43 protein-coding genes and 1 pseudogene (1 of these 44 only partly in view) are annotated in these 57,671 nt (G+C 64.2%); 13 read left to right on the top strand and 31 right to left on the bottom strand.

Annotated elements, in window-relative coordinates; all coding sequences use genetic code 11:
* The 5 genes from ABDW49_RS22145 to ABDW49_RS22125 all read right to left on the bottom strand — a co-directional run.
* A protein-coding gene (locus tag ABDW49_RS22145) for an SMP-30/gluconolactonase/LRE family protein (protein ID WP_343615310.1) crosses the window boundary here: on the bottom strand, window positions 1-1,130 show its 5' portion. 46 nt of this gene lie to the left of the window's left edge; 1,130 of the gene's 1,176 nt are visible here — the first part of the coding sequence; it begins with the start codon at window positions 1,128-1,130; its stop codon lies off the left edge, out of view.
* Window positions 1,127-2,473 carry an MFS transporter gene (locus ABDW49_RS22140; RefSeq protein WP_343615308.1) on the bottom strand — a complete coding sequence of 449 codons (1,347 nt, stop codon included), beginning with the start codon at window positions 2,471-2,473 and terminating at the stop codon, window positions 1,127-1,129. The genes ABDW49_RS22145 and ABDW49_RS22140 overlap by 4 nt, the downstream gene beginning before the upstream one ends.
* A 217-nt stretch (window positions 2,474-2,690) precedes the next feature.
* Window positions 2,691-4,466: an SLC13 family permease gene (locus tag ABDW49_RS22135; protein WP_343615305.1), complete on the bottom strand. Its 1,776-nt coding sequence runs from the start codon at window positions 4,464-4,466 to the stop codon at window positions 2,691-2,693.
* On the bottom strand, window positions 4,463-4,900 hold the full coding sequence (locus ABDW49_RS22130) for a DUF202 domain-containing protein (protein WP_343615303.1): 438 nt from the start codon (window positions 4,898-4,900) through the stop codon (window positions 4,463-4,465). Before ABDW49_RS22130 ends, ABDW49_RS22135 begins: the two co-directional genes overlap by 4 nt.
* Window positions 4,901-4,965: 65 nt before the next feature.
* Window positions 4,966-5,553 carry a TetR/AcrR family transcriptional regulator gene (locus tag ABDW49_RS22125; RefSeq protein WP_343615301.1) on the bottom strand — a complete coding sequence of 196 codons (588 nt, stop codon included), beginning with the start codon at window positions 5,551-5,553 and terminating at the stop codon, window positions 4,966-4,968.
* A 309-nt stretch (window positions 5,554-5,862) separates the two neighbouring features.
* On the opposite strand from ABDW49_RS22125, the gene ABDW49_RS22120 reads away from it, so the two are divergent.
* The gene (locus ABDW49_RS22120) at window positions 5,863-6,549 is read left to right on the top strand and encodes a type 1 glutamine amidotransferase domain-containing protein (protein ID WP_343615300.1); all 687 of its coding nucleotides are present in this window, start codon (window positions 5,863-5,865) and stop codon (window positions 6,547-6,549) included.
* 96 nt (window positions 6,550-6,645) lie between these two features.
* On the opposite strand, the gene ABDW49_RS22115 is transcribed toward ABDW49_RS22120, so the two are convergent.
* From ABDW49_RS22115 to ABDW49_RS22075, 9 genes are all read right to left on the bottom strand, one after another.
* Window positions 6,646-7,887: an SGNH/GDSL hydrolase family protein gene (locus tag ABDW49_RS22115; protein WP_343615298.1), complete on the bottom strand. Its 1,242-nt coding sequence runs from the start codon at window positions 7,885-7,887 to the stop codon at window positions 6,646-6,648.
* 84 nt (window positions 7,888-7,971) lie between these two features.
* On the bottom strand, window positions 7,972-11,058 hold the full coding sequence (locus ABDW49_RS22110; RefSeq protein WP_343615296.1) for a TonB-dependent receptor: 3,087 nt from the start codon (window positions 11,056-11,058) through the stop codon (window positions 7,972-7,974).
* 440 nt (window positions 11,059-11,498) lie between these two features.
* On the bottom strand, window positions 11,499-13,127 hold the full coding sequence (locus tag ABDW49_RS22105; RefSeq protein ID WP_343615294.1) for a DUF5597 domain-containing protein: 1,629 nt from the start codon (window positions 13,125-13,127) through the stop codon (window positions 11,499-11,501).
* Window positions 13,127-14,599: a mannitol dehydrogenase family protein gene (locus tag ABDW49_RS22100; protein ID WP_343615293.1), complete on the bottom strand. Its 1,473-nt coding sequence runs from the start codon at window positions 14,597-14,599 to the stop codon at window positions 13,127-13,129. The genes ABDW49_RS22105 and ABDW49_RS22100 overlap by 1 nt, the downstream gene beginning before the upstream one ends.
* Entirely contained in the window at window positions 14,596-16,008 is a 1,413-nt protein-coding gene (gene uxaC, locus ABDW49_RS22095) for a glucuronate isomerase (RefSeq protein WP_343615292.1), read from the bottom strand. The genes ABDW49_RS22100 and uxaC overlap by 4 nt, the downstream gene beginning before the upstream one ends.
* Complete coding sequence (locus ABDW49_RS22090) at window positions 16,005-17,288, bottom strand: MFS transporter (RefSeq protein WP_343615291.1); 1,284 nt, start codon at window positions 17,286-17,288, stop codon at window positions 16,005-16,007. The genes uxaC and ABDW49_RS22090 overlap by 4 nt, the downstream gene beginning before the upstream one ends.
* Window positions 17,285-18,496, bottom strand: coding sequence for a D-mannonate dehydratase ManD (manD, locus tag ABDW49_RS22085; RefSeq protein WP_343615290.1), 1,212 nt, complete (start codon window positions 18,494-18,496; stop codon window positions 17,285-17,287). Before manD ends, ABDW49_RS22090 begins: the two co-directional genes overlap by 4 nt.
* Window positions 18,497-18,510: 14 nt before the next feature.
* On the bottom strand, window positions 18,511-20,874 hold the full coding sequence (locus tag ABDW49_RS22080) for a glycoside hydrolase family 3 N-terminal domain-containing protein (RefSeq protein WP_343615289.1): 2,364 nt from the start codon (window positions 20,872-20,874) through the stop codon (window positions 18,511-18,513).
* The gene (locus ABDW49_RS22075; RefSeq protein WP_343615287.1) at window positions 20,871-23,276 is read right to left on the bottom strand and encodes a glycoside hydrolase family 3 N-terminal domain-containing protein; all 2,406 of its coding nucleotides are present in this window, start codon (window positions 23,274-23,276) and stop codon (window positions 20,871-20,873) included. The genes ABDW49_RS22080 and ABDW49_RS22075 overlap by 4 nt, the downstream gene beginning before the upstream one ends.
* A 136-nt stretch (window positions 23,277-23,412) precedes the next feature.
* Between ABDW49_RS22075 and ABDW49_RS22070 the strand changes: the two genes are divergently transcribed.
* Together ABDW49_RS22070 and ABDW49_RS22065 are read left to right on the top strand one after the other, a co-directional pair.
* Window positions 23,413-25,569 carry an alpha-glucuronidase family glycosyl hydrolase gene (locus tag ABDW49_RS22070; protein WP_343615285.1) on the top strand — a complete coding sequence of 719 codons (2,157 nt, stop codon included), beginning with the start codon at window positions 23,413-23,415 and terminating at the stop codon, window positions 25,567-25,569.
* A 134-nt stretch (window positions 25,570-25,703) separates the two neighbouring features.
* Window positions 25,704-26,755: pseudogene (locus ABDW49_RS22065) on the top strand (LacI family DNA-binding transcriptional regulator).
* Here ABDW49_RS22065 and ABDW49_RS22060 read toward each other — a convergent pair.
* From ABDW49_RS22060 to ABDW49_RS22045, 4 genes are all read right to left on the bottom strand, one after another.
* Entirely contained in the window at window positions 26,752-27,195 is a 444-nt protein-coding gene (locus ABDW49_RS22060; protein WP_343615283.1) for a thioesterase family protein, read from the bottom strand. The pseudogene ABDW49_RS22065 and the gene ABDW49_RS22060 sit on opposite strands and share 4 nt — an antisense overlap.
* Before the next feature lie 97 nt (window positions 27,196-27,292).
* Window positions 27,293-28,441: an aldose epimerase family protein gene (locus tag ABDW49_RS22055; protein WP_343615281.1), complete on the bottom strand. Its 1,149-nt coding sequence runs from the start codon at window positions 28,439-28,441 to the stop codon at window positions 27,293-27,295.
* Window positions 28,442-28,508: 67 nt separating this feature from the next.
* Entirely contained in the window at window positions 28,509-31,442 is a 2,934-nt protein-coding gene (locus ABDW49_RS22050; protein ID WP_343615279.1) for a TonB-dependent receptor, read from the bottom strand.
* A 191-nt stretch (window positions 31,443-31,633) separates the two neighbouring features.
* Window positions 31,634-32,635: a hypothetical protein gene (locus ABDW49_RS22045; RefSeq protein ID WP_343615278.1), complete on the bottom strand. Its 1,002-nt coding sequence runs from the start codon at window positions 32,633-32,635 to the stop codon at window positions 31,634-31,636.
* A 236-nt stretch (window positions 32,636-32,871) separates the two neighbouring features.
* Here ABDW49_RS22045 and ABDW49_RS22040 point away from each other — a divergent pair, with 236 nt between their 5' ends.
* Window positions 32,872-33,264 (top strand): hypothetical protein, encoded by a 393-nt coding sequence (locus tag ABDW49_RS22040; protein WP_343615277.1) that lies wholly within the window; start codon window positions 32,872-32,874, stop codon window positions 33,262-33,264.
* 28 nt (window positions 33,265-33,292) lie between these two features.
* Here ABDW49_RS22040 and ABDW49_RS22035 read toward each other — a convergent pair whose 3' ends face one another.
* Window positions 33,293-34,582 carry an MFS transporter gene (locus ABDW49_RS22035; protein WP_343615276.1) on the bottom strand — a complete coding sequence of 430 codons (1,290 nt, stop codon included), beginning with the start codon at window positions 34,580-34,582 and terminating at the stop codon, window positions 33,293-33,295.
* 128 nt (window positions 34,583-34,710) lie between these two features.
* Here ABDW49_RS22035 and ABDW49_RS22030 point away from each other — a divergent pair, with 128 nt between their 5' ends.
* The 3 genes from ABDW49_RS22030 to ABDW49_RS22020 are packed head-to-tail and all read left to right on the top strand — an operon-like array spanning window position 34,711 to window position 37,138.
* Window positions 34,711-35,622: a cupin domain-containing protein gene (locus ABDW49_RS22030; RefSeq protein ID WP_343615275.1), complete on the top strand. Its 912-nt coding sequence runs from the start codon at window positions 34,711-34,713 to the stop codon at window positions 35,620-35,622.
* A 56-nt stretch (window positions 35,623-35,678) separates the two neighbouring features.
* Window positions 35,679-36,098 carry a hypothetical protein gene (locus ABDW49_RS22025; RefSeq protein ID WP_343615273.1) on the top strand — a complete coding sequence of 140 codons (420 nt, stop codon included), beginning with the start codon at window positions 35,679-35,681 and terminating at the stop codon, window positions 36,096-36,098.
* Window positions 36,099-36,109: 11 nt separating this feature from the next.
* On the top strand, window positions 36,110-37,138 hold the full coding sequence (locus ABDW49_RS22020; protein WP_343615271.1) for an SMP-30/gluconolactonase/LRE family protein: 1,029 nt from the start codon (window positions 36,110-36,112) through the stop codon (window positions 37,136-37,138).
* 48 nt (window positions 37,139-37,186) lie between these two features.
* On the opposite strand, the gene ABDW49_RS22015 is transcribed toward ABDW49_RS22020, so the two are convergent.
* Window positions 37,187-37,498 carry a hypothetical protein gene (locus ABDW49_RS22015; RefSeq protein WP_343615269.1) on the bottom strand — a complete coding sequence of 104 codons (312 nt, stop codon included), beginning with the start codon at window positions 37,496-37,498 and terminating at the stop codon, window positions 37,187-37,189.
* 16 nt (window positions 37,499-37,514) lie between these two features.
* Entirely contained in the window at window positions 37,515-39,395 is a 1,881-nt protein-coding gene (locus ABDW49_RS22010) for a PQQ-binding-like beta-propeller repeat protein (RefSeq protein WP_343615267.1), read from the bottom strand.
* 237 nt (window positions 39,396-39,632) lie between these two features.
* Here ABDW49_RS22010 and ABDW49_RS22005 point away from each other — a divergent pair, with 237 nt between their 5' ends.
* Entirely contained in the window at window positions 39,633-40,826 is a 1,194-nt protein-coding gene (locus ABDW49_RS22005; RefSeq protein ID WP_343615265.1) for a CoA transferase, read from the top strand.
* The gene (locus ABDW49_RS22000) at window positions 40,823-41,608 is read left to right on the top strand and encodes an enoyl-CoA hydratase (RefSeq protein WP_343615263.1); all 786 of its coding nucleotides are present in this window, start codon (window positions 40,823-40,825) and stop codon (window positions 41,606-41,608) included. The genes ABDW49_RS22005 and ABDW49_RS22000 overlap by 4 nt, the downstream gene beginning before the upstream one ends.
* Before the next feature lie 39 nt (window positions 41,609-41,647).
* On the opposite strand, the gene ABDW49_RS21995 is transcribed toward ABDW49_RS22000, so the two are convergent.
* The 8 genes from ABDW49_RS21995 to ABDW49_RS21960 all read right to left on the bottom strand — a co-directional run bounded on the left by ABDW49_RS21995 (window position 41,648) and on the right by ABDW49_RS21960 (window position 51,021).
* The gene (locus tag ABDW49_RS21995) at window positions 41,648-42,082 is read right to left on the bottom strand and encodes a c-type cytochrome (RefSeq protein WP_343615261.1); all 435 of its coding nucleotides are present in this window, start codon (window positions 42,080-42,082) and stop codon (window positions 41,648-41,650) included.
* A 23-nt stretch (window positions 42,083-42,105) separates the two neighbouring features.
* On the bottom strand, window positions 42,106-44,187 hold the full coding sequence (locus ABDW49_RS21990; protein ID WP_343615259.1) for a PQQ-binding-like beta-propeller repeat protein: 2,082 nt from the start codon (window positions 44,185-44,187) through the stop codon (window positions 42,106-42,108).
* 42 nt (window positions 44,188-44,229) lie between these two features.
* Window positions 44,230-45,714: an NAD-dependent succinate-semialdehyde dehydrogenase gene (locus ABDW49_RS21985; protein WP_343615257.1), complete on the bottom strand. Its 1,485-nt coding sequence runs from the start codon at window positions 45,712-45,714 to the stop codon at window positions 44,230-44,232.
* A gap of 23 nt (window positions 45,715-45,737) precedes the next feature.
* A complete protein-coding gene (locus ABDW49_RS21980) occupies window positions 45,738-46,973 on the bottom strand; it encodes an iron-containing alcohol dehydrogenase (RefSeq protein WP_343615255.1) in 1,236 nt (411 codons plus the stop codon).
* Complete coding sequence (locus ABDW49_RS21975) at window positions 46,970-47,365, bottom strand: c-type cytochrome (RefSeq protein WP_343615253.1); 396 nt, start codon at window positions 47,363-47,365, stop codon at window positions 46,970-46,972. The genes ABDW49_RS21980 and ABDW49_RS21975 overlap by 4 nt, the downstream gene beginning before the upstream one ends.
* A gap of 82 nt (window positions 47,366-47,447) precedes the next feature.
* A complete protein-coding gene (locus ABDW49_RS21970) occupies window positions 47,448-48,761 on the bottom strand; it encodes an MFS transporter (RefSeq protein ID WP_343615251.1) in 1,314 nt (437 codons plus the stop codon).
* A complete protein-coding gene (locus tag ABDW49_RS21965; protein WP_343615250.1) occupies window positions 48,758-50,101 on the bottom strand; it encodes an amidohydrolase family protein in 1,344 nt (447 codons plus the stop codon). Before ABDW49_RS21965 ends, ABDW49_RS21970 begins: the two co-directional genes overlap by 4 nt.
* A 179-nt stretch (window positions 50,102-50,280) precedes the next feature.
* On the bottom strand, window positions 50,281-51,021 hold the full coding sequence (locus tag ABDW49_RS21960; RefSeq protein ID WP_343615248.1) for a GntR family transcriptional regulator: 741 nt from the start codon (window positions 51,019-51,021) through the stop codon (window positions 50,281-50,283).
* A gap of 312 nt (window positions 51,022-51,333) precedes the next feature.
* Here ABDW49_RS21960 and ABDW49_RS21955 point away from each other — a divergent pair, with 312 nt between their 5' ends.
* The 4 genes from ABDW49_RS21955 to ABDW49_RS21940 are packed head-to-tail and all read left to right on the top strand — an operon-like array spanning window position 51,334 to window position 55,690.
* On the top strand, window positions 51,334-52,743 hold the full coding sequence (locus ABDW49_RS21955; protein WP_343615246.1) for a hypothetical protein: 1,410 nt from the start codon (window positions 51,334-51,336) through the stop codon (window positions 52,741-52,743).
* Window positions 52,733-53,641, top strand: coding sequence for a hypothetical protein (locus tag ABDW49_RS21950; protein WP_343615245.1), 909 nt, complete (start codon window positions 52,733-52,735; stop codon window positions 53,639-53,641). Before ABDW49_RS21955 ends, ABDW49_RS21950 begins: the two co-directional genes overlap by 11 nt.
* Window positions 53,642-53,644: 3 nt before the next feature.
* Window positions 53,645-54,487: a Nif3-like dinuclear metal center hexameric protein gene (locus ABDW49_RS21945; RefSeq protein WP_343615243.1), complete on the top strand. Its 843-nt coding sequence runs from the start codon at window positions 53,645-53,647 to the stop codon at window positions 54,485-54,487.
* A gap of 33 nt (window positions 54,488-54,520) precedes the next feature.
* The gene (locus tag ABDW49_RS21940; RefSeq protein ID WP_343615241.1) at window positions 54,521-55,690 is read left to right on the top strand and encodes a Gfo/Idh/MocA family oxidoreductase; all 1,170 of its coding nucleotides are present in this window, start codon (window positions 54,521-54,523) and stop codon (window positions 55,688-55,690) included.
* Window positions 55,691-55,713: 23 nt separating this feature from the next.
* Here ABDW49_RS21940 and ABDW49_RS21935 read toward each other — a convergent pair whose 3' ends face one another.
* Both ABDW49_RS21935 and ABDW49_RS21930 read right to left on the bottom strand, forming a co-directional pair.
* Complete coding sequence (locus ABDW49_RS21935; protein WP_343615239.1) at window positions 55,714-56,568, bottom strand: hypothetical protein; 855 nt, start codon at window positions 56,566-56,568, stop codon at window positions 55,714-55,716.
* 4 nt (window positions 56,569-56,572) lie between these two features.
* On the bottom strand, window positions 56,573-57,511 hold the full coding sequence (locus tag ABDW49_RS21930) for a VOC family protein (RefSeq protein WP_343615237.1): 939 nt from the start codon (window positions 57,509-57,511) through the stop codon (window positions 56,573-56,575).
* Between the last annotated feature and the right edge of the window lie 160 nt (window positions 57,512-57,671).

The following is a 57,671-nucleotide window of genomic DNA, read 5'->3' as shown; positions in this document are numbered from 1 at the left end:
GACTGCCCGCAGCACATCATCAGCATGTTGCGCTTGGGGCCCGCAAAGGTGAGGTTCGCGCAGAGCTGCGGCAGGCGGATACGCCCGATCAGCTTGCCCGCCGGTGACAGCACCTGCACGCCGCCATAGCCCAGAGGCCCGTTCACCCCACACCACAGATTGCCGTTCACATCGGCGCGAAAGCCGTCCGGGCTGCATTTCACGCCATCGACCATCATATCGCTGAACAGCCGCTGCCGCGTAACGGTCCTGCCGTTCACATCGAAGGCATAGATCACCGATTTGCCGCCCGCATGGCTGTCCCCCGGTGCCTTGCCGGTGCTCGCCACATAGAGCGTCCTGAAATCGGGCGAGAAAGCGATGCCATTGGGATCGGGCAGATCCCTCTCGTCGATCACCTTGCTGATCGAGCCATCCGCATCCACGCGGTAACAATGTCCCGGCCCGCGCGCGCGGCCCCCGACCATGCCCGCCAGCTCCGAACCGATCCTTGCGTTGAGGCGTCCCGCCGCATTGGTCGGCCCGCCCGCAAAGTCCGGGTGTCCCTCCGACAGCGTGTCGCCATAGGCCGGATCGGTGAACCAGACGCTGCCATCGGCATGGACGGCGATGTCATTGGGCGAATTGAGAGGTGTGCCCTCGAAACTGTCGGCCAGCACGGTGACGGTGCCGTCATGCTCATGCCGCACGATGCGGCGGAACAGGTCTTCGCAGACGATCTGCCGCCCCTGAGCGTCGAAGGCATTACCGTTCGAATTGAACGAGGGCGAGCGGTAGGTGGTGACCTCGCCTGTCTCCCAGATGTAGCGATACTGCTTGTCGGCCTGCACATCGCTGAAGACCAGATATTGTCCTTGAGCAGACCATGCGGGGCCCTCCAGCCACAGGCCCTTGTCCCAGATGCGGCGGATCTGCGTGATGCCCAGCATCATCTCGCCGAAAGAGGGATCGAGCACGATGATGTCCGGATCGGGATAGATCACCGGATCGGCCCCCGGCCCCCAGGCGCGCGGCGGATCGGTGATGACGCTGCGCGGCTGCGGCCTTGCGATGCCCTGCGCCAGAACCGAGGAGGGCAGACATGCGGTGGCACCCAGCAGGCCCAGCGTGGTGCGTCGATTGACAATCATGAGGATGCTCCTTGCGGCAGGCTGTTCGTCAGGGTTGAGGGCGGGCTCCCTCGGCGGCCAAAGACCAGCAGCACCAGACCTCCGGCCGCGACCAGACACAGACCCAGCGTCGCCAGACCGATCTCGTCCGATCCGAAACGGTCCCGCGCAAAGCCCAGAATGGAGGGCCCGGCAAAGCCGCCGATGTTGCCCAGCGAATTGATTGCCGCCACGGCAGCGGCCACCGCCCGCCCGGACAGGCGCTCGCCCGGCAGGCTCCAGAACAGGGCGGAGGCCGTCATGGCGCCGACCATGGCGATGGTCATCGTCAGCAGCGTCACCAGCAGATGGCCCGCGCCCCAAAGGGCGGCAGCGACCAGCGCCAGCCCGCCGATGATCGACATGCCGACCATCATCGCCTGCTTGCATCCCGCGCGCTCGGCATAGGCCGAGGCCGTCACCATACCCAAAGCGCAGCCAACATAGGGCACCGCCGAGTAAAGCCCGATGGCAAGGCTGCCCTGAACGCCGCTGGCATGGACCAGCGTGGGCAGCCAGAAGTTGATGCCATAGACGCCGATCACCATCAGGAACCAGATGGCCATCATCGCCCACAGCACCGGCAGCCGCGCGACCTGCCCCAGAGGCAGATCGGTCTGGGCGGACTTGCGTTGCTCGACGGCTTGCACCACGGTTTCGAGTTCCTGCGCGCTCAGCCATGCGGCCTGACGTGGGCCATCCACCAGCGTCCGGGCCACGACAAGCCCAAGGATCAGCGCCGGAGCGGCCTCGATCACGATCATCCAGCGCCAGCCGGCAAGCCCCAGCACGCCGTCCAGCGCCCCCAGCAGCCAGCCGGAGAGCGGCAGACCGATGACAAAGGAAATCGGCTGGGCGGCCATCAGGATGGAGAAGACACGCCCCTGCCGTTCGGGCGGCAGCCAGTAGTTGAAATAGAGGATCAGTCCGGGGAAAAATCCGGCCTCCGCCGCGCCCAGCAGGAAGCGCAGGGCCAGGAACACCCATTGCTCCTGATGCGGGCCGAAGAGATGGGCGATGGGGGCAATGGCGGCCAGCAGCGCGGCCACCACGCCCCAACTCACCATGATCCGGGCAATCCAGAAGCGCGCGCCAACCCTGTGGAGGACCAGGTTGCTCGGCACCTCGCACAGGAAATAGCCGATGAAGAAAATCCCGGCGCCAAGGCCGAAAACCGTGTCGGAGAGCTTCAGCTCGTCCAGCATCTGCAATTTGGCGAGGCTGATGTTGACCCGGTCGATATAGGCCACGATGTAGCAGACCAGCAGCAGCGGCATAATCCGCAGCAGGATCTTGCGATAAAGCGCATCGCTGCTGGTGGGCATCTTCATTCTCTCCGCATGGCCATGGATCGCCCCCTATCCATGATGAAATTAGCTATTATTTGTAGAGGTATAGAAGATGGTTTTCCGGGGTCAACCCTCTGCCGCCATGCCGGGCATATGCAGCGTGAAGGCCCGAGGATCGAGAAAAATATGGTAGAGGGCCAGCCTTCTCTCCACCACGCCCGATGCGCCGGGCGCCCTATTTTTGTCCGACTATTCAGCCCAGCGGCCAGATCAGACCGATCATCGGCACCCCGATCAGGATGACCAGCAAGGACAGCGGCAGCCCCAGCCGCCAATAGTCCCCGAAACGATAGCCGCCCGGCCCCATCACCAGCGTGTTGCACTGGTGGCCGATGGGCGTCAGGAAATCGCAGCCTGCCCCGGTCGCCACCGCCATCAGGAACGGATCGGGATGCAGATGCAGCCCTCGCGCGACCCCCACCGCAATGGGGGCCAGCACCAGCACCGTGGGCGCATTGTGCAGAAAGGGCGAGCAGGCCATCGCCGCCGCCATGATCACCCCCAGCGCCAGCAAGGGCGGCACACCATCCAGCCATCCGGCCAGCGTGTTGGCGATCAGCGCGCTGCCGCCGCTGTGCTGCACCGCTTCGCTCAGCGGGGTGAGCGCGCCGATCAACACCAGCACCTCGGGCTCCAGCGCGCCATAGGCCTCGCGCATGGAGAGGCCGCCCACCACCACCATCAACACCGCCGCGCCGAAAAACGCCCCGGCAATCGGCACCAGCTTCAGCGCCACCAGCACCATGGCCACACCCAGAATGGCAATCGGCAGGAACATGCGGCGGCGGTCGCCCAGTTTCACCATACGCTCGACCAGCGGCAGCAGACCCAGATCGCCCAGCGCCTCGGGCAAGGTTTTCTCGCCCGCGCGCAGCACCAGCACATCGCCCGCCCGCAGCCGCACATCGCGCAGGCGCTGGGTGATGCGCTCATCGCTGCGGCCGATGCCCATCAGTTGCACGCCATGCATATCCTGCAGCCGCGCATTCTCGGCGCTGCGCCCGATCAGCAGTGAGCCGGGCTGGATGACCGCCTCGATGGTGCGCAATTCCTCCTTGGCCTCGTCCTTTTCCAGCTCACGGGGGTCGCGCGTCTGTTCGAGCGGCGTACGTGCAAAGAGGCGATCGAGCGCCTTGTCGCTGCCCTCCAGCACCAGGCTGGCGCCGGGGCGCAGCGTGGCATCGGGCAAAGGCTTGCACGTCTTGCCATCCGCCTCGACAATCGCGCGCAAAGAGACGCCCGCCTCGCCCAGCTTGAGATCGGCGATGGTGGTAACGTCCTCGGGAAGGTCCTCGGGCACGCGGGCCTCGGTGACATAGGGCGCCTGCTCGGCGGCATCGTCGAGCCCGGCTCTGGCCTGCCGGTCGCGCGGCAGCAGCCGCCAGCCAAAGCTGACGAACACAAACCCCAGCGCCGTCAGGATCAGGCCCACCGGCGCGAAATCGAACATCTGATAGGGACTGCCCAGCGTCTCTTCACGCACCTGGCTGACGATGATGTTGGTCGATGTGCCCACCAGCGTCACCAGCCCGCCCAGCAGCGACATGAAGGACATCGGCATCAGCAGCGATGATACCGAGGAGCCCTCATTGCGCCCGATGCGCAGCGCAATCGGCATCATGATCGCCAGAGCGCCGACATTCTTGGTCATCATCGAGAGCAGCGCCGTCGTGCCCGCCAGCACCGGCACCTGCAGCACCGCGCCCCGCAGCCGGGCCATGGAGCCGCCCACCGCCCATTCGATCACCCCCGAGCGGGCAATCGCCGCGCTGACCACCAGAGCGCAGGCGATGATCACCACCACATCGCTGGTAAAGCCGCTGAAGGCCTGCTTCACCGGCACATCGCCCGTGGCAAGGCCAATCGCCAAAGCCACCAGCGCCACCACGTCGTAACGGAAACGCCCCCAGGCAAAGACCGCCACCGCCCCGCCGATCAACGCGAAGGAGAGAAGCTGCGGCGCGGTCAACGGGTCCAGATCCCCACCAGCGCGGCCAGGCTGACCAGCACCAGAAAGCCATTGCCCCCCAGCAGCAGCGCGGGCGGCAGGCGCCGCGTATCGGGGCGCGGGGGAGCAACGGGATGCGTCTGCCTCCACACCGCCGCCGTAAAGCAGACGGCGCTGAACAGGATCAGCACGCTGCCGGTCGCCCCGATCAGCCAGCCCGCAACGATCTTGTCGAGCAGCGCCCGCGCCCCGATCCCCGAGGCCAGCGCCGCAAGGCCCGTGCGCACCCATGCGGCATAGGTCCGCTCGGCAGCGAGCACGGTGCGGTCCGCGGCCAGTTGGGTGCGGCGGTCGGCACTGTCGGTCTGCTGCTCCGCGCTGTGTTCCAGCTTGCCCGCGCTTTGCGCCAGTTTGACGTGAGCCTTGACGGCGGCCTGTTCGGTTTCGCTTGCCATGCAGGTGAAATGCGCGAGGCGGCTTTCTTGCCGAAAGCAGGCGAAAAAATTGTCTGCCGTTCGCTTTACAGGCCCAGCGACAGCCGCGTGGCCTCCATGGCCTTTTCGAAAGGCTCATGCATGCGCAGGATCTTGACCATCACGCTCGCGCCCAGCCACTGGTAATAGAGCGTCGCCGCCATATCCGCTGCGCTGCCCTGCGTGCGCAACGAGCCATCCGCCGCACCAGCCTCGATCATGGCCTGCATCCGGGCGATGATGCCGTTGGTGCCCGCTTTCAGCGCCAGCCGCATCGGCTCCGACAGGTCGGACACCTCGGCCCCCAGCTTGACCGCCAGGCAGCGGCCCTGACAATCGAAAGCGCCCTGATTTTCGCACCAATTGGCAAAATAGAGCATCAGGCGTTCGGCGCCCGTCAGGCCGGGCTTGGCCAGAATGGCGTCGATCCCGGCGAGATAATCCTCAAAATAGGCGTCGAGCAGCGCCTGGCCAAAGGCATCCTTGGATTTGAAATAATGGTAGAAGGAGCCCTTGGGGACGCCCGCCTCGGCCAGGATTTCGGTCAGGCCGACGCCGGAAAAGCCTTTGCGGCTCATGATCGTCTGCCCTGTCGCCAGAATGACGCTGCGTGTATCCTTTTCCATCACAGACATGATCGTTACCTTTCTCGCGCCTCTCATAGACCAGTCGGTTCAAAAATGGAAGCTTGAGGATGGCAATCACCAAAAGCCGGATATTCTTGGGAACTGACAGCCATACAGTCTGGCAATCTGGGGAAATCTCATGTCGGAAAATTTCACTAGACGACCGGTCTATATGAGACTATCTGAGTCGCTATCGGCAGCGCTGCCGCGATCACATGATGAACGCAAAGGCGTTGGGCCACCCGAATTACAAGACGACTGGTCTAATTTATCTCGACGCAGCCGCTTCACCCGGCACAGACAGGAAGGAGTTCTGACATGAAAATCCTCATGGTTCTCACCTCGCATGACACGCTCGGCAACACGGGCCGCAAGACCGGCTTCTGGATCGAGGAGCTGGCCGCCCCCTATTACGCTTTCCAGGATGCCGGAGCGCAGATCACGCTGGCCTCGCCCAAGGGCGGCCAGCCCCCGCTCGACCCCAAGAGCAACGAGCCCGACTTCCAGACCGACGACACCCGCCGCTTCGAGGCCGATCCCGCCGCCACCGCCCAATTGGCCAGCACGCTGCGCCTTGCCGATGTCGATCAAAGCGATTTCGACGCGGTCTTCTATCCCGGCGGCCACGGTCCGCTGTGGGATCTGGCCGAGGACACAACCTCCATCGCGCTGATCGAAGCGTTTGTGGCCGCTGGCAAGCCCACCGCGCTGGTCTGCCATGCCCCCGGCGTGCTGCGCCATGTGAAGACGCCCGAAGGCCGCCCGCTGGTCGAGGGCAAGCGCGTCACCGGCTTCACCAACAGCGAGGAAGAGGCCGTCGGCCTGACCGATGTGGTGCCCTTCCTGGTCGAGGATGAACTGAAGGCCAAGGGCGGCATCTACTCATCCGGGCCCGATTGGGGCTCCTATGTCCTGCAGGACGGGTTGCTGATCACCGGCCAGAACCCCGGCTCGTCCTTTGCAGCGGCCCGCGCGCTGGTCGATGCCCTGACCATCAAGGCCTAAGCACCCGGCCCGATCCCGATGGCCGATCAAACCATCGGGATCGGGCCCGCACTTGGGGACTGAACCCAAGGCCGCGTTTCAAACCATGAGCGAGCCCTAGCGCCCGCCGAACAGGGCAAGGGGAATGCTCTGCGCCATTGCCCGGTAACCGGCCGGGGACGGATGCAGATGGTCGCCCAGATCATAGGCGGGCAGCAAGCGGTCGGGCTGGGCCGGATCGCGCATCGCCTGATCGAAATCCACCACCGCATCGAAATGCCCCTTCTCGCGGATCCAGCGGTTGACGGCCTGCCGATCCGCCTCATTGCGCGCATCGGGGTGGTAATAGGCGTTGCCCATGAAGGGCATCACCGTGCCGCCCACCACCTTGATCCCCTGCCCATGCGCCCGCGCGATGATCTGGCGATAGGCGCCGATCATCTGATCGACCAGTGCCTGATGCGCCGCCGCATCGACCGGCGCCTCGCGGGTCAGCGTGCCGATGTCGTTGATGCCTTCGAGCACCACCACCCAGGCCACGCCCGGCTGCACCAGCACATCGCGGTCCAGCCGCGAGAGCGCATTGGGCCCAAGCCCATCATGCAGCAACCGGTTGCCACCGATGCCCTGATTGACGATGGCCAGTCCGCGCGTTGCCGGATCGGCCTGAAGGCGGCGGGCGAAATCATCGGTCCAGCGGTCGTTGGCGTCATCTGTGGCGCCGTGGCCGTCGGTGATGGAATCGCCCAGCGCCACGATCAGGCGCGGCGCCTCGCAGCGCGCAACCTCCAGAGCCGAAAGGGTGAACCAGTGCTGGAACGCCCTGGCGCCCGGCAGATCGGCATCGGCCAGATGATCGCCCGCCAGCAGCCATGAGGTGGTGCGCGATCCGGGGTGAGACGTCTGCCCCTGCGGATCCTGCGCGTAATGCAGGGTAACCGCCAGATCGTCGAAAGCATGGAGGGGCAGATCGACCGGATCGGAGAGATAGTCGGCCCCGGCGGGAATGGTCACCCCCGCCTGACCGTCGAAATGCAGCGCGATCAGCGAGGCAGGATCGATCGCCGCGCTTCCCGCCTTCACCGCGCGGGCCAGAGTGGCGCCGTCGATATGCAGAGGCGCCGTGCCATAGGCGTTGGAAAGCCGGATACGCAGCCCTGTCCCGTCAATGGAAGGACGGATGATCTGTCGCAACGTCGCCCCGCCAAGGCTGCCCGCGGGCAAGGCATTGTCGCCCGTAGGCACCATCTGCGAGGAGGCCCAGCCCGTCACCCATTGCGGCGTGCAAGGCGCCGCATGAGCCGCAAGCGGCGAAAGGGCCAGCAGGGAAGCAAGGGCAGCACGCAGCACAGAACTCATCGACATCGTCTCCGGCATACGGAAAGGACCGGGTTTTCGCCCGGCCCTTCCCTTTTTATGATCATCCGCGGCAAGGCGGTTGTGTCAGAACTTCTCGCGCAGACCCAGCGAATAGGTCGTGCCCGGATTGTAGTCCGAATAGGTCACGTTCTTATACTGGAGATAGGTGCGGATATGGCTCTTGGTCAGATTGTTGACGTTGAAAGACATTGTGGGCAGGTAAGCGCTGCCACCAAAGATCTTCTGCAGATCGAGATTGGCGGAGAAGTCCAGCTCCTTATGCGAGTCATTGTAGATCGCGAAATTGTTGAGCCCGTTCTGAGGCCCCGCCGCCGCCAGCGAACCGCCGGTGTAGTTATACAGCAACCGTGCCGACACGCCCTTGTGATCGTAATAGAGCGTGAGGTTGTAGGTCGTATGGGCCACACCCGTCGCGATCACGGCCGGCACGCTGGCGCTCGACTGGTCGATCACGGTGACGTTGCCGATCACGCCCAACCCCTTGATGCCATGGCCATGCGGCGCCAGAATGAAGTCCAGCGGCTGGACCACGGTGAACTCGGCGCCGTTGATCACCAGATTGCCGGCATTGACCTGCTCGCTGATCGAGATCGGCGAGCTGTTGCCGCCATTGGCATTGATGACGGCTGCCTGCTGCTGGGTCACCGTGTTGATGTTGATGCCATATTGCGCCAGGCTGCCGAAAGTGCTGGCAATGTTCTGCGACTGGGTGAAGCCGGTGATCGACTTGCGATAGGCGGCAACCGCGATGTAACCTTCCTTGCCCGTATAATATTCAAAGCCAAGGTCGAGGTTCTTCGACAGATAAGGCGCCAGCGCCGGATTGCCCAGCGACACCGCATAAGCCGAAGGATCGGAGTAGTTCACACCCGGCAGCATCGCGTTCGGATCGGGACGGGTCAAAGTCTTCGACCACGATGCGCGGAACACCGCATGACGGCCGAGGTTGAAGTCCGCCGTGAAGGCCGGCAGGGCATAGCTGTATGAGTTGTAGGTGTTGATGAAGTTGAAGGCCGCAAAGCCCACGGTGGGATACAGGCCACCGCTGGTCAGCGTGGAATTGGCCTGTGTCACCGCGCCATTGGCGACATAGCCACCGATGCGCTGGTTGGTGTGGATGAAGCGCACACCGCCGTTCAGGCGCAGCGTGTTGTCACCGATCTCGAACTTGTCGTCGGCCTCGATATAGGCGCCGAAGTTCTTTTCCTCAAACTGGCCCGAATTGGCGCCGGTGTTGGACGAGGTCGAGAAAGGCGCCGTCGAATTGTAGTAATTGTAGTTCGAGGCCGCCGCAAAAGCAGGCCAGTTGACGGTGACGAAACCGCGCGGCCCCGGCATCAGATAATTGGCCAGCGAGGCCTGCGGGATCAGCGAGCCCAGATATTGCACCGAACCCGTCTGCCCTGCGGTCGCACCCGTGCCATAGCCGGGATAGAGCGCGGCCGCCGAACCCGGCGCATTCAGGCCAAGGCAGGCGGGCGAGGCGTTGGGTGCCAGCATCGCCACATTGGGCTGGTTGCCGCAGACGGCATTCTGCCACAGCGTGGAGTTGTCATAGGCGACGATGTTGCGATAATTGTCGTCATAGGCCGCGCCCACGCGCACCACGATATCACCGTGATCCCAGCGCAGATTGCCGCGAATGCCCTTGGTGGTGGTCTGGCGCTTTTCGTCCTGAATGTTGACGCGCCCACCGTTCCAGTTGAAATTGGCCGGATTGTCGAGATCGGTGCTCGACGCAATGTTCACATTGCCGTTGTTGTTGGAGTAAGTGACCGTATCGCCCGACCCCAGCACCGTCGACACCAGCACCGAAGGCGACTGGCGATAGAAGGAGCTGTGCGTGACATCGCCACGAACATCGATCTTCAGGTGATTGGTGATCTGATATTCGCCGCCCGGATTGAAGCCGTAATAGGTCAGCTTCTCGTCATAGGGGCGGTATTCCAGGAAGGACTGCGCATTGGCAAAGGTGCCCGAGGTCACCACGCCATTGCTGTCCACCTGCAGGCCGATCGGGATGGCGCTGCCGTTACGGCCCACCCAGTCCATATCGATGCGCTGTTCCTGGTTGCGCGCCTTCGACAGCATGCTGTCGAGATACAGATGCAGCCCGTTGTCGTCGCCCTTATACTCCAGCGAGACGACGCCGGTGATGCGCTTGCGCGAGCCAAATTCGTTGAACTCGCGGCCCAGACGCGGGATCAGCGCCTGGTTAAGCTGCGTGATGGTGAGGCCAGGGTTCAACGCCAGCAGCGCCGCCTGATTGAGCGTGCTGCCCGTCACCAGACCATTGCCAGCGCCAGCCGGAACGGTAGCGGGAATGTTCCAGCTGCTGCCGTTGCTGCCGGTGCCGTTGATGTTGTTGCGCGTCGAGGTGGTGTTCTGCGCAGCGGACAGGTTGGGCTCGGTCCAGCCCACCGACTCAAAGCCGTTGGAATTGACCTGATTGCTGATGCCCGACACACCGACCAGAATGCCGAACTCACCCTTGGTGGCGCTGAACACCGCCGCGCCCTTATAGCCGGGCTTCTTGGCATTGGTGTTGTAAAGCCCGTCCATCGAGATGGTGAAATGCGTGCCCGGCTTGTCGAAGGGATGCGCGGTGCGCAGATCGATCGAACCGGCGGCGCCGCCTTCCAGAATATCGGCGCGCGAGCTTTTCTCGACGGTGATCGAGGTGAACAGCTCGGTCGGGAAGTAGTTGAGGTCGACCTGACGGCCCGTGCCCGAACCATCGGCGGTGCCGGTCGAGCCGACCATGATCGCCGCGCCGTTCAGCGTCACCTGCGTGAAGGCCGAACCCAGACCACGGATGGCGGCGTTCACACCCTCGCCGTCATTGTCGCGGCTGATGGTCACGCCCGGCACGCGGCTGAGCGATTCAGCAATGTTCGAATCCGGGAACTTGCCGATGTCTTCGGCCAGAATGGTTTCGGTCAGGCCGATGTTGTTCTTCTTCAGCTCCGCCGAACGCTGCAGACTGGCGCGATAGCCGGTCACGATGATCTCATTGGCGGGGGCCTGCTGGTCCGCCGCGCTCGTCGCGGCAGCCGGCGCCTGCTGCGCGCAAGCCGGCATGGCCAGGAAACCAAAGCTGGAAACGCCAGTCGCCAACCCCATCATCACGGTCATTTTCTTGTATGTCATGTGCCTACCCCATTCCCAAACACGATGTGGCGCATGGCGGTCTGAACCCGGCCTCTGCGTCCCATAGTCATGCAATTCATGCGATCGGCCCGCTTCCAGGCGCGCCGACATAGCTCCGCATCGCCGGATGTTGTCCGGCGTGCGGCTTTTCAGATGCTCTTGGGCTGATGATCGCCCCATCGGTTCCAGGCCGACAGGCGCTCAGCCAGAAGCGCGAATCGCCTAAGCGGCGCCCGTTCCTGTCGGCCTCTTGCCGGGAGATCCTGTCCCGGTGAGGCAGCACGGCAATCTGGGCGGAACGCAAAAGCGCTGGTGATTGATGGACATCGACCTCTCCTGAGCGCGATCTCTTGGCCGGTTATCTCGGGCCCTTCATGATAGCGCTATCAATAGGAGGTTTTTACTCCCCCCATTCTGCCTGTCAAGCAGAGATCCATAGCCTATTGGTAGCGATACAATTTTATACGCTGGATCTGGAATTCTCCGGGCGCCAACTGGATATGCCGCCCCTGGTGAGTCTGGTCTCCATTGAGCAGACGGCCCGCAATCCAGCGGTTCTGGGCATCGAAATGCCCTTCCCACGCGCTGTCGATTCCCGCCAGACGCGGACCCGGCCCGACAGGCTCAAAGGTAACGGTAACACCCTGCCCCGCCACGATATAGTCTTCCGGGCCCGTCTGGACGATCACCGCCCCGGCCTTGCCGGTCTCGGGCGTGGCCTCGGGCTTGACGATATCGGCGAAGCTGACGGTGAAACGATAATCGCCGATACGCTCGGTGACAGGCTCATAGATCAGCGTGCCATCATAGAGCGCGCGCGGCCGAAAGCCCGACATGCGCCCGAGCCCCTGTGCCGCGAGAATCTGCGGTGAAATCTGCTCCAGCACATCATAGGCACCCGCCAGAGCCCCCGGTTTCTCGTCCACCGATTCGATGGAGAAAGGCCCGAAACCGATCGCATCCAGCTTGCCTATCGCATAGAAAGCATTGCCCGGCACCTGCGGATGATCGGCGTTGTTGGCCTCGGGAATGAACAGCGGATTGTCGGGCCGCTTGTACGTGTTAACGATATCAACGAAGTTGGTGAAATAGATATCGGGCGCCAGAAAATCGAGCGAGGGCGCCCCGGCCTTCCACACATCGATCAGATGCGGCAACGGCCCCCCGCTGGGATATTCGCCGGGCGCGCGGCCGGGCCGGTTCAGCGCCACATTGACATACATCGGCAGAGCGTAAGCGCCCTTGCCAGCGCGGGTCAGCCCATCGGCAAAGTGCGCATAGTGCCAAGCGGTGAAAATTTCTTCCGAGGCCGTGCCCGGCCCGAACACCTCGGCCCATGTGCCGCTGGTTCTGGCGCCATTGTCCTCCCAGCGCTGACGCATGGCGGGGACCAAAGTGTCATGGTGCTGCTGGAGATAGCTCATCAGCTCGGCAGGCACCTGTCCGCGATAGGCGGCATCGGCCTGCGGGCCATAATCGCGCGCCACCGGCAGCATGCCGATTTCGTTCTCCACCTGCACCATCAGCACGGTGTTCTGCTGGGCATCGACCGCCTTGATATGCGCCAGCAGCGCGGCAAAGACCTTCTGATCCGCCGCCAAGGTCGCGGGCGCCATGGAGGAGAGGATGTCCACCCCCTGCCCGCTCGGCAGTTGGGCGCGCGGGAAACGGGCCTGATCCCGCTTCACCCAGGCCGGCACATACGTCGACATGGAGTTCTTCCACGCCCCGAACCACAGGAACACCAGATGCAGATTGTTGGCCCGCGCATTGCGGATCAGCGTATCGACGCTGGACCAGTCATACTGGCCCTCTTTGGGCTCGATCAGCTCCCATGAAACCGGCGCCAGCACGGTGTTGAGATGCATCGCGCGCAGGCGTTTCCAGTGCGGCGCCATATAGGCCTCGCTGGTGTCACTGCTGTTGCCGAGTTCGCCTGCGAGCAGCAGCATGGGCTTGCCCTGCACCTGCAACTGGGTGGCGGTGCCTTGTTTCACCAGTTTCGGCGCATCAGCGAAAGCGGGCGTGGCGGCCAGCGAAAGCGCCGCCACGCAAGACAGCAATTTCATCACGAAACATCCTTGCAAAGAGCCAGCGCAACCAGCGCGCCCTGTGTTTCCAGAATGGTGAGCCAGCGGATCAAGGCCGCGCGGAATTGTGTATGGTCTTGCAGGGCAGGCGGCACCACAGCCTCAAGCCCCAGCACAGCATCGACCCGCGCCTCGGCATCTGCCGCCCCGGCCAGACGCTGCGCCATCACCCCGGCCAGCGGATCATCGATGGCGAAGGTTTCGCCCGTATCGTCGCGCCCGGCCTGCCAGCGGATCCAGCCCGCCACCGGCAGCGACAATGCCTCGATCCCCTGCCCCGCCGCCAGCCGCGCCATGATCGGCGCCAGCAGCCGCTGAGGCAGCTTCTGGGAACCATCCATCGCGATCTGATGGGTGCGATGCATCAGCGTGGAATTGTCGAAGCGCGCCATCAGCGCCTTGCGATAGGCGGCGATATCCAGCTCGGGCGGCGGCGACAGAGTGGTCTGCGCCTCATCCCAGAGCTGCTCGACGAAGGCGCGGGCCTCGGGGCGCTGCAGCACCTCATGCACATGCGCCAGCCCCGCCAGACCGCCCAGATAGGCGATGCCGCTATGCGCGCCATTGAGCAGGCGCAGCTTGGCCTCCTCCCAGGGGGCGACGGCGGCGGTCAGTTGCACGCCCGCGCCGAAGGCCGGACGGGGCCCGCAGAAATGATCCTCGATCACCCATTGGGTGAAGGGCTCGGTCTTGACCATGGCGTGGTCTTCCACGCCGAGGCGTTGCGCCAGATCGGCAACGTCCTGAGGCGTGGTGGCGGGCACGATGCGGTCCACCATGGTTTCGGGGAAAGCGCCATAGGCCTCGATCCAGACGGCAAGGTCAGGGTCATGATGCCGCGCCAGAGCCAGCACCCCGCCGCGCAGGCGTGCACCATTATGCGGCAGATTATCGCAGGAGATCGCCGTGAAGGGCTTGAGCCCCGCCGAACGCCGCATCGCCAGAGCCGCCACGATATAGCCCAAAGCCGTCCGCGGCGTTTCCAGCGACAGCATATCCGCCGCCAGTTGCGGATCATCCTCGATCAGCGCGCCGCTCGCCGGGTCCAGCTTGTAGCCCTTTTCCGTGATGGTCAGCGTGACGATCTGGGTGTCGGGCGCGGCCATGACGGCCAGCAGCTCCGCCGGAGCCTCGGGCGCGATCAGCACCTTTTGCACGGCGCCCATGATGCGGGCAGTCTGCTGCTGCCCATCGCGCACCAGCATGGTGTAGAGCCCGTCCTGAGGCGCCATCTGATCGCGCACTGCGGGCGAGCGCAAGGACGCCGCCACGATGCCCCAGCGCAGATCGCCCGCGCTCAGCACATCGTCGAACATCGCCGCCTGATGCGCCCGGTGGAAGGCGCCGATGCCCAGATGGACAACGCCCACCTTCACCGCATCGCGATCATAGGTCGGGCGCAGCACATCGCCCGGCAGGCCGCCCAGCGTGGCTTGAGACAGGCGCGTCACAGCCGGTACGCCTGCTTGGCCAGCCCATAGGAGAGTGCATGGGCCAGTTCGAAGGCCTCGTCCTCTTCCAGCCGGTGCTCGGCCACCAGACGGGCGAGGAAGCCGCAATCCATGCGCCGCGCCACATCATGGCGCGCCGGGATCGAAAGGAAGGCGCGCGTGTCGTCGTTGAAGCCAACGGTGTTGTAGAAACCGGCGGTCTCGGTGACGTTTTCGCGGAAACGGCGCATGCCTTCCGGGCTGTCATGGAACCACCAGGGCGGGCCAAGCTTCAGCGCGGGATAATGGCCCGCCAGCGGCGCCAGTTCGCGGGCATAGACATCCTCATCCAGAGTGAAGAGGATCAGCGTCAGGCGCGGATCGTTGCCATAAAGATCCAGCAGGGGTTTGAGCGCGCGGACGAACTCGCCCGGCATGGGAATATCGCCGCCCTTGTCGCGCCCGAAGCGCGCCAGAACCGCATCATTGTGACTGCGCCAGACGCCGGGGTGGAGCTGCATCACCATGCCGTCCTCGATCGACATGCGCGCCATTTCCACCAGCATATGGCCACGGAACAGCTCGGCCTCCGCCGCGCTGACGGGGCCTTCCATCACCTTGGCGTAAAGCGCCTCGATCTCGGGGCGCGAGAGATGGGCGGTGAAGGCCGTGGGGTGGCCGTGATCGGTGCTGGTGGCGCCCGCCGCGCGGAAATCGGCACGGCGCTTTTCATGGGCGCGCAGATAGCCGGCAAAGCTGCCGACATCCTCGCCCGTCATGGCGCAGAAAGCCTTCACCTTCTCGATAAAGCGCGGATCGTCCGGGTCCATCACCGGATCGGGGCGATAGGCGGTGACAACCTTGACACCCCAGCCGCTCTCGCGGATCGCCTTGTGGTGGAGCAGCGGGTCGAGCGGGCCCTCGGTGGTGGCGATGGCCTCGATGTTGAAGCGCTCGAACAGGGCGCGGGGGCGGAAGTCCGGGGTTTTCAGCGCGGCGTCGATGGTGTCGTAATAGAGGGCTGCGGTGGCGGGCTCCAGCCGCACATCGAGGCCGAAGACCTGCGTGAACACATAGTCCAGCCACATGCGCGAGGGCGTGCCCGCGAACAGGTGATAATGCGCGGCAAACCGGCTCCAGATGGCGCGCGGGTCGCTCTCGGTGGGGCTGCCGTCCACGGTCGGGATGCCCAGTTGGTCCAGCGCCACACCCTGGCTCATCAGCATGCGGAACACATAATGGTCCGGCACGATCAGCAGATCGGAGGGGTTGGCGAAGGGCTCGTTATAGGCGAACCACGCAGGATCGGTGTGCCCGTGCGGGCTGATGATCGGCAGGTCGCTGACGGTGGCGTAAAGCGCGCGAGCGATGTCGCGGGTGCGCGTTTCAGCCGGAAACAGGCGGTCGGGGTGGAGACGAAGGGGCTTCATGCGGGATCTTCCGAAAGCGAGACCGGCGCGTAACGCGGAACGATCAGGTGAAGGACAAGCAGCGCCACCAGATAGGCGCAGGAGGCGAGGATAAAGATGGGCTGGAAGCTGCCGACGCTCTCCAGGATCATGCCGGCATATTTGGCCATCAGCATGCCGCCCAAAGCTCCGGCCAAGCCGCCGATGCCGATGACGGAGCCCGCCATCCAGCGCGGAAAGAGATCGCCCGGCAAAGCGTAAACATTGGCGGAAAAGCCCTGATGCGCGGCGCAGGCGAGGCCGATCAGCAGCACCGCCACCCACAGGCTGGGCGCCTGAGCGGCAAAGGCGATCGGCAGGGCAAACAGCGCAGAGCAGAACATCGCGCCTTTGCGCGCGCGATTGGCCGACCAGCCGCGCCCCATCAGCCGCGAGGACAGCCAGCCGCCCGCCACCGATCCGACATCGGCCAGCAGGTACACCGCGATCAGCGGCGGCCCGAAATCGAGCATCTTCACATGATACTGCCGGTTGAAGAAATCGGGCAGCCAGAACAGGAAGGTCCACCACACCGGATCGATCAGAAAGCGGCCCATCAGATAGGCCCATGTCTGGCGATGGCGGAACAGGCTGAGCCAGGGGACAGAGCGCTGGGGTTCGGCAGGCTCCGCCTCGATCCAGGCCAGTTCCTCGGGGGACAGGCCAGCCTTGTCGCGCGGGCGGCGATAGATCGCCAGCCATGCCGCCAGCCACACCACCGTCAGCAGGCCAGTGAGGATAAAGGCCCAGCGCCAGCCCAGAGTCACCGCGATCACCGGCACTAGCAGTGGCGTGACGATGGCCCCCACATTCGACCCCGCGTTGAAGATGCCGATGGCCAAAGCCCGTTCCCGCCGGGGGAACCATTCATTGGTGGCGCTCAGCGCGGCGGGGAAGGTCCCCGCCTCACCGATGGCCAAGGGGATGCGCGCCAGCAGCATGCCGGTGGTGCTGGTAAAGCAGGCGTGGAGCATATGGCCAAAGGTCCACAGCCCCACCGCCAGCGCATAACCCGTCCGCGCGCCGATCCTGTCGATCACGCGGCCGAACAACACATAGGCCACGCCATAGCCCGCCTGAAACCAGATCGCGAGGCTGGCATAGCCGGTCTCGCTCCAGCCATAGCGGGCCTGAAGATCGGGCTTCAGCGTGGGCAGCACCAGCCGGTCGATGTAGCTGAGCACCACGGCGGCAAACAGCAGGGCGCAAACCACCCAGCGGATTTTGCCAGAGGGTTTGGTCTGCTCCACCGGCGCGCTCACCAGTTGTACATCGTGCCGTCTTCCAGCCGGTTCACCGGCAGGAAGGCGCGCTTGTATTCGTATTTGGCGGCCAGTTCCTCGTCGATCTCCACGCCGAGGCCCGGCTTTTCGCCCGGATGCATCATGCCATCTGCAAAGGTGTAGGCGTGGGGGAAGACTGCATCGGTTTCCGCCGTGTGCTTCATATACTCCTGAATGCCGAAATTGGGCACGGAGAGATCGAAATGCAGCGCGGCGGCCATGCAGACCGGCGAAAGATCGGTAGCCCCATGGCAGCCGGTGCGGATCTGATAGAGGTCCGCCAAAGCCGCGATCCGGCGCAGATGGGTGATGCCGCCGGCATGGACCACCGTGGCGCGGATATAGTCGATCAACTGGTTCTGGATCAGATCCTTGGCGTCCCAGATCGAGTTGAAGATCTCGCCCACGGCCAGAGGCGCGGTGGTGTGCTGGCGGATCAGCTTGAAGGCCTCCTGATTCTCGGCAGGGGTGGCGTCTTCCAGCCAGAAGGGGCGATAGGGCTCCAGATCCTTGCCCAGACGACCCGCTTCTATGGGGGTGAGGCGGTGGTGGATGTCATGCAGCAGATGCACTTCCCAGCCCAGCGCCTCGCGCGCGGCCTTGAACAGTTCGGGCACCACGCGCAAATATTTGCTGGTGTTCCAGACGTTTTCGGTGGGCAGGTCGCTGTCGGCGGGCTCGTAAAAATCCTTGTCCTTCGAGACGCCATAGGTGCTGGCCATGCCCGGCACGCCGCATTGCAGGCGGATCGCCTTGTAACCCTTGGCCTGATACTCCAGCGCGACCTTGACGGTGTCCTCGATGCTGGTGCCATTGGCGTGGCCATAGACCATCACGCCCTCGCGGCTCGCCCCGCCCAGAAGCTGGTAGAGCGGCAGACCCGCGATCTTGCCCTTGATGTCCCACAGCGCCATGTCGACAGCGGCAATCGCCGTCATCGTAACGGGGCCGCGACGCCAATAGGCGCCCTTGTAGAGATACTGCCAGATATCCTCGATGCGATGGGCGTCGCGCCCGATCAGGCAGGGGATAACATGGTCCTGCAGATAGCTCGCCACCGAAAGTTCGCGGCCATTGAGCGTGGCATCGCCAAGCCCGTAGACGCCCTCATCGGTCTCGATCTTGAGGGTGACGAAATTGCGGCCGGGGCAGGTGACGATGACCTTGGCGCCTGTGATGATGGGCATGAGTGTGGTCCTGTTCAGACGATGTCGAGGGTGACGGATTGCAGGGTTTCGCTGTCGGGCCCGACCATGATGTCGAAGCGGCCCGGTTCGACGCGCTCGACCATGTTCAGATCCCACAAGGAGAAAGCATCGGGGCCGAGGGTGAAACGGACCTCGCGGCTTTCGCCGGGCGCGAGGGTGACGCGTTCGAAGCCCTTCAACTCCTTGATGGGGCGGGTGACGGAGGCCACCTGATCGTGGATGTAGAGCTGCACCACTTCGTCGCCCGCGCGGGTGCCGGTGTTGCGCACGGTGGTGCTGACCACCACCTGCCCCGCCGTGCCGATCTGCGGCGCGGAAAGGCGCGGCTGGCCGATCTCGAAGCTGGTGTAGGAGAGGCCGAAGCCGAAAGGAAACAGCGGCGAAATATCCTCGAAAACATAACCGCGCCGGGCGCTGGGCTTGCGGTTGTAGAAGATGGGGATCTGCCCCGCATTGCGCGCCACCGTCACGGGCAGCTTGGCGCCGGGATTGACCGCGCCGAAGAGAATATCGGCCATTGCCGTGCCGCCCTCCTGCCCCGGATACCAGCATTCCAGCAGCGCATTGGCACCCTCCGCCACGGCAGGATAGCTTGGCGGACGGCCATTGATCGCGCAGACCACCACAGGCTTGCCCGTGGCTTTCAGCGCGGCGAACAATTCATTCTGCTCGCCCACCAGATCGAGGCTGGTGCGGTCGCCCAGATGGTTTTTGGCGAAACCCTCGCGGCTAGTCTGTTCGGTGTCGCCGATGGCCAGCAGGATGACGTCGGATTTTTGCGCCAGAGCCACCGCTTCCTCGATCAGTTGGCGGTTGCGGGCTGGATTGGCCAGCAACACCTCATCGCTGGAACGGTCTTCGCTTTGGGTGATGAAAACGCCTTGGGCGAACTCCACCTGCGCCTTGCCCGCCAGATGCGCCTTCACGCCTTCCAGCAAAGAAACCGCCTGACGCGGAACGCTGCTGTAGCCGCCCAGACGTGCCACGGCGGCATTGGGCCCGATCACCGCCACGCGCTTGTGAGCACCGGCCGTCAAGGGCAAAATGCCATCATTCTTGAGCAGAACGATCGAGCGATGCGCCGCCTTCAGAGCCAGAGCCCGGGCTTCCGCATTGCCGGTCAGCCGGTCGAAATCGGGCGCGGCGAAGGGGTTTTCAAACAGCCCGGCGCGGAACTTCAGGGTCAGCATGTGCGCGCAGGCCGTATCGACCGCCGCTTGCGACACCTTGCCCTCACGCACTTGGCTGACCAGCGTGCGGAACGCCAGTCCGTCGGGCAGCTCGCAATCCACGCCCGCGGCCAGAGCGTGACGCGCCGCCGCTTCCAGATCACCCGCCACATGATGGATCGTGTCCAGCTCCGGCACCGCGCCGTAATCGCTGATCACCGCGCCATCAAAGTCCCATTCGCCGCGCAGCACATCCGTCAACAGCCAGCGGTTCTGATGGCTGGGGACACCGTCGATCTCATTGTAGCTGGGCATCACCGCACCGATGCCAGTGCGCTTCACCACAGCGCGGAAAGGCGGCAGGAAATTCTCGCGCAATTCGCGCTGGGAGATCGGCGCGGGGGCGATGTTGTCGCCGCTCTGGGGCTGGCCGTGACCGGTCATGTGTTTCAGCGTGGCAAAGACCTTGCCGGGGGGCAGTTCACGCCCCTCGCCCTGCAGGCCCAGCACGGCGGCAACGCCCATTTCCCCGCAGAGATAGGGGTCCTCGCCATAGGTTTCCTCGATGCGGCCCCAGCGCGGATCGCGCGCGATGTCCACCACCGGCGAGAGCGCCAGATGCACGCCCCTCGCCCGCACTTCCCGCGCGATCACCGACTGGACCTCGCGCATCAGATCGCGGTCGAAGCTGCCCGCCAAGCCGATGGCCATGGGGAACATGGTGGCGCCCGTCGCCATGTAACCATGCAGCGCTTCCTCATGGAACAGCACCGGGATGCCGAGGCGCGTCTCATTGCGCGCCCATGTCTGCACGGCGTTGATGAAGCGCACCGTATCGGCTGGGGTACGCCAGCGCGCGCCGACCCCGCCCGCCTGCGTCGAGCCATTCAAGGCCCCGCGCCGGTCCGAAGGCCGCGTGATCTGACCGAAGCTGGCGGGATAGGCCGCGCTGGCCTTCTTGGGCGAGAAGGTCAGATCATCCATGACCTGCGCCTTGGTGGCCCAGAGCGCAATGATCTGGCCGACCTTCTCCTCCAGCGTCATGCGCGACAGCAGATCGCGCACGCGCAGATCGACCGGCGCGGCGGCATCCTTGTAAAGCGGTTTGGTCGCCGCCGCCCCGGCCCGCGTGGCCGCCAGCATGGCGCTGCTGGCCAGCAGACCGCCCAGAAGCTGACGCCGGATCATGGCGCCACCGTCAGCGTGGTCGTCTTGAGATCGACCGAATTGTCGCCAGTCATGATCTCGAAATCGCCGGGTTCCACGACGCGCTGCATCTGGTCGTTCCACATCTGCAAGGCCTCGGGTCCGATGTTGAAGGTGACGGTCCGCGTCTCGCCGGGCTTCAGCGTGATGCGTTCAAAGCCCTTCAGCTCCTTGATGGGCCGCGTGACCGAACTGACCTTGTCGCGGATGTAGAGCTGCACCACCTCGTCACCCAACCGTGCCCCGGTGTTGCGCACATCGACCGAAACCGTGGTCTGCCCCGCCTTGCCGATGGTGCTGGCTGCCAGACGCGGCGCGGAAAGATCAAACGTGGTGTAGCTCAGCCCGAAACCAAAGGGATAGAGCGGCGCCGTGGTATCAAACAGATAGCCCCGCCGCGCGCTGGGCTTGGCGTTGTAGAACACCGGCAACTGCCCCACCGAACGCGCGATGGTGACCGGCAGATGCCCACCGGGGTTCACATCGCCGAATAGCACATCGGCTACAGCATTGCCGCCCTGTTCGCCCAGATACCAGCCTTCGAGGATGGCATTGGCCTGCTCGGACACCTTCACCGTCGAGGCCGGGCGGCCATTGATCAGCACCACGGTAATCGGCTTGCCCAGCGCCTTCAAGGCATCGAACAGCTCCTGCTGCTCGCCCACCAGATCGAGGCTGGGGCGGTCGCCCAGATGGTTGTCGGCCCAGCCCTCGCGGCTGGATTGCTCGGTGTCGCCAAGGGTCAGCACGATGCGATCCACGCCGCGCGCCGCCTCCACCGCCGCCGCGATCAGCTTGCGGTTTTCAGCGGGGTCCGATTTGGTGACCTTGTCGGCCCACCAGTCGTCATCCTCGGTGATCTTCACGCCCTGCGCGAAGACGATCTTCGCCTTGTCGCCCACCTTGGCCCTGATGCCGTCGAGGATCGAGACCTTATGCGGCGGTTGGCCGTAATAGCCGCCCAGACGCGCCACCGCCGCGCTCGGCCCGATGACGGCAATCGTGCCCTCGGGTTTCAGAGGCAGCATGCCATCGTTCTTGAGCAGCGTGATCGAACGCTGTGCCGCCGTCAGCGCCAGAGCGCGGGCCTGCGCATCATTGGTCAGCTTTTCAGCCGCCGCAGCATCGGCATAGGGATGCTCGAAAAGCCCGGCGCGGAATTTGAGGTCCAGCATGCGGCGCACGGCCTTGTCCACCTGTGCCTCGCTGACGCGGCCCTCGCGCACTGCCTTGCCCAAAGTGCTGTAAGACAGGCCCTCGGGCAGATCGGCGTCCACGCCCGCATCCAGCGCGCGCCTCGCCGCTCCCTCCAGATCGGGGGCGATATGGTGGATGCTCATCAGCTGATCGACGGCGGAATAATCGCTGACCACCGCCCCCTTAAAGCCCCATTCGCCGCGCAGCACCTTTTCCAGCAGCCATTTGTTGGCATGGGAGGGCACGCCGTCGATCTCATTGTAGCTGGCCATCACCGCCTCGATGCCGGTGCGCTTGACCACCTGCTCGAAGGGCGGAAAGAAGTTCTCGCGCAATTCGCGTTCAGAGATCGGCGCGGGGCCAACATTGGTGCCGCTCTCGGGCTGGCCATGGCCGGTGAGATGCTTGAGCGTGGCGAAGACATGGCCCGGCGTCAGTTCACGCGCATGGCCGGGGCCCTGCAGGCCCTCGACAGCGGCCACGCCCATTTCGCCGACAAGATAGGGGTCTTCGCCATAGGTTTCCTCAATGCGGCCCCAGCGCGGATCGCGGGCGATATCGACCACCGGCGCCAGCACCTGAGACACGCCGCGCACCCGGATTTCCCTTGCAATCAAGCCGTTTACCGCGCGCAGCATCGCCGGATCCCAGGATGACGCCATGGCGATGGATTGCGGAAAGCTGGTGGCGCCGACAGCGGCGTAACCATGCAGCCCTTCTTCATGGAACAGGATCGGGATGCCAAGCCGGGTTTGCGTTGTGGCCCAATGCTGCAACGCATTGACCAGCGCCACCGTCTGCGCAGGGTTCCGCCCCGGCAGCACACGCGGACTGACCGAACCCTTGGCATCCGAGGGGCGCGTGAATTGCCCCAGCCCGTTAGGATAGTGCGAAGCCAGCTTCGCGGGATCAAGCTGCAGCTTCGCGTCGAAAATCTCGGATTTGGCATCCCAGACGGCGGTGATCTGGGCGATCTTCTCATCCAGCGTCATGCGGGCGATCAGGTCGTCGACTCGCGCCTCAATGGGAGCGTTAGCATCCTTGTAGACCGCGTCCGCCGTAGTGGCCTTCACGCTGGCCGCCAGAGCAACCGGAGCCCCAAGCGGAAGCGCCGAAATGGCCGAAACCATGGCCATCGCGGATGCCGCGCACAGCACAGACCCACGGATCTGACAGGACTTGAACATGCTACCCCTCTCCAGCGGCATTTGTCGCGACCGATTTTTCTTGCCGCATCACCTTTGATAGCGTTAACATCACTCAAAGAGGATGCGCTTGTCAATGCCCATCGCAGCGACGGCGAGAAGATTCGGGAGAGAATGAATGTGGTCTCGGCTATGCTGCTGGCTGCTTGCCTGCGCCACTCTAGCCCTTGCCCCTACAGCAAGGGCTGAGGACGGTTACAAGCTCTGGCTGCGCTATGCACCCTTGCAAGGCGCGGCTTTGCAAGGTGCCGTATCCCACGCCAAAGCCATCATGGGTCCGGCCCAAGGCCCCAGCGCACTGGCCGCCGAGGCCGAATTGCAGCGCGGTTTCTCCGCCATGACAGGCACCGCGCCTCAATCCACACATAGCCTCACCGATGGCGCGATCTGGCTGGCAACACCGGCCTCCTCCTCCACCCCGCTGCCGGTCCCGCTCAAGGATCTGGGCGAGGAAGGCTATGCGATTCGCACCATCCAGATGCAGGGCAAGACCGTCACGCTGATCGCCGCCAACCGCGACATCGGCCTGCTCTACGGCGCCTTCCATCTGCTGCGGCTGGCCTCGTCCGGCGCCGATCTGGCCCATCTCGACATCACCAGCAGCCCGCGCATCAAGCTGCGCATGCTCAACCATTGGGACAATCTCGATGGCACGGTCGAGCGCGGCTATGCCGGCGCCTCGATCTGGGACTGGTGGCACCTGCCCGACTTCAAGGACCCGCGCTACACCGATTACGCTCGCGCCAATGCCTCGATCGGCATCAACGGCACGGTGCTCAACAATGTAAACGCCAAGGCCGACAGCCTGACCGCGCCCTATATCGCCAAGGCCGCCGCGCTGGCTGACGTCTTCCAGCCCTATGGCATCAAGGTCTATCTCTCGGCCAAATGGAGCGCGCCCATCGAGATCGGCGGCCTGAAAACCGCCGACCCGCTCGACCCGCAGGTCGCCGCATGGTGGGCCGCCAAGGCCGATGAAATCTACGCCGCCATCCCCGATTTCGGCGGCTTTCTGGTCAAGGCCAACAGCGAGGGCCAGCCCGGCCCTCAGGACTATCACCGCACCCATGCCGATGGCGCCAATATGCTGGCCGCCGCGCTCAAACCCCACGGCGGCGTGGTGATCTGGCGCGCCTTCGTCTATGCGGCGGGTGCTCAGAAGGACCCGCGCCTGGATGATCGCGCCAAGCAGGCCTATGACGACTTCAAGCCGCTCGACGGCAAGTTCGCCGACAATGTGATGGTGCAGGTGAAGAACGGCGCCATCGATTTCCAGCCGCGCGAGCCTTTTCACCCGCTGTTCGGCGCCATGCCCAAGACGCCGCTGATGATGGAATTCCAGATCACCAAGGAATACATCGGCCAATCCACCCACCTCACCTATCTGGGGCCACTGTTCGAGGAAACGCTGCGCGCCGACACCGGCACGGGAGGCACGGTTGCCGACGTGATCGACGGCAAGCTGGACCATCACACGCTGACCGGCATTGCGGGCATTGCCAACCTCGGCACGGACCGCAACTGGTCGGGCTCCATCTTCAACCAGGCCGACTGGTATGCCTTCGGGCGGCTTGCATGGGATCCGCAGCTTTCCGCGCAGCAAATCGCGCAGGAATGGGCGGCACAGACCTTCTCGCCCGATCCGCGTGTGGTCACGCCCGTCACAGCGATGATGGCGGGATCGCGCGAGGCGGCGGTGGATTACATGACCCCGCTCGGTCTGGCCCATGTGATGGGCACCGGCCATCATTACGGCCCCGCGCCATGGATCTCCGACCTGGGTCGCCCGGAATGGAACCCGGTCTATTACCATCGCGCGGATGCTCAGGGCATCGGCTTTGACCGCACCGCCAAGGGCAGCGATGCCATCGTGCAATATGCTCCGCCTGTGGCCACGCGCCTGTCGAAGCTGGAGACCACGCCGGAGAAGGAATGGCTGTGGTTCCACCATGTGAGTTGGGACCAGAAGCTGGCCTCGGGCGACACGCTGTGGGATGGGCTGATCCATCATTACGACCATGGCGTGACCTATGTCGCGGGCATGCAGCAAAGCTGGGACAGCCTGCGTCCGCTGATCGATGAAGAGCGTTTTGCCCAGACGCAGACCTATCTCGCCATCCAGCACCGCGAGGCGCAATGGTGGCGCGACGCCAGCATCGCCTATTTCCAGTCGATCAGCCACCGCCCCCTGCCCGCTGGCGCCGCCGCGCCCGCTCACACGCTGGAGTGGTACAAGGCGCTGCGCTTTCCCTATGCGCCAGGGAACCCGAAATAAGCATCCATGTTAGCGAAAACATCGTGCTTTGGCATTGGCCGATAACATTCCGCTGGCGGTTTGCGGTGTTTTCGCTAACATTTTTTCAAAGGGCACACGATAGCCCCCTGATATCGCCACCAGATTGACCTTTCATGGATCACAAAGACTCCCGCGCTCCCACCATCATCGATGTCGCCAAGCAGGCCGGCGTCTCGCCGATGACCGTCTCGCGCGTCATCAACGGCAAGCAGGCCGTGCGCGAGGCGACGCGCGACAAGGTGCAGGCCGCCATCGATGCGCTCGGCTATGCGCCCAGCGCGGCGGCGCGCGCCTGGCCGGGGGCGAGGAGATCCGGATCTGCCTGCTGTTCTCCAACCCTTCCACCTCCTTCCTCTCCGAATTGCTGATGGGCAGTCTGGAGCAAGCGAGCCATCACAATGTGATGCTGGCGGTGGAAAAACTGACCGAGCCGCTCTCGGTGGAGGCGGTGCTGGCGCATCTCAAACATGCGCGGATCAACGGCATCATCCTGCCGCCGCCGCTTTGCGATTCCCCCGAGATGCTGGCGGCCTTGCGCGATGCCGGAATCCGCGCGGTTACTCTGGCGGCCAGCCATCGGCCCGATCATTTTTCCTCGATCAACATGGATGACCGGCTCGCCGCGCGCGAGATGACCCGCCATCTGGTCGCGCTGGGCCATCGCCGCATCGGCTTCATCAAGGGCAATCCGGCCTATAACTCCGGCCAGCGCCGGTTCGAAGGCTATCTTGCCGCGCTCACCGATGCCGGTCTGCCGCAGGATGAGACGCTGATCGCGCAGGGCCTGTTCAACTATCGCTCGGGCCTTGATGCGGCCGAGCATTTGCTCGATCTGGCCGAGCCGCCCACGGCGATCTTCGCCTGCAACGACGATATGGCCGCCGCCGCCGTGGCCATCGCTCATGGGCGCGGGCTGGATGTGCCGGGCGACCTGACCGTCTGCGGCTTCGACGACACGCCGCTGGCCACCACCATCTGGCCGGAACTGACCACCATTCACCAGCCGATCAGCGATATGGCGCGCAGCGCGGTCGATCTGCTGGTGCGCGATCTGCGCGAGCAGCGGGGTGAGGCGGAGGAAGAACCCTCGCATGTGGTGCTGGATTACAAGCTGGTGCGCCGTCAGTCGGATGCGGCCCCACGGCGACGCCCGCGCAAGCGTTAAGCGGCTCCACTCCGGATCGTCTCCAGACAGGCGCGAAGAGCATCGGGCAGAGGCACCGGGCGCATCGTTTCCCGGTCGACATAGACATGGACGAAAAAGCCCGCGGCGGCGGCTTCGTCATGGTTCCGGGTGAACAGCCCCACCTCATAGCGCACACTCGAACGGCCGATATGCGCGACACGCAGGCCTGCCTCCACCGGCTCGGGATAGCTGATGGAACGTGCATACCGGCACCCTGTTTCGACGACCAGACCGATCACCGGGCTGCTCGCAATGTCGAGAACCTGCTGTTCGATCAGCCATCCATTGATGGCGGTGTCGAACCAGGCGTAATAGACGACATTGTTCACATGACCGTAGACATCATTGTCCGACCACCTTGTCTGGATCGGCCGATACAATTTGTAGCGATCGCGTGTCTCGACAGAGTCGCGGTTCATGGGGTGTTTCCTTCCTCGCATGCGGCGGAACTCCGGGGTTCAACCCGGATCGCAATAAGGGCAAAATCGCGGCTCGAATGGGCATGAAAACCGGGGGCTAACGCCCGTCAACGCCGAACTGCCACACCGTGCGGCTGGCGTAGACCTCCCCTGGCCTGAGCGCCACCCTCGGGAAATGGGTCAGATTGGGCGTGTCAGGATAGTGCTCGGTTTCCATCGCCACACCGCCATGGGCAGGATAGGTCCGCCCATCGCGCATCAATCGAGGCGATGCGCGACCATTGGCAGTGTAGAGTTGCAGTCCGGGTTCGCTGGTCGACACGGTCAGCATCCGGCCCGAAGCCGGATCGACGAGGCACGCCGCCTCCACCACCTCACCCGGCACGAGAGAACGCCTCAGGACGAAATTATGGTCATAGCCATGGCCACGCGCCACCTGAGGATCGGTACTCTCGATATCCTTGCCCAGCAGTTTGGCGGTGGTGAAATCGAAGGGCGTTCCCGCCACCTTCAGCACTTCGCCGGTGGGCGCGTTGTTGGCCCCGGCCGGCGTATAGAAATCGGCATTGATCCGCAGCCTATGGCCCAGAACATCGCCATGGCCAGCGCCGGCCAGATTGAAATAGCTGTGCTGGGTCATGGTGACGACCGTGGTTCGGGTGGTGGTGGCACGATAATCGATCGTCAGCCGGTTGCTGTTATCCCAGGCGAAGGTCACGGTGGCAGTCAATCGGCCGGGAAAACCTTCATCGCCATCGGGACTGATCAGTGTGAAGCGCAGAGCCGAACCGCGCGAGGTCCTGATCGGCGCTACACTCCACAGTCTGGTGTGGAAGCCGTTGCTGCCGCCATGCAGCGTGGCGCCGCCGGTGCCCGACAAAGGGTATTGCCTTCCGGCGATCACCAGCTTCGAACCGATGATCCGGTTGGCATAGCGCCCCACCGTGGCGCCATAATAGGCAGCGTTGCGCAGATAGTCCTCCGCGCTGGCGTAACCCAGCACGACATCTTCAAGCCTGCCGTCGCGATCGGGCACACGCAAAGAGGCAATCGTCGCGCCGAGGTTCAGGATCGACACGCTGGCTCCCTGCCGGTTGGTCATGGTGTAGCGGCGGATCGTGGCGCCTTGAGGGGTTTTTCCCCACGCCTCCACCCTGACAGCGGTCGGCGATGCATGCGCCGCGCCCGATGGCATCAGCGACAGGGCACAGGCGCCAAGGACGGATATCCGCCAGATCTTCGCCATATCACTCCCCATGTTCAGGATCAGCCTGCCTTGCTGGTGGTTCAGCAAGGCAGGGACCCGCGCTGACTTACATCCGCACCCTCAGGCCCAGCGAAACCAAGCGCCCGATCGGGTTGGACACAAAGCCGTTATAGCCCCATGCCCCTCCCAGAATGCCGCTGGTGTTTCCGTTGTAGAACGGTGGATTGGCATTGAAGAGGTTCTGCGCATCGGCGTAAATCTGCCAGCCATGCATGAAACCGCCACCCTGCATTTCATATTGCACATGCAGGTCGAAGGTATTCGACGCCTTGACGATATCGCCGCCGCCGGTGGGGTTCCCGAGCGAATCCACCGTGATCGGCGCCACCGAGGTGGTGATCCAGTTGCGATAGCTGCCGACATGGTTCCAGAACAGATCGGCTGAGAAACCGCTCTTGGCCCAGCCCAATTGGGCGCGGTTCTTGAACTGCACCGAAGGAAAGGTGGTGTTGTAGCCGGAGGTGTTGAGGATCGAGAAATCGGTCCCTCCCCCAAAGTTCTGCACAAATTTGGTGAAATAGGTGAAGGCCGTTCCCAGCGTGATCCGTCCAAACCCATCGAAATCATGCGTATAGTTGAATTGTCCGTCGATACCCTCGACCGTCAGATTGAGCGCATTGCGCGAGGATTGATCGAGCAGGAAATAAACCGAGGACGGCACCGCACCCGAAATCGAGGCACCATTGGCCAGATTAGCAAAGGTGTTGATCTGATCATTGGTGCAGCCCGAGGGACAGATGGTCAGCAGATTGCGCAGCCCCGCCGAGTTTTCGATCGCCGTCGCGCTGGGCGAACTGACTCCGCCGATGAACTGCGTGTGCCAGAAGGTCACCGCGCCGGTGAAGCCAGGCAGGAAGCGCGGCGCCATATCCACGCCCACCGACCAGCTACGGCCCTTTTGCGGCACTTCATTGGTAAAGCCGCCACCCAACTGACGACGCAGGCCCTGCGTGGTGCCCGCCATGTTGCAGGTGGTTGCATTGCAAGTCACGCCCGGCACATTGACGATGCCCGGAAAGCTGGAAATCGGCACATTGTTGAGCGCCCCCGTCGGCCCGACACTGCCCGAGGCATAGAGATAGCCCTGCGTCGGGTCACCGATCACCGCGATGGGCGGCGCCACGAAGGAACGCGAATAGTTGCCACGCAGCTTCAGCCCATGGATGATTTCCCAATTGGCGGCAAATTTGGGATTGGCAGTGCTGCCCACATCGGAATAACTGTCATAGCGCCCTGAAATGCTGGCATCCACCTTATACATCAGCGGAATGTTCATCTCGGGCGAAATGATGGGAATATAGGCCTCGCCATAGAAGGATTTGATGTCGCGCTTATAGTTGTAGACGCGGAAGTTCGATCCGGTGGTGGTGGGGCCGGTGCCGTTCGAGCCGGAGATCTTCTGCGTCTCATTGGTCCAGTAATATTCGCCGCCGATGGCAATCTTCAAGTCGCCCGCCGGCAGTTTGAACAGTGTTCCCTGCGCATCCAGCTTCAACTGGTTGAAGGTGTTGTAATTCGTGTTCTCCGAATTGGCCGTGTAAAGCGCACGGTTGACCGCCGCCGATGTCTGGGTGGTACCGCCCGAGGAATTCCACACATCCAGCGCATTGGCCGCAGTCAGCGGCAGGTTCAACGCGATCACATTCTGACCGGCGATGTCCGTGGCGGTTGTGCTGCCACTGGCCTGCCCGGTGCCGTTGACCGCCAGCAAGGCGCAGGCCGTGCAGAATCCATTGATCGTGTTGAGCGCCGAGCGGTTCCAGCCGATCGCGTCGCTCAGTGTGATGGTCCAGTTGTTGGTGACCTTGTAATCGATCACCGCAGTTGAATAGATCGAATCCGACTGACTTTCGGTGTTGCCGTAATAGCCGTCAGGCCGCAGCGCCAGCCAGTTGATGCTTTCCTGGGTGGCTCCGGGCGATCCGGCGGGCGCCTGGAAGAAGGGGTTGATCTGTCCCCCCTTGCCGGAACCGGGCCCATAGACCGTCACGCTGGAAAGGCCGCCGGGGCCATTGGGTGAGTTGGTCTTCTGCCGGTTGTAGTTCAGCATATAGGTTGCTGAAATCCGGTCGGAAAAATCATTGACCATCTTGATCATCACATTGCCGCGCCCCTGCGAGGGCAGCAATGTGGCATAGACCGAATTGTTGCAGGGCGCATTGGCCTGGCTGTTGGCCACCGTGGTGGTGGCACGCGGGCTCAGATAAACGCCGCTGACGCCGGGCACGCTCATCGTGGCGGCGGGGCACTGATAGCTGTTGGTATTGGTGCCGCCGATCGGCGTGTAATCACCCATGCTCGAAAAGGAGCGGTCCTTGTTCAGCAGATTGGATTGCTGGCTCCACGAACCGGCCAGATAGACGCCGCCCGTCGCCCATTTCTTGCCCCAGATGAAGCTGATGTTCTTGTTGTCATAATGGTCGGCCACGCCGCCCTGCACATTGGCCTCGAAACCGTCGAAGGTCTTGCGGGTGATGAAGTTGACCACGCCCGCCACCGCATCCGAGCCATAGACCGAGGAAGCGCCATCCGCCAGCACCTCGACGCGCTGGATCGCGCTGACCGGGATGATGTTGGGATCGGTCTGAGCAAATTGCGTGCCGCCGCCCGGCAGCCGCAGCCCGTCCACAATCACCAGGGTGGTGTTCGAAGACGATCCGGCAAGGCTATGAATTTGCGGAGAATAATAGGAATAGGCATTCTCGCCCTGCGATGCCGCGCCCGAGGTGGTGATCGACGGTACCGTGTTCACAAGCTGCGACACATTGACCGGCGCGGTCTTCTCGATCACGTCGCGGCCCACCGAAACAAGGTTCGAGCCGATCGGCGCCACGCCCTTGATCTTGGTGCCAGTAACGACGATGTCCGCATTGTTGGGCTGCGCATCGGCAGGCTTGCCCGCAGCATTATCGCTCTGTGCGCAGGCCATGCTGCCCGAGGCCGCCATCGCGATGACGATCAACGAGGCATGCAAACGCATCCATGTGCCATGTACCATCAGAAACCCCCTTCCAATAATAACTGATTTTATGGTCTGTTTTGCGCATCATTCTGCGTCGGCCAGCCGCATCCGGGCCGCCGATATGTCGCGAGGGCGCAAGCCCCCGCCTTCATCCGAAGGGTCTCCCTCCGAACGTCTCTCCCGAGTATGCCCCCCAGGATGATCTTGCTTTATTGCCGGCCAGCGGATTCCATCGTGTAATTGTGCAGGCCGTTGGGATAAGGATTGATCGCCACGCGCGTGCTCATGCTGCCGGGCTCGCCGCCGAAACTGGCGCGATGCCAATGACCCTGCAGCGCCAGCACCACATCGCCGGCATGGGATGAAAAGACCGGAACACCCTCGATCTGATAATCGACGGTGCCCTCCATGATGAACCAGAACTCATCATAGCCGAAATGGAAATGGCCCAGATTGCTGGGCGGCGGCAGGGGCTGGCCCTTCCCGCGAATGTTGTTGATGAACATATGGTCCGAGGCGATGAAGGCCCCGGCACGCGCGCCACCGCTCACCACATCCTTCTGGTAATCCAGCCAGGGCCTGTTCACCGCGTCCCACTGCCCCTTGCCGCCCTGAAGCACCCGCTTTTCATAGCTGAAACCGGCGACATCGGCCGGTTTGGCCGGATGGGTATCGAGCGGATAGATCGGCAGATCGCCGCGCCCATGCACCTCCAGCCAGAGGGCCGGCTCACTGCCCATGGTTTCCAGCGTGAAGGCACGGCGGAAGGGCACGTCGATCTCGAAACCCTTGCTGGCAACGAAAGGCTCCTGCCCCTCGATGGTGACCTTCACCTGCCCGCCCCAGACAATCAACCCCGTGCGATTGTCTGGATATTTGACCGTCTCGGTATGGCCGCCCGGCGCCATCTGGTGCCAGTCGGCCTCCAGATCGCCGCCCCGCACGATCGCCTGGGTCCAACTGGCCTGTCCCTTATGCGCGGCCAGAATCTCGCTCAGACGCCAGATGGGACGGTTGGGCTCGGCATAGGCCTTGTAGGGCGTGCGCTTGGGTGACCAGCCATACTCCAGCGGCGGCGGCGAGCGATGCGGCGCCTCCGCACCACCCGCCGCCGGGGTGGACGCTGCAGGAGCGGGCGCCTGCTGCGCCGAAGCTTCGGCTGCAAGAAACCCTGCCCATAACAGGCTGATGATCGCCAGGTCTTTTCGCATTGGCCTCCCCTTGCAGCGACGGCCTTGCTGGCTCGCTTGCGCTGTCTTCATGGTGTCAGCTTTGTGAGACATCCATCGATTTTTTCAGGTACGATTAGATATGATATGATATTGAAGCGCGAGTCAAACAAATTCTCGGATATAGAAAGAAGATGAAAATGAAGAACTTAGCAATTTTAATGGCAGTCATGCCCATGTCATGCCTTCTCGCCGCGACCGCCCATGGACAGGCTGACATGACCCGATGCAGCACCATTGCCGCCCCCTCGGCCCGCCTCGCCTGCTATGACGGGCTTGCTGGCCAGACCGCTGCACAGCCGTCCGCCACCAGCATGCCTGCCTCGCTTCCCGCTCCCGCCACGCGCCCTGCCACGCAGCCCGTTTCCACCGCCTATACCGCGATGCGCAAGCGCAGCCATTTCGAGGCCATTGCGCAAGAGGTCGAACCCCTGCCCCATGGCCTGTTCCGTCTGCATCTGGCCGATGGCAGCACCTACGACACCAGCATGGAAGGCGCCCATATCGTGCAAGGGACCATGCTCCACATCCGCCGCAGCCCGCTGGGCACCACCTTCGTGGATCTGCCGAGCCAGGCACCCATCCCGGTGCGATTGGTCCGCCCGGACTGAAGCGCCGCGCATCGGCGCCCCATGGCCCTCAATCCGCCGCGAACAGCGGGCGGTTGGGGTTCACGGCCACCCAGGCCAGCGCGCCCACCACCACAACCACCGCCCCGGCCCAAAAGGCCGAGCTCCAGCCGTAATGCTCGGCGATCCACGGGGTGAGCGAGGAGGTCACCACGCCGCCCAATTGGCAGCCCATGTTCATCAGCCCCGACACCACGCCGGTATGCGGCCCGGCAATGTCGGTGGAGGCCGCCCAGAACGAGCTTTGCGACAGATAGACCGCGCCCGCGCCGCCAGCCAACACCAGCACCGCCACCGTCACGCTGCTGGCCGATACGCCCGCCACCAGAAAGATACCGGTCAGGATGAAGGAGACGACCGCCAGCCCCGAACGCCCCGCATAAAGCCCGCGCCGCGCGGCCAGCCGGTCGTTGATCACGCCCCCGGCAAGGCAGCCGGCCGTCATGCAGAGAAAGGGCAAGGTCGCGTAGATCGCGGTGGATTTCAGGTCGAGATGGCGTGCTTCGGCCAGATAAATGTAGAACCAGCTGAAGAAGATCCACGCAACATAGCCAAAGGCGAAATAGCTGAGAAACAGCCCCCAGACATTGCGGCTGGAAAGAATGATGCCCCAGGGGATCGTCCCTCCCGAGGAAGAGCCGGGGTGGTCGACCTGCCTCGCGCCGGCCTCGATATGGGCCAGTTCGGCGTGATTGACACGGTGATGGCCCCTCGGCGTGTCGCGCGCCAGCGCATACCAAACACCTCCGGCCAGCACGCCGACCACGGCGCAGACATAGAACGCCGCCTGCCACCCGCCCCAGGCGATGATGCCGGTGATCAGCGGAGGGGTGATGCCCGATCCCGCGCCCACACCAGCAAAGATCAGCCCGTTGGCCTTGCCCCGCTCGCTGGCAGGCACCCAGCGCGACAGGAACTGATTGCCCGCCGGATACATCACCGATTCGCCCAGCCCCAGCGCAAAGCGCACCGCCACCAGCAGCCACAGCGCATGGGCGGCCTGAGGCGGCACCAGCGCGGTGGCTGCCGTGCAGACACCCCACCACACCAGCGCGCAGGTCAACACCGCGCGCGGGCCGAAGCGGACCGCCAGCCATCCGGCAGGCACCTGAAACACCGCATAGCCCACAAGGAATGCGCTGAAAACAAAGCCCAGTTTCTGCTTGTCGATGCCATAGGCCTTCTGCATCTGCAGGCCCGCGATCGAGATGTTGGTGCGGTCGAGAAAGGCGATCGCGCTGATCACGAACAGCAGGACGATCAGTCCCACCCTTACCCGGCTGGCTTGCGGCTGCGTCATGTTTGTCCCCTCCCGCCTGATCTGCGGGCATTTAATATACTATATGATTCGTGTTACTTTGGCTGTATGGCCGGGTAAAGGCCGAAAATCCCGATGAGGATTTCGGGAGGGGATCGAGGAGCCAGACAATGCGCAAGCGGCTGGGTACGCGCCTGACATGGGCGGCGGCAATGATGGGCCTCTGGGCAGGCACGACGGCGGAAGCACCGCGCGTGCCGCTGGCCGCACGCATCGGCCACAGCGATCCGGCGGCCTATCGCCCGCTGTCGCATGTGCATGCCGGTGCGGGAACGATGTCCTTCGGGCCGATCCTCGACGCCAGGGCACTCTCCACCAATCTGCTCTTTATCCATCGCGGCGTTATTGATCCGCACAGCGGCATTGGCCAGCACTTCCACAATGATTGCGAGGAGATGTTCGTCATCCTCGATGGCGAGGCGGAGTTTACGGTCGATGGGCGCACCGCCCTGCTCAAGGGGCCGGTGGGCGCGCCCGACAGGATGGGCCATGCCCATGGCATCTTCAACCCCACGGACAAGCCCGTGCAATGGCTCAACATCAATGTCTCGATGACCAAGCTCTATGACAATGTCGATCTTGGCGATCCGCGGGATAAGGCGGTGCTGGACCCCGTTCCGCAATTCATCACCATGCATCTGGACCGCGCGGCGCTGAAACCGGTGGCGGGTCTGAACGGCGGCAGCGGCGCGGCGCTGATGCGGCGCGTGCTTGAACCGGCGGTCTTTTCCACGCCCTGGTCCTATGTCGATCACATCCTGCTGCCCAAGGGCACCACGCTGGGCCCGGTGACCGAGGCGGAGATGAGCGAGGCCTATTATGTGCTGTCAGGCACCGGCGAGGTGACCGTCAGGGGCGAGACCGCGACGGTGCGCGCAGGGGATGCCGTGCCGGTCGATCTGGGCGAGGAGCGGATGCTGCGCCAGACCGGTGAGGCCCCGCTGGAACTGATGGTGATCGGCGTGGCTCGCGATCTGGCTGCCAAGGCCCGCTATCGCGCGGCGACCACGCGTGCACGCTGACACCAGGCGATCCACATAAAAGACCGGGAGAGCATCTTATGCAAAGACGCGGATTGATGAAAGTGCTGGGGCTGGGCGGCCTGTCGCTGGCTTCGTTGCGGGCAGGGCCGGTGCTGGCTGCGCCCTCCAAAGCGGGTGACGGCGGGCGGAAACAGATCGTGCTCTATTGCGATCTGGCTGTCGATCCGGCGCGCGAGCAGGAAATGCTCGATCACTATCACCGGCATTTCCGCCCCGCCGCCGAAAGCTTTCGCGGGCGCGGTTTTGTCGATCTCAAGATGCTCAGGATCCGCAGCGTCATTCAGGGGCGGCCTGCCCCTGCCCATGGCATCAATTACCGCTTCCAGCTCACCTATGAGAGCGAGGCGCAAAGGCAGGTCTGGATCCATTCCGCCTTGCACCAGAAGGTCTGGCCGCTGATCGAGAACACCTTGCTCAACAAGGACTATCTGGTCCTGCTCACCGAAGCGGTCTGAGGGGAGCCACCATGCGATCCATCCGCAAACCGCTCGGCACGCTGGCCATGATCGGCACACTGACCGCGCTGCCCCTCACCACGCATGCGCAGGAGGGCGCCGGGGCCCGGCCTGTCATCACGCCGCATATCGAACGCATGGACCCGGCGCTTGACGCTCTGGTCGATGCCGCACAGCCCATCGAACGCGTCGCCACCGGCTTTGTCTTCACCGAAGGGCCGATGTGGGTGAAGGGCCGCCTATTCTTCTCCGACGTGCGCGACGACAAGATGTATGCCCTCACCCCCGAGGGCGAGGTAGAGCTGCTCAACGGCCATTCGGGCGGTCTGGCTCAGCATCCGCCCCATGTCGATGTCGGCTCGAACGGCATGGCGCCGTCCACCGGGCAGGTCAGCGTGGTGGCCCGCATGGGCGCGCGCGACATCGCCCGGATGGACGCGCCCGGACAGATGAAGCCCTTCATCACCCATTATCAGGGCAAGCGGCTGAACAGCCCCAATGATGTGGTCTATGCCAGGGATGGCGCGCTGTGGTTCACCGATCCGCCCTTCGGGCTGAACTATCTCAAGGAGGGCGCCAAAGCCGCGCAGGAGCTGCCCTTTGCGGGTGTGTTCCGCTATGCAAAGGGCAAGTTGACGGCGGCCATCACCGATATGCCCCTGCCCAACGGCATCGGCTTTTCGCCGGACGGCAAGACCCTCTATGTCGACAATTTCGGGCCCGAGGGTTATCTGCGGGCCTATGATCTGGGGCCGGATGGCCAGCTTTCGAACATGCGGGTCCTCATCAGCTTTCCGGGCCGTCAGGGGCCCGACGGGCTCAAGATCGACATGGCGGGCAACATCTGGATGACCGGTCCGGGCGGCATCAGGATCATCACCCCGCAAGGCAAGGTGCTGGGCCAGATCCGGCTGCCCGAAAACGCCGCCAATCTGGCCTTCGCGCAGGATGGGCACACGCTCTACATCACCGCTTCCACCAGCATCTATCGCATTCACACCAGGGTTGCGGGAGAGTTGCCGCCCTATCGGCAGCCGTGATGCATCATGCCCCGCGCCATGCTTCCCCATGGCGCGGGGCGCAGCGGCTCAGGACGCTCCCGTCCCGTAATGGGCGTTGAGATAGTCCGTAATGACCTTGCTCTCCTCGGGCGAGAGTTCCGCGCCACGGTCGATCATTGTCTGCAGCACAGCGTCCCATTCATCGGCGCTGCGCTTCTTCGCGAAGACCTGCGCGGTCACATGGCAGAATTTGCAATGTTCATTGATGAGGTCCAGCCCAGGACCGGGCGGCGGGGCCGAGGCGGGAGCGGCGACAGGCGCCGGCTGATCGCCAGCAAGCGCATGGCCCGCCACCAGCGATACGGCCAGCACGGCCGAGGTCAGGATCAGGTTCCGCATGGGTATCGTCCTTCTCTCAAGGCAGGGCATAGGCGACAAGCTCGTCGCTGGTGGGCGGCGCGAAGCCGAAGCCGCCGGTGCTGACCACCGCCAGCACCTGCTTGCCCGCGGCGGTCCGGTAGGTCATCGGCGTGCCATAGTTCGAATCCGCCATCGTCTCGTCCCACAGCAGCTTGCCCGTGCGCGTGTCGAAGGCGCGGATATGCTTGTCGCGCGTGGCGCCGATGAAGGTGAGCCCGCTCGCCGTGGTGATCGGGCCACCGGCAGAAAGAGCGCCCGCATCCTTCAACGCGGGGTTGCCATTGTCACCCAGCGGACGGCGCCAGGCCACCTCGCCCCTGGCGACATCCACCGCCACCAGCTCGCCAAAAGGCGGTTTCTGACAGGGGATGCCGGTCATCGGATCGACGAAATAGGTGTAGCCGGTGTTCCAGCTCCCATCCTCGCCCTGCACCAGCTTCGAGGGCGCCCCCAGCGCATTGACGTTGATGACATAATAGCCCGTCACAGGATCGAAGGCTCCCCCGCCCCAGTCCACCCCGCCCAGACTGCTGGGATAGGTGTTGACCGCGTGATCCTTGCTGAGCGGCTGGAACAGCTTGCTGGGCATGATATCCATATCGACGGCCATCTTGTGGCAGGCTGCGGAGAGTTCGGGCGTGGCATCGAGAATCTCGTCCATCGCAAAGGATGTGCGCGCCAGCGGTGGCGGCGAAACGGGCATCGGCTGGGTGGGCCAGACCTGCTCGCTGGCCACATCGCTGTCGGTAGGGACGGGCACCTCCTTCACATCGATCAGCGGCTTGCCCGTCACACGGTTGAGCACGAACATGATCGCGGTCTTGTTCATCGCCACCAGCGCCGGGATCACCTTGCCGTTCCTGCGCAGATCGATCAGCGTCAGCACCGGCAGGTCGAGATCCCAGATGTCGTGATGCACGGTCTGGAAATGCCACAGGTATCTGCCGGTCTTCGCATCGACCGCCACCACCGAATTGGCGAAGAGATTCATGCCCTTGCGGTCGCCTCCCCAGCGGTCCAGCGTGGGGGCGCCAATGGGCAGATAGACGATGCCCCGCGCCGTATCGACCTCGGGCATGGTCCAGACATTGGTGCCCGAACGCGCCTGCGTGCTGCCCTTCTCCCATGTGTCGTAACCCGGCTCGCCGGGGCGGGGCACGGTATGGAAGGTCCAGACCAACGCGCCGGTCTTCGCATTCCACGCCCGCACATCGCCCGCCGCGCCCTTCACCGGCATTTCCTGCACGCGGGTGCCGGTGATGATCAGATTCTTGTAGATGGCGGGCGGGCTGCTCATGCCCATCGGCGCCTTGAAACCGTTCATCACCTCGGCGGTCTTGAGCGTGATCGTGCCATCGCTGCCAAAGCCCGACGCGGGCTTGCCGGTGGCGGCATCCAGCGCAATCAGCAGCCCGGCGCGCGTGCCGAAAACGATGCGCGGCCCGGTCGAGCGATCGCCGGGCCAATAGGCCACGCCGCGCGTGGAGGGCTGATCCCGTCCGGGCAGTTCGTAGAACCATTTTTCCGCGCCGGTCGCGGCATCGAGCGCCACCACCCGGCGATAGGGCGTGGAGACATACATCACACCCTTCACCACCAGCGGTGTCGCTTCCGATGCCGCAAAGCCTGTCGAGCGTCGTCGCATCAGCTCGGCATTCCCGCCGGGAAAGCTCTCGGCCTGAACGCCGGGCGGGCGCATATGATAGGTCCATATTTTCTTGAGGCCCGCCACATTGCCGGGCGTGATCTGAGTCAGCGGGGAATGGCGCGCGCCACCCGCATCCTGGCCGTAATGGCTCCAGTCATCGACCGTTGCCGCCGCCAGCGGCGCGGTGGCCAGAAGCGACATCACGGTGATGGAAACTGCCCGACCCATGCCTTGCCGGAGTGATCGACGTCTCTGGTTCTTGTGCGTATCGTTCAAGGTCGTCCTCTCCCAATATTTTGAATTTATTGATTGTTCCGCGAATCATCAGGCTGCTTCGCAGGCAGGGGTTGTTCTGTGGACGGGACGATGCTAGCAATCCGTCAAATCATATACAATATGATCCTGAGGATGCGAGATGACATTTCACCGGCCCTCTCGCCAGGACAGCGCAACACTGGGGGAACCATGACGAGCAAAGCCGAGCAGCCTCTTTCCGGCATCCGTGTGCTTGACATTTCACAGGTCATGGCCGGCCCGTTCTGCTGCATGCTGCTGGGCGACATGGGGGCCGACGTCATCAAGATCGAGCCGCCCAAAACCGGCGATTCAACCCGCCATTCCATGGGTTTCCGCCTGAAGGGAGAGGACAGCCCCGGCTTTCTGGCGCTCAACCGCAACAAGCGCTCGATCACGCTCGACCTGAAAAATCCCGAGGATCGCGAGGTGCTTTATGCGCTGGTCAAAACCGCCGATGTGGTGGTCGAAAATGCGCGTCCCGGCGTCGCGGCGCGGCTGGGGATCGATTATGACACGCTTTCGGCGATCAATCCCAAACTGGTCTATGCCAGCATCTCGGGCTTTGGCCAGACGGGGCCATGGGCGCAGCATCCGGGGTTCGATCTGATCGCTCAGGCCACCTCCGGCGTGCTGTCTTCCAACGGTTTCCCGGATATGGAACCGGCCAAGAACTCCATCGCCGTGGCCGATCTGGGCGCCGGGCTTTTCAGCGTCTACGGCATTCTCTCCGCGATCATCGGGCGACAGACCAGCGGCAAGGGGCAGTATATCGACGCCTCGCTGCTGGAGGCGGCGCTGGGACTCTCGATCTGGGAGACGACCGAATATTGGGGCACCGGCAAGGCGCCCACACCGATCGGATCGGCCAACCGCATGTCGGCGCCCTATCAGGCGGTGCTGGCCAGGGATGGCTGGTTCGTGATCGGCGCGGCCAATCAGGGCTTGTGGCTGACCTTCATCAAGGCGCTGGATCGCGAGGAGCTGCAGCAGGACCCGCGCTATGCCACCAATGCCGCGCGCGTCGCCAACCGGACCGAGCTGATCGGCGATCTGGCCGGGACGCTGATCACCCGCACCCGTCAGGAATGGATCGATCTGCTGCTGTCGGTCGGCGTTCCGGCGGCGCCCATTCTCGACTATGGTGAAGCGGTGGTCAGCGAACAGGCGGTGGCGCGCGAAATGGTGCAGATGATCCCCCATCCGGTAGAGGGTGAATTTCGCGCGCTGGGTTTCCCGGTGAAGATGCGCGGCACGCCGCAGCAGGTGCGCATTCCCCCCCCGCTGCTCAACCAGCACAACGAGGAAATCCGTGCCGAACTGGTGGCCAAAGGCCTGTTGCCGGCTGAGGAATCGGCGCAATGAGCGAGACCCCGCGCGTCATTTACGAAAAGCAGGGGCCGGTCGCCAGCATCCGCTTCTGCAATCCTGCCGCTCATAATGCGCTGACCGGACAGATGTGGCACGATCTGCGCGATGCTGCGCGCGATCTTGCCGCAGATCCCGCGATCCGCGTCGCGACCTTTCGCGGCGTGGGCGGCAAGGCCTTCATCTCGGGCACCGATATCGGCAAATTCGCCGACTATACGTCCGGCCAGCAGGGCATCGACTATGAACGCGACATCGATGACTGCATGAGCGCCATCGATGCCATTCCCTGCACCACCATTGCGCTGGTGGAAGGCTGGGCGGTGGGCGGCGGCATGAACATTTCCGCCGCTTGCGATTTCCGCATCGCCACGCCTGACGCGCGCTTTGGCTCGCCCATCGGGCGCACGATCGGCAATTGCCTTTCCGCGCTCAGCCTGGCGCGGATCGGCGGCGCGGTGGGCGTGCAATATGCCAAGCGCATGGTGCTGCTGGGCGAATTCCTGAGCGCGCAGCAGCTTTACGACAGCGGCTTCCTGCTGCGCATCGTCGAGCGCGAGGATCTGGACACCGAAGCAGAAGCGCTGTGCACGCGCGCCGCCGAAAATGCTCCGCTGACCACCCGCGTCACCAAGCAAACGCTGTTGCGCGGGCAGCAGGCCCTGCTGCCCGAGATCGAGGATCTGATCGGCCTGGTTTATGGCAGCGCCGATTTCCGCCGGGGCGTCGCCAACTTTCTGGCGCGCAGCAAGACGCTGCCCGAATGGACGGGCGAATAACGCGCCCGGCAGCGGGGGCCCGGCCCCCGCTGCCGCCCCTCACGGCTTGGTGGTGACGATCTTCGTCCCGCCCAGCATCGCCGCGTTCGAGGGCAGATCGACATCGCCCGCCGGAAAGCCATTGGCCTGCAGCACAAAGGCCTCGACATCGGCAACATTGCGCCCACTCAGCGTGCCCGGATTGTTCAGCGGCATCGTGTCATGGATGCGCGTGAACAGATCGCCCGCGCTGGTGCCGTTCCAGTTGTTGAGGAACGCGGAACCCATCAGCGGCGGCGCCACATCGATCCCGGCCAGCCCCTCGCCATGGCATATGGCGCAACTGGTGGCATAGACAGCCTTGCCCCGCGTGGCCTGCGCCGCCGAATAGGTGCCATCCCAGACGGTCCGGCCTCCCGATTGCGCCCTTGCCGCAAAGGATCCGACCAGCACCGCCACCGATGCGGCCATCATCATCATGCTTTTTCGCATCATTGTCCCGATCCTCACCTGTGCCGTCAGGCCACACCCGGCAGACGGAATGCCAGCAGTTCAGCGCTGTAGTTTCCGCCACCGATGGCCACGACGATATATTGTCGTCCCTTGAGCATATAGGTCATCGGCGATCCGCTTTGCGGCGCGGGCATGTAGACCGCACCTTTTTCTTCGCCGCTTGACTTGTCGTAAGCTCTCAACATGGCGCCACGCACGCCATATTCATTGGTGTAGAAGCCCGCCTCGCCGCAAATGACCAGCGATTTGGTGCACAAGGGCCCCAGATTACCGGGACGCCCCGTGCGCGGGATCTTCTTGCCCTTCAGCAGGGGATGGTTGCGCACATTGTCCGGTGTTTCGCCATGAGCGATCTGCCAGGTGAGATCGCCCTTCGACAGGTCGATCGCCGTGATGCGGCCATAGGGCGGCTTGAGCAAGGGCAGCCCCTGCACCGCCAGCATACCGGGGGGCGGCCCCTTGGCCCCGGCAGGCTGAGGCGCACGCGGCGGCCCTGCGGCGGCGGTTAGCGTTTCCGACCCCATCGCCGACTGAGCGCGCGGCTTCATCCCGTCGATGCCATGCACATAGGGATAGTCGGACACCTTCGTGTCAGCATTGGCAACAATGCCCATCACCGAGGGCTGCGACTTGGAATAGACATAGACCATATGGGTCTCGGGATCGTAACAGCCGCCCGGCCAGTTGGTCCCGCCCTGAATGCCGGGATTGGAAATGGTGCCCCAGCTTCCCGCCTTTGACAGTGTGGGCGGGGTGAACAGCGGACCGATCCTGTAATTCTTGACCAGCTCGACCGCCTGCGCCCGCAATTCGGGCGTGAAATCGATCAGATCATCGATGGTAACGCCCTGCGTGTCATAGGCGGGCGGCTTGCTGGGCACCGGCTGCGTGGGGGCATACCATTCGCCCGGCACGTCGCCCGCCGCCACCTTGCGCTCCACGATGGGCCAGATCGGCTTGCCACTCGCGCGGTCCAGCACATAGAGGAAGGCCTGCTTGGTAGGCTGGGCCAGCGCCTTCACCATTTTGCCACCGACCGGAATGTCGCAAAGGATCGGGGCGCAGGGAATATCGCGGTCCCACAGACCGTGATGCACCATCTGATAGTGCCATTTGCGCACCCCCGTCTCGATATCCACCGCGACCAGCGATTCCCCGAAGAGCGCATTGCCCCTGCGGAACAGACCCATCTCGTCCCCGGTGGGCAATTCAACCGGAATATAGACCAGCCCCAGCTCCTCATCGGCGGACATCTGGGCCCAGGCCCCGCAATTGCCCGCCTCTTCGGCGTCGCCTTTCAGCCAGGTGTCGTAACCGAACTCGCCCTTGCGCGGGATCGTGTGGAAGATCCATTTGCGCTTGCCGGTGCGTATGTCGAAGCCCCGGATATAGCCTTTCACATTCCTGCGCGTGGCGGGCACGTCACCGGCGGTGTGCGCCGCGCCCACCACCACCACATCGCGCGCCACCAGCGGCGTGGAATGCAGGCCGACATCGGAGTTGACCAGATCGATGGTCTGGTCGAAATCCTGTTTCAGATCGACCAGGCCATTGTTGCCAAAAGAAGGATCGGGAATGCCGGTCGCGGCATCCAGCGCGATCAGTTGATAGCCGATGGTAACGTAAAGGATGCGCTCCTTGCTGCCGTCGGTCCAATAGGCCACGCCATGGCCCGAAAGCTGGCGCGGCGCATTGGCCGCGCGGGCCCCTTCATCCACGCGGTGCATCCACAGCAACTCGCCCGTTTCCGCATCAATCGCCACGCAATCGCGGCGCGATCCGGCGGTGGTGAACAGACGGCCCTTGATGAGCAGCGGCGTCGATTCAAACTGATATTCCTTGCGGGCGCCCAGAACATCGGTCTTGAAGCTCCACGCCACTTCCAGATCGCCAAAATTGCCCGCGTTGATCTGGTCCAGCGGCGCATAGCGCGTGTTGGCCTGATCGGCGGCATAGTGGCGCCATTCCGTGTCGGGCTGGCTGGAGCGGGTGCCCGCCGCAAAGGCGCGCCCCGCTCTGCCCATGCCCGCCATGGCGACACTGGCCGCCGTTCCGCTCAGCAAGATCCGTCGTGATACATCGACCATGGCTCTGACCCGCATCCTCTTGTTATGATTGTCGGTTCCTGATTACCAGGCAACCGCGACATATTTGGCTTCGCAATATTCCAGCAGGCCGTGATGCCCGCCCTCGCGCCCCAGACCGCTCTGCTTCACGCCGCCGAAGGGCGCCGCCGCATCCGAGACCAGACCCCGATTTAGCGCTACCATGCCACATTCGATGCGTTCCGCAAGCTGCAGTCCGAGCTTGAGGTTCTCCGTGTAGACATAGGCCGCCAGACCGAATTGCGTGGCATTGGCCTGTTCCACCGCCCAATCCACATCGTCGAAGGGAATGACCGCCGCCACCGGACCAAAAATCTCGGTGTCCAGCAAGTCCGAACCCGCCGCCACATGGGCCAGCACCGAGGGCGGATAGAAGAACCCCTTGCCCTCGGGCGTGGTGCAGCCCAGCCGTGCCTGCGCGCCCTTGGCCAGCGCATCGGAGACCAGATGCTCGATCTTGTCGATGGCCTCACGGTTGATCATCGCGCCGCATTTCGTTGCAGGATCAAGGCCGGGGCCCATGGTGTACTCCCGCATCGCGGCGACCAGCTTTTCGACAAAGGCATCATGCACCCGCCGGTCGACATAGAAGCGGTTGGCGGCGGTGCAGGCCTCGCCCGCATTGCGCATCTTGGCGACCATGGCGCCCTCGATGGCCAGATCGAGATCGGCATCCTCCAGGATCAGGAAAGGCGCATTGCCCCCCAGTTCCATCGAGGCCGAGATCACCTGATCCGCCGCCTCGCGCAGCAGGATGCGGCCCACCTCGGTCGAGCCGGTGAAGGAGACTTTACGCACGCGCGGGTCATGCAGGATGGTGCTGCATACCGGGCCGGGCGTGCTGGTGTTGATGACATTGACCACGCCGGCGGGCACGCCCGCGCGCCGCATGATCTCGGCCACGGCCAGCGCGGTGAGCGGGGTTTCCTCGGCGGGTTTGAGGATGCAGGTGCAGCCCGCCGCCAGCGCCGGGGCGATCTTGCGCGTGGCCATGGCGGCAGGGAAATTCCATGGCGTGATCAACAGGGCGATGCCGATGGGCTGATACTGCACCATGATGCGGTTGGCCCCGGAAGGCGACATTGACAGCTCACCATGCAGACGCACGCCTTCCTCGGCGTACCAGCGGAAAAATTCGGCGGCATAGGCCACCTCGCCGCGCGCATCGGGCAATGCCTTGCCGTTTTCGCGGGAGATGAGCTGGGCCAGCCATTCCTGCTGGTCCATCATGGCGTGATAGCAGGCCATCAGAATGTCGGCCCGCTTGCGCGGCGGCGTCGCGGCCCAGCCCCTGGCCGCCGCAGCCGCCGCATCGACCGCCGCAATCCCTTCCTGCGCGGAGCAATCGGCCACGCTGGTGATGGACGCCTCGCTGGCCGGATCGATGATGTCGATCCGCCGGCCGCTGGCCGCCGGCACCCAGCGGTCGCCGATCAGCAGATCGGTGGGAATGGCGAAAGGCCCCGGCTGGCCGTTCACATCGGGGGTGGTGTAGCTGTTTTCAGACATGGGATATCCTGACTGGAGGCTGTTCAGACGCTGCGCAGCGATGCCCGGTCGCCGCTGAAGGCAGCGCGGGTGATGCTTTGCATGGCCGCAAGGTCGAGCAGGCGCGGATTGTTCTTCACAAGCCGCGCGGCATTGAGGGCATTGGTGGCCACGAAATCCTGCTGATCGTCGCGCAAGCCCAGATCGGCCAGCGTGCGGGGGATGCCGATGGCCGCCATCAGATCGGCGACGGCATCGATCAGGCCCTGAGCCATCGCCTCCGGCGTGTCCTCGGGCAGGCCGATCAGCGCCGCGAGTTGAGCGAAGGCGGGAATGCATGCGGGCAGGTTGAACTGCATCACATAGGGCAGCAGCGATGCCACCCCGTCGCCATGGGCGGTGTGAGTCAGATTGCCGACGGGATATTGCAGCGCATGGGCCGCCGCCGTGCCCGCCGTGCCGAAGGCGCAACCGGCCGCCGTGGCCGCCAGCATGACCCCCTCGCGCGCTTCCATGTCGCTGCCGTCTTCGCAGGCACGCCGCAGGTAACGGAAGATGTTCCCGACCGCGAGACTGGCGAAATGATCGCTCAGCACATTCTTGCCGACGAAGACATGGCCCTGCGTCAGCAGCGGATCGATGGGCCGCGCCAGCGTGGTATAGGCCTCAATGGCATGGGTCAGCGCATCGGCGCCCGAACAGGCGGTGAGCGCGGGCGGGCAGGTGGCGGTCAGTTCGGGATCGCAGATGGCGCAGATCGGGATCAGATGCGGGCTGGCGATGCCGATCTTGGTGCCCCGCTCCTCATCGGCCACCACCGCGACCGGGGTCACTTCCGATCCCGTGCCCGCCGTGGTGGGCACGGCGATCAGGGGCATCACCGGGCCCGGAACCGCGAACTCGCCATAATAGCTGCGCAGATCGCCACCATGGGTCAGCAGCACGGCCACCACCTTGGCCATATCCATCGAGCTGCCGCCGCCCACGCCCACCACCACATCGGGCGCGAAATCCGCCACCGTGGCCACACAGGCCTCGATCGAGGCGATCGGCAGGTCGGGGATGGTGTCGTCGAAGACACGGCATTCGACATCATGCGCCGCCAGATCGGCCAGCATGGCGGCAAACTCGCTCTGCGCTGCCTGCCGCTTGTCGGTGCACAGCAGCGCCCGTCGACCGAGCCCCGCAACCACCGAGCCCAGCGCATGGCGCTGCCCCCGGCCGAACAAGACCGAGCGCGGCAGACGCATCGCGCCGAACATGGCCTGCGCCCCGCTCACTTCCCGCGCCCCTTGGCATCGAATTGCGCCAGATAGGCGATCACATCCATCCGATCCCTGGCCTCCGCAAGGCCGGGGAAAACCATTTTGGTCCCCGGCACCAGCCTGGCCGGGGCGGTCAGGAAACGCTCCAGCGTGGCGGCGCTCCACACCAGCCCCGCCGCCTTGATCGCGGGCGAATAGGCATAACCGGCCGAAGATGCCGCTTTGGCCCCCACCACGCCATTGAGCACAGGCCCGAAGCCGGCCTTCGCGGCTGGCCCGACCTGATGACAGGCCGCGCAGCGCGTAAAAACCTTCTCCCCCGCGGCCTTGTCACCGGCGGCACTGGCAGCGCCAGCGGTCAGCATCAGCAGCGCCCCGATGGCCTTGCCCCCAATTCCCGTTTTCATCACACGATGTCTCCCTCAAGGCCGCTGACGGGCCCCGCATCCGCACGCAGAGTCATGCTGCAGGCGCCCGCAGCCGGGCGTATCAAACCGAATTATCGTCCTGTGTCGTATCGCTGTAGAACCGCCGGGTCGGATCGACCTGCAACATCAGCAAGCCCGCCACCGCCCCCAGCAGCGCCACCACACCGAAGGCCGAAGCCCAGCCGTAACGGGTGGCAAACCATGCCGTGACCCCCACGGCGATTGCCGCGCCAATGTTGCCCATCGTGTTCATCACCGCCGAGACCGAGCCGGCAAACTCGCCGCCGACATCCAGCGTCACCGCCCATGACACGCCCACCGTCAGCTCCAGAAAGAACAGCGCCAGCGCGAACCAGCCGACCGACACCACCGGATCCTGCGCCAGCGCCGCCAGACTGACCGCCACCGCCGAGGTCCAGAAGCCCGTCACCGACACAATCCGGCGCGACCAGCCATGGCGCCCCGTCGTCTTGAGCAGGTGATCGGACAGCGCCCCGCCCGCCACGTCACCCAGCAATCCGGCCAGAAAGGGCACCGAGGCGTAGAACCCCATATGGGTCAGTTCGATGCCGCGCGCCGCCGTCAGATATTTGGGAAACCAGCTCAGGAACACGCCGATGTCATAGGCGTAGCAAAAATACATCGCGCCCAGGATCCACATCTGCCGGTTCGACAGGATCTGCGCCCAGGGCACCTTGCGCCTGCCTCCGGCGAAATGGCCCAGAGCACCGGTGATGCGCTCCAGTTCGCCTTCATTCACATTGCGATGTTCGGCAGGCATGTTGCGATAATAGGCATACCAGCCCAGCGCCCAGACCACACCCACTGCGGCAAAGACCAGAAAGGGCAAGCGCCAGCTCAATGCGGTCAGCCCCACCAGCGGCACCACCATCAGCGGCGTCAGCGTGCTGCCCAGCCGCGATCCGGCATGGGTGGCCCCCTGCGCCAGCGCGCGTTCGGAGGGCAGCATCCAGCGCGACAGGGCCCGGTTGGCGATGGGGAAAGCCCCCGCCTCGCCCATGCCGATCATGAACAGGCAGATCCCCATGCTCACCGCCGAGGTGCTGAAGGCCGTCAGCGCGGTCAGCGCCGACCACCAGATCACCACGCAGCTCATCGCCAGACGCGGCCCCACCTTGTCGCCGAACCAGCCGCCCGGAATCTGGAACAGGGCATAGGCGATGGAATAGCACATCAACACCTTGCCCACGGTGATGGTGTCGAGATGAAAGTCCTTCTCGATGAAAGGCGCCGCCACCGACAGCAGCACCCGGTCGATATAGGTGATGAAATAGGCCGCGATCACCAGCGCCAGCACCACATAGCGCGTGCGCGTGGGTCTTGCCAAAGCGGGGGTCACCACGGCCACGGTCACGGCCGGGCACCGCAGGCCTCTGCGGGGCGGCCTGCGCAGCTTTCCCAGATGGTGGGCACGGATTTGCCCGCGATGAAGACGGCGCGGATCTTGCGGGTGTTGCGGATATCCCTCAGCGGATTAGCATCGAGCACCAGCAGATCGCCCCATTTGCCCACCGCCACCGTGCCGATGTCACGCGCGCCCATAAAGCGGGCATTGCTGCTGGTGGCGGCCACGATGGCCTGCATCGGCGTGATCCCGGCCTTCACCATCAGCTCCAGCTCCCAATGCGCGAAATAGCCGGGGAAGCGCCCGGTCGGCCCGCTGTCGGTGCCCATGCCATAGGGCACGCCCGCTTTGGCCTCGGCGGCGAAATTCTCCATCGCCAGCCTGAGCACCTGCGGATACTTCGGGAAGGTGGGCGAGGACGTCAGCTTCTGCGCCCGCTCGGCGCTGCCCAACTCGCTGAGCACTGCGGGTGTTACCCCGCGCGCGAAGAAAGGATCGTTGAGGAAAGGCAATGTGCTGTAGGTGAAGGAAGCCTCGCGGCTGAGCGTGGCCGCCATCTGCCATACGCCCTTGGCCTTCATCGCGGCGATGTCCCGAGCGGTGACCGGCTGGTCGCGCACCGTATGGGCAAAGCCGTTGACGCCCTCGCGCACCAACTCCTCAAGATTGTCGCGATAGAACACATGAGCGATGGCCTTCTTGCCATCCTTGTGCGCCTCGCCGATCACCGCAGTGCTGATTGCCGCAGGCATGCGCTCGGGGATCGAGCCGAACTCGTCATCCACCCACAGCTTGATCGCATCGGCGCCTTTGGCGGCCTGCGCATCGACCATGCGGCGCGCCTCCTCGGGCGTGGCCACCTTCTGGTCGAGGCCCGGAACGCCGCCATAGGAGCCCTTGAACACCACGCCCATGCCAACGGTGAAGATGCGCGCGCGATCGGGCCGCCCGGCCCGCTGCGCAGCGCGCATCGGGAAGATCAGCTCTTTCTCGGTGCCCAGCGTCTGCACGCTGGTGATGCCATAGGCGGCATAGGTGGCGAGTTGGGCATTGATGCTGCCAGGGGTCTGATACTTCACATCCTGCGCCAGACCGTTGACGAGGCCCAGATGCACATGGTTGTCGATCAGGCCGGGCAACAGATATGTACCGGGCAGCTTTTGCACTTTGGCACCCCTGGGCACCTTCACGCTGGCAGCAGGGCCCATCCAGGCGATGCGCCCGTTGGTCATCACCAGCGCCTGATGCGCGACAGGCGCATGACCCGTACCATCGATCAGGGTGAAATCGCGCAGGACGACTGTTTCAGCCTGTGCAGGGCCGGCCACAGCCACAAGGGCCGGGACCACCCCCAACCCGATACGAGCCGCGCAAGACTGAACACGGCGCCTCTTCCCAAGGCCCGGCACACACCCATGGGGCATCCAACGATCTCCCGATTCATATCATATATGATATTGTCGAGATTGGTACGTGCTCCCCCAGGCAGTGTCAAGCCTGCCTCAAACGCATGCCGATCCTGGTGTTATCAGGCCTTGGCAGGCCCTTTCTGGCCGCCCCCGGCCGGTGTCGTCACCAGTTCCATCCGCCGTTCCGATGCGACCAGATGGTCGCGCATGGCCGCATGGGCCGCCTCCGGATCGCGCGCCGCCAGAGCGGCGATGAGTCGCCGGTGCTCCACCGCCGCCTCTTCCGGAGCATTGGTGCGGTACAGCGAGCGGAAGATCTGAAGATGAGCATGCAGCCGCTCGATCGTATCGGCGATCAGGCGGTTGCCGCTGCCGTCGGCGATCAGCCGGTGAAGCCGGGCATCGGCTTCGGCGAAGCGCGCGTAGGACCGCTCATCGCCTTCCTCCACCGTGCCCATCTGCTCCTCGATGCTGTGGAGGACCGCCAGCGAGTCATCATCCATGTTGCGCGCCGCCTGCTCGGCCACATAGGGCTCGATCAGCATGCGGAAGGTATAGACCTCGCGCACTTCGGACGGGCTCATCGGCGGGCTGGCGCGATAGCCGACATTGGGCGTTTTCAGCACCAGCCGCTCCGCCTCGAGCTGGCTCAGCGCTTCCCGGACCGGGGTCTGGGAAATGTCCAGCTTGCGCGCCACCTTGTCGATCGCGATCCGCTCGCCCGGCGCGATCTGCACCGAAAGGATCATCGAGAGCAGGTAATCATAGGCCCGCTCGACAAAGGTGGGGGGCAGGGGCGCAGCTTCCGCAGCATCGCGAGGGACAGCATGCAAGCCACGCACAACAGGAGGAAGTGACATATCCGAAAAGCCCAATCCATCTTGCAGCCGCAAGGAAGGCCTGAAAGCGCCGTATCATCACGTCACCAGCTTCCCCCCGGCGCTCCTATCCTAGCATCATCGGCCCATGCTTCAATGGTCGGGCCTGTGCGATCCGGCAAATCCTATCAGATATACCCCGAAATTTCCGAGGGCAATCCTGCCATCCATGCTCCCGATTTCCTGAAGAAATCATATATTATATGATTGTGCAAAGCCCTGCCCTGCCCCATGATGGCTTCAAGCCGGACGATCAGAATCGGCGCTCGATGCTTCCGGGATAAGAGGACCGCCATGCGTTTGCCAAAGGTTGCGCCCAGACTGATCGTGCCTGCGGCAAGCGTCATGCTGATGGCCGCGCCCGCGTGGTCACAGCAAGCCGCGCCAGCCCCCACCACACAGCAGATCGCCGAAGCCAGCGCCGCCATGCACCGCAAGGAGCTGGATCTGGCCGGGGTCAAACAGACGGTGGCGCCGCGTGCCGGGCGCGACCGCAACGATCCCCATTTCGCCAATTTCGACGAGGCCAAAGCAAACACGGGCGCCCCCCTGCCCCCGGCGCTCACCGCGCAGGACGGCACCGCCATCACCACCGCCGCGCAATGGTGGCATATGCGTCGTCCACAGATCCTCGCCGCCTTCGAATCCGAGGTCTATGGGCGCGTGCCCGCCTCCGCGCCCGCCATCCACTGGCGCATCGCCGAGACCGTCAACGAAACCGTCGGCGGCCACCCCATGATCACGCGCAAGCTGGTGGGCCATGCCGACAATGCCGCCGCGCCGGGCATCACGGTCGATATTCTGATGACAGTCAGCACGCCCGCCGACGCGAAGGGGCGTGTGCCGATGATGCTGATGATCGGCTCGCTGCGGCCCTTTCATCTTCCGCCCGGTTTCAAGCTGGCTCAGCCCGCCGTCCCCTCCGCCGAGGAGCAGATGGCCGCGCGGGGCTGGGGCTATGCCACCATCGACACCGCGTCGATCCAGGCCGACAACAGCGCCGGGCTGACATCGGGCGTCATCGGTCTGGCCAACCGGGGGGCGCCGCGCTCACTGCATGACTGGGGTGTGCTGCGCGCCTGGGCCTGGGGCTGCAGCCGCGCGCTCGACTGGATGCAGACCGACGGAAGGATCGACGCAAGGCGCGTGGGCATCTTCGGCCATTCGCGCAACGGCAAGGCGGCGCTGGTGGCGCTGGCCTTCGACCAGCGCTTTGCGGCGGGCTACATCAGCTCCTCTGGCGCCGGGGGCGCGGCGCTCTATCGCCGCAACTATGGCGAGGGCATCGGCAATCTCACCAGCGACGAGGCGCATTGGTTCACCCCGGCTTTCCTGACATATGGTTCGGTCGATCACAGCCCCGCCGAGCTGCCGGTGGATGCCCATGAGCTGATCGCGCTGGTCGCCCCGCGTCTGGTCTTCATCGGCGGCGGCCAGTTGATGCTGGCCCCGCCCGATGCCGTGCCCGGCGATGCCTGGGTGGATCCCAAAGGCATGTTCATGGCCGCCAGCGCCGCCTCGCCAGTATGGAGATTGCTGGGCAGCAAAGGGCTGGAGCCCTCCCGGTTCCCCCAGCTTGGTACCACCCTGACCCAAGGGCATATCGGCTTCCGCCAGCATGAATTTGGTCATACACCCTTGCCCAACTGGTCAAGCTTCATCACCTTCATGCAGCCCTATTGGGGAGATGCCCATGCGCAATGACACGCTAACCCGCCGCTCCGTAATGGCAGGCGGAGCAGGGATCGCGCTGGCCGCGCCCCTGCCCGCCATGGCCGCCGCCACGCGCATGAGTGCCGCCGCGCTGCTGAGCAGCGGCACGCTGCCCGCCGGTGCCGCCTCGACACTGGCGAGCGCCACGCTGATCCATGGCAGCGGCGATACGCAAGTGACCGGCATCATGGTCGCCACCATGCCCAGCCTTGTCGTGCTGCGTCAGGCGGTGGCCAGCGGCTGCAACCTGATCCTCAGCGCCGAGGCGCCGCTCTACAGCCGCCCGCTGCCCGCCGATGCCAATCCCATGGCCAGGGCGGGCGCCGAGCGGCTGTTTGCCCAACCGGTGTTCAGGGAAAAATCCGCTTTCATCGCCGGCCACAAGCTGGTCGTCTATCGCCTGCCCACCCGCAGCGAAGCGCCCGGCCCTTCCGCCGACAACCCGCTCTTCACCGGCCATCTGGCGCGGGCGATGGGCCTGAGCACAACGGCTGACGGCTGGATCTTCGACACGGCGCCCATCACGCTGGGCACGCTGGTTCAGCGGGCGCAAAGCGCGGTGGGCGCCCATGGCGGGCTGCGGATGATCGGCGATCCGGCCATGCCGGTGCGCAAGGTCTGCGTGGTGCCCGGCACCACCGAGATGGCCGCGACGCTGCCCCGTCTGCGGCAGGCCGATGTGCTGGTGGCGGGCGACCTGCGCGAATGGGAACTGGTGCCCTATATCGCCGACAGCCATGCGGCGGGGCATCCGAAGGGGCTGGTGGCTCTGGGCCGCATCCTGTCGCAACAGCCGGGCACGCGCGCGCTGGCGGCTGCGCTCAAGGCAGCGCACCCCGGCCTGCCCGTCAGCTTCGCGCCTCACGCTGACCCGTTCTGGAGGGCTTGAGCCATGACGCCGCAGCAGATCGTCGATGCGATTTACGCGAAGGCCGCCGCAGAAGGCGTCGGCCCGCCACCGCACCCATCGTATCGCGACACCTTCAAGAACGGCAATCCCGATACGGTGGTCACCGGCATCGCCACCACCGGCATGTCCACCTTCGACATGCTGAAACGGGCGGTCGCCGAAGGGCGCAATTTCATCATCTCCCATGAGGACACATGGTACAGCGACAACGACAGCGTTGAGGCTCTGTCGGGCGATCCGGTCTATCTGGCCAAGAAGGCCTTTATCGATGAGCATGGGCTGGTCATCTGGCGCAACCATGATCTGGCGCACCGCATGCGCCCCGATCCGCTGTTTGCCGGTCAGCTCAGCCTGTTGGGCTGGGAGGCGGACAAGCCTGCCAACGGCGCCGCGCCGCGCTGGCCCGTGGTCACCTTGCCTCAGCCGATGACTCTGGAGGCTCTGGCCGCTTATGTCACCAGGCGTACCGGTACGCATGCCCACCGCATCACCGGTCCGCGCGACATGATGGTGCGCAAGGTGGCGATCGGCGTGGGCTATGCCTTCCCCGATTTCACCCTCGACGATGATGTGGATGTCATCGTTGGCGGCGAAGCGGCCGAGGGGGCGGACAGCCATCTGCCCACCTATGATGCGACCGCTTTTGCGCAGGATTCCACCCTGCTGGGCCGTCCGCGCGGCATCATTCTTCTGGGCCATATGGGCACCGAGGATATCGGCATGAAGCTGTTGGCCGAATGGCTCGCCGGTTTCATCAAGGATGTGTCGATCCGCTATATCCCCGCCAACGAGCCCTTCACCCCGCTGAACGCCCGGCCTGGCTGAAGCGGACCAAGAACACAGAAAACGGAGGATGCCGTGATCACAAGACGCGATGTGATGGAACTGGGCGCGGGCGCGGCGCTGACGCTTTCGGCGGGCGGCGTGCTGCATGCCCAGCCAGGATCGGCGCGATCGGTCGGCTATGCGGTGGTGGGCCTTGGCAAGCTCAGCCTGGGGCAGATCCTGCCCGCGCTCAAGGCCACGAAGAATGCCCATCTCGCCGCGCTGGTCAGCGGCAAGCCGGAGAAAGCGCGCAAGGTCGCCGCGCAATATGGTCTGCCCGAAAGCGCGATCTACACTTACGAGAATTTCGACAGCATCGCGAAAAACCCCGCTATTCAGGTCGTCTACGTCGTCCTGCCCAATGCGATGCATGCCGACTTCACCATCCGCGCCTTCAAGGCCGGCAAGCATGTGCTGTGCGAAAAGCCCATGGCCGTCTCGCTGGAGGAATGCGAGCGGATGATCGCGGCGGGCAAGGCGGCGAAGCGCCAGTTGATGATCGCCTATCGCTGCCAGTACGAGCCGGTGAACGTCACCGCCATGCAGATGATGCGCAAAGGGGCGGTGGGCACACCGCGTCTGGTCAATGCGGTGATGGGCAAGCAGACCGACCTGTCCGACCCTTCCGACGTATGGCGGCTGGACAGGACGATGTCGGGCGGCGGAGCGCTGGCCGATATGGGCATCTATGGCATCAACGCCACGCGCTATCTGCTGGCCGAAGAGCCGGTGGACGTGCGCGGCTGGGCCCGCACCGACAAGAGCGATCCGCGCTTCAGGACGGTCGATGACATGGTGGCCTGGCAAATGCGCTTTCCCTCGGGCGCGATCGGCGAAGGATCGTCCTGCTTCTCGCAGCCGGGCACCATGGCCTGGCAGGTGGTCGGCAGCGAGCGGCGGATGGTTGCCGATCCGGCCTGTTTCTATGGCGGCAATGGCATCCGCATTCTGGGCGGCAAAAACGATCCTCAGCCCCAGATCGCGGAGATCGACCAATTCGGCAATGAAATGAACTGGTTCGCCGATGTGATCCACGGCAGGGCACCCAATGTCTCGCCCGGCGAGGAAGGGCTGCAGGACATGCGGATCATGCATGCCATCATGCAATCACTGGCCCAGGGCGGGCAGACGGTGGCAATCGAGAGCAGCTATCGCCGCGCTTACGATCCGGCCACGGCGGTGGGGATCCGCACCGCCGTGTAAAACCGGCGCCGGTCATGGGCGCCCTAGCGCACATGACCGGCGCTGTTGTCCAGCACCACATTCGAAAGCGTCGCGGTTTCCGTCACGCCGGGCAGATGCGAGGAAAAGCCGATGCCGACATAGAAAGGCCCGGCAATCTCCAAGGTGATCGGCGCCCCGAATTGATGCATCGGTTCGCCCTGCTCGCTCACCCATAGGGTGAACTGATTGCCTTTCTTCTCGATGCCGATCCGTTTGGCATTGAGTGTCACCAGACTGTCGGGCGACTGTCCTCCCGGCAGGCCGCCGCGACTGCCGATGCGATACTCCATGTCGCTGATCCGCTTGCCCGCTTCGGGCCGCTGCGCCAGATGGATCATCCCGTCGCCATGCAGGGCGACAAAGGCCTCCCTGGCGTCATCCTCCAGCGACTGGCGGATCAGCAGCAGCGCCTTGTGATCGCCAAAGCCGCCATGCGGATAGGCAATATCCGCCGCCAGCGAGACATCGCCGGACATTGTCTTGAACAGAAAGCGGAATTCGTCCCGCGTGTACCAGACATTGTAGCCCGCCGCCTCGATCGTATAGGTCGCCCCGGACAGCGAAGCCCGCCCCGGCGCCACCGCCGCGCCAACATCGGCCTGCCCATCGAAGATGCCGATCGGCCTGGCCTCAACCCGGCTGGCCCGATGGAAACCGGACGGCGGGCCGACCTGATTATGTGTGGTCGATTGCGGATAGGCCCAGTCCGGCGCGAGCGGCGCGCCGGGCGGGCTGTTCGCCAGCGAACTGCCGGGCACATCGGCATGCTCCTGCGCATGAAGCGGCAGGGCGGCGAGCGCCAGCCCCGCCATTGCCGCCAGCGCGGCAGACCTCTGGAGTGTGCGCATGGTGCTCACGCGCTTACTTTTCCGGATCGGGCGCGGCGAAGGGCGAGCAGCACGGCTTGCCAATCGCGTGGAACTCCATCACTTCGGCGCGCGTCCCGTCCGGATCGAACAGGTTAAGCTGCCATTTGGCATCGCGGCCGATCTTGGGCGTCTCTGGCTGCCCCTGCAGGCGATCGCCGTTCCACAGCAGCGTGTAGGCCACGCGCGTATCGCGCACGCCCAGCGAAAAATGGTTGAGGATGCCCAGCGTCGCCGCGCTCATATCGGCGGGCACACCTTTGGTGTCGGGCGTGCCGACCACCATATATTCGATCCAGTCATGCCCATCGGGCAGTTGCATCGAGATCCAGTCACGGTGATCATCGTGCATGCCGCCCTCCCAATAGGGCCGCAAGCCAAGGATATCCTTGTAGAAACGATCCTCATTGGCGCGGTTGTGGATGATGAAGCCGACATGGATGATGTGATCGGACAGCGCGTTGACCGGCACATCGGGCAAATGGGTCGGCGGCTGCATGAACTGGACCTCCGTCCCTTCCGGATCGGTGACCGAGAACCAGCGGCTGCCATCCGGCGCCACCTTGACGCTCGCGGGCACCGCCACCTTATGCGCGGCCAGATAGGCCCGCATCTTCTCCGCATCGGGCGTGGTCAGCGCGATATGCGCCAGCCGGTTAAGCGAAACCGTGCCCGGCGGCAGCGGCAGCACTTCGACGAACTGGCTTGGTGAGACATAATAGCGCGCGCCGGAGGCTGCTTCCGGATCGGGCAGGCGGACCGCGCCAAGATCATGAACGTAAAAACGCTCTGCCTTGGCCGGGTCCTGCGCATAGACCGCAATATGCGAAACGCTGGTCAACGGCGGGCGTTCGGGCGCCGGCGCAGCGCTCGCTCCGGTTGGCGACAGTGCGGCCAGTGCAAGTCCGAAACACGCCTGCGACCACCTCTTCATACCCATCTCCCTCTTATACGCTTCATGGCGTTCGGATGATGCGGAATGTAAAGATGGTCACAGCGATTCACAATCGAATAGGATGCCACAAAGAACAATATTCATCCTCTTTCGCAAATCATCACCAAAGCGGCATCCTGTTTTTGCTTTTACACATAGC

It is taken from the genome of Novosphingobium sp. (assembly GCF_039595395.1).
Classification (GTDB): domain Bacteria; phylum Pseudomonadota; class Alphaproteobacteria; order Sphingomonadales; family Sphingomonadaceae; genus Novosphingobium.
Note: the sequence above shows the minus strand (reverse complement) of the source record. Positions and strands in the feature narration are given on the sequence as shown.

Coding starts and splice junctions, on each gene's coding strand:
- ABDW49_RS22140 (WP_343615308.1), bottom strand. CDS start 2,473: ATGCCCACCAGCAGCGATGCGCTTTATCGCAAGATCCTGCTGCGGATT.
- ABDW49_RS22130 (WP_343615303.1), bottom strand. CDS start 4,900: ATGGCAAGCGAAACCGAACAGGCCGCCGTCAAGGCTCACGTCAAACTG.
- ABDW49_RS22125 (WP_343615301.1), bottom strand. CDS start 5,553: ATGTCTGTGATGGAAAAGGATACACGCAGCGTCATTCTGGCGACAGGG.
- ABDW49_RS22120 (WP_343615300.1), top strand. CDS start 5,863: ATGAAAATCCTCATGGTTCTCACCTCGCATGACACGCTCGGCAACACG.
- ABDW49_RS22115 (WP_343615298.1), bottom strand. CDS start 7,887: ATGAGTTCTGTGCTGCGTGCTGCCCTTGCTTCCCTGCTGGCCCTTTCG.
- ABDW49_RS22110 (WP_343615296.1), bottom strand. CDS start 11,058: ATGACATACAAGAAAATGACCGTGATGATGGGGTTGGCGACTGGCGTT.
- ABDW49_RS22105 (WP_343615294.1), bottom strand. CDS start 13,127: ATGAAATTGCTGTCTTGCGTGGCGGCGCTTTCGCTGGCCGCCACGCCC.
- uxaC (WP_343615292.1), bottom strand. CDS start 16,008: ATGAAGCCCCTTCGTCTCCACCCCGACCGCCTGTTTCCGGCTGAAACG.
- manD (WP_343615290.1), bottom strand. CDS start 18,496: ATGCCCATCATCACAGGCGCCAAGGTCATCGTCACCTGCCCCGGCCGC.
- ABDW49_RS22080 (WP_343615289.1), bottom strand. CDS start 20,874: ATGATCCGGCGTCAGCTTCTGGGCGGTCTGCTGGCCAGCAGCGCCATG.
- ABDW49_RS22075 (WP_343615287.1), bottom strand. CDS start 23,276: ATGTTCAAGTCCTGTCAGATCCGTGGGTCTGTGCTGTGCGCGGCATCC.
- ABDW49_RS22070 (WP_343615285.1), top strand. CDS start 23,413: ATGTGGTCTCGGCTATGCTGCTGGCTGCTTGCCTGCGCCACTCTAGCC.
- ABDW49_RS22060 (WP_343615283.1), bottom strand. CDS start 27,195: ATGAACCGCGACTCTGTCGAGACACGCGATCGCTACAAATTGTATCGG.
- ABDW49_RS22055 (WP_343615281.1), bottom strand. CDS start 28,441: ATGGCGAAGATCTGGCGGATATCCGTCCTTGGCGCCTGTGCCCTGTCG.
- ABDW49_RS22050 (WP_343615279.1), bottom strand. CDS start 31,442: ATGCGTTTGCATGCCTCGTTGATCGTCATCGCGATGGCGGCCTCGGGC.
- ABDW49_RS22045 (WP_343615278.1), bottom strand. CDS start 32,635: ATGCGAAAAGACCTGGCGATCATCAGCCTGTTATGGGCAGGGTTTCTT.
- ABDW49_RS22040 (WP_343615277.1), top strand. CDS start 32,872: ATGACCCGATGCAGCACCATTGCCGCCCCCTCGGCCCGCCTCGCCTGC.
- ABDW49_RS22035 (WP_343615276.1), bottom strand. CDS start 34,582: ATGACGCAGCCGCAAGCCAGCCGGGTAAGGGTGGGACTGATCGTCCTG.
- ABDW49_RS22030 (WP_343615275.1), top strand. CDS start 34,711: ATGCGCAAGCGGCTGGGTACGCGCCTGACATGGGCGGCGGCAATGATG.
- ABDW49_RS22025 (WP_343615273.1), top strand. CDS start 35,679: ATGAAAGTGCTGGGGCTGGGCGGCCTGTCGCTGGCTTCGTTGCGGGCA.
- ABDW49_RS22020 (WP_343615271.1), top strand. CDS start 36,110: ATGCGATCCATCCGCAAACCGCTCGGCACGCTGGCCATGATCGGCACA.
- ABDW49_RS22015 (WP_343615269.1), bottom strand. CDS start 37,498: ATGCGGAACCTGATCCTGACCTCGGCCGTGCTGGCCGTATCGCTGGTG.
- ABDW49_RS22010 (WP_343615267.1), bottom strand. CDS start 39,395: ATGGGTCGGGCAGTTTCCATCACCGTGATGTCGCTTCTGGCCACCGCG.
- ABDW49_RS22005 (WP_343615265.1), top strand. CDS start 39,633: ATGACGAGCAAAGCCGAGCAGCCTCTTTCCGGCATCCGTGTGCTTGAC.
- ABDW49_RS22000 (WP_343615263.1), top strand. CDS start 40,823: ATGAGCGAGACCCCGCGCGTCATTTACGAAAAGCAGGGGCCGGTCGCC.
- ABDW49_RS21995 (WP_343615261.1), bottom strand. CDS start 42,082: ATGATGCGAAAAAGCATGATGATGATGGCCGCATCGGTGGCGGTGCTG.
- ABDW49_RS21990 (WP_343615259.1), bottom strand. CDS start 44,187: ATGGTCGATGTATCACGACGGATCTTGCTGAGCGGAACGGCGGCCAGT.
- ABDW49_RS21985 (WP_343615257.1), bottom strand. CDS start 45,714: ATGTCTGAAAACAGCTACACCACCCCCGATGTGAACGGCCAGCCGGGG.
- ABDW49_RS21975 (WP_343615253.1), bottom strand. CDS start 47,365: ATGAAAACGGGAATTGGGGGCAAGGCCATCGGGGCGCTGCTGATGCTG.
- ABDW49_RS21960 (WP_343615248.1), bottom strand. CDS start 51,021: ATGTCACTTCCTCCTGTTGTGCGTGGCTTGCATGCTGTCCCTCGCGAT.
- ABDW49_RS21955 (WP_343615246.1), top strand. CDS start 51,334: ATGCGTTTGCCAAAGGTTGCGCCCAGACTGATCGTGCCTGCGGCAAGC.
- ABDW49_RS21950 (WP_343615245.1), top strand. CDS start 52,733: ATGCGCAATGACACGCTAACCCGCCGCTCCGTAATGGCAGGCGGAGCA.
- ABDW49_RS21945 (WP_343615243.1), top strand. CDS start 53,645: ATGACGCCGCAGCAGATCGTCGATGCGATTTACGCGAAGGCCGCCGCA.
- ABDW49_RS21930 (WP_343615237.1), bottom strand. CDS start 57,511: ATGAAGAGGTGGTCGCAGGCGTGTTTCGGACTTGCACTGGCCGCACTG.